Source organism: Paenibacillus tyrphae (assembly GCF_000722545.1).
Classification (GTDB): Bacteria; Bacillota; Bacilli; order Paenibacillales; family NBRC-103111; genus Paenibacillus_G; species Paenibacillus_G tyrfis.
On the sequence record NZ_JNVM01000012.1, the window covers coordinates 171,898 to 226,527 of the forward strand.

At 53.6% G+C, this 54,630-nt stretch carries 53 protein-coding genes (1 of these 53 only partly in view); 18 read left to right on the forward strand and 35 right to left on the reverse strand.

Annotated features, from left to right (window positions below):
- Window positions 1-321: the beginning of a FecCD family ABC transporter permease gene (locus ET33_RS16380; RefSeq protein ID WP_152570652.1), read on the reverse strand. 729 nt of this gene lie to the left of the window's left edge; 321 of the gene's 1,050 nt are visible here — the first part of the coding sequence; it begins with the start codon at window positions 319-321; its stop codon lies beyond the left edge, outside the window.
- A gap of 67 nt (window positions 322-388) precedes the next feature.
- Complete coding sequence (locus ET33_RS16385) at window positions 389-1,414, reverse strand: ABC transporter substrate-binding protein (RefSeq protein WP_036683692.1); 1,026 nt, start codon at window positions 1,412-1,414, stop codon at window positions 389-391.
- Window positions 1,415-1,651: 237 nt separating this feature from the next.
- Between ET33_RS16385 and ET33_RS16390 the strand changes: the two genes are divergently transcribed.
- Complete coding sequence (locus ET33_RS16390; RefSeq protein WP_036683697.1) at window positions 1,652-3,304, forward strand: stalk domain-containing protein; 1,653 nt, start codon at window positions 1,652-1,654, stop codon at window positions 3,302-3,304.
- A 247-nt stretch (window positions 3,305-3,551) separates the two neighbouring features.
- Here the strand turns inward: ET33_RS16390 and ET33_RS16395 are convergent, their stop codons facing one another.
- The 10 genes from ET33_RS16395 to ET33_RS16440 all read right to left on the reverse strand — a co-directional run bounded on the left by ET33_RS16395 (window position 3,552) and on the right by ET33_RS16440 (window position 13,701).
- The gene (locus ET33_RS16395; RefSeq protein WP_051775378.1) at window positions 3,552-4,571 is read right to left on the reverse strand and encodes an AI-2E family transporter; all 1,020 of its coding nucleotides are present in this window, start codon (window positions 4,569-4,571) and stop codon (window positions 3,552-3,554) included.
- Between the two features lie 397 nt (window positions 4,572-4,968).
- The gene (locus tag ET33_RS16400; RefSeq protein ID WP_152570653.1) at window positions 4,969-6,003 is read right to left on the reverse strand and encodes a hypothetical protein; all 1,035 of its coding nucleotides are present in this window, start codon (window positions 6,001-6,003) and stop codon (window positions 4,969-4,971) included.
- A 26-nt stretch (window positions 6,004-6,029) separates the two neighbouring features.
- A complete protein-coding gene (locus tag ET33_RS39755) occupies window positions 6,030-6,593 on the reverse strand; it encodes a response regulator (protein WP_235206729.1) in 564 nt (187 codons plus the stop codon).
- A gap of 148 nt (window positions 6,594-6,741) precedes the next feature.
- Window positions 6,742-8,142 carry an ATP-binding protein gene (locus tag ET33_RS16410; protein WP_036683701.1) on the reverse strand — a complete coding sequence of 467 codons (1,401 nt, stop codon included), beginning with the start codon at window positions 8,140-8,142 and terminating at the stop codon, window positions 6,742-6,744.
- A 3-nt stretch (window positions 8,143-8,145) separates the two neighbouring features.
- On the reverse strand, window positions 8,146-9,021 hold the full coding sequence (locus ET33_RS16415; RefSeq protein ID WP_036683704.1) for a tetratricopeptide repeat protein: 876 nt from the start codon (window positions 9,019-9,021) through the stop codon (window positions 8,146-8,148).
- A gap of 19 nt (window positions 9,022-9,040) precedes the next feature.
- Window positions 9,041-9,487, reverse strand: a complete 447-nt coding sequence (locus ET33_RS16420) for a hypothetical protein (RefSeq protein ID WP_036683708.1) — start codon at window positions 9,485-9,487, stop codon at window positions 9,041-9,043.
- 108 nt (window positions 9,488-9,595) lie between these two features.
- Window positions 9,596-10,768 (reverse strand): acyl-CoA dehydrogenase family protein, encoded by a 1,173-nt coding sequence (locus ET33_RS16425; RefSeq protein ID WP_407668103.1) that lies wholly within the window; start codon window positions 10,766-10,768, stop codon window positions 9,596-9,598.
- Window positions 10,769-10,911: 143 nt separating this feature from the next.
- Entirely contained in the window at window positions 10,912-11,727 is an 816-nt protein-coding gene (locus ET33_RS16430) for a DMT family transporter (RefSeq protein ID WP_051775379.1), read from the reverse strand.
- Entirely contained in the window at window positions 11,717-12,184 is a 468-nt protein-coding gene (locus ET33_RS16435; RefSeq protein WP_036683717.1) for a DinB family protein, read from the reverse strand. Before ET33_RS16435 ends, ET33_RS16430 begins: the two co-directional genes overlap by 11 nt.
- Before the next feature lie 47 nt (window positions 12,185-12,231).
- Window positions 12,232-13,701 carry a glycosyl hydrolase gene (locus ET33_RS16440; RefSeq protein ID WP_051775380.1) on the reverse strand — a complete coding sequence of 490 codons (1,470 nt, stop codon included), beginning with the start codon at window positions 13,699-13,701 and terminating at the stop codon, window positions 12,232-12,234.
- A 227-nt stretch (window positions 13,702-13,928) separates the two neighbouring features.
- On the opposite strand from ET33_RS16440, the gene ET33_RS16445 reads away from it, so the two are divergent.
- Window positions 13,929-15,920 (forward strand): methyl-accepting chemotaxis protein, encoded by a 1,992-nt coding sequence (locus ET33_RS16445; RefSeq protein ID WP_036683720.1) that lies wholly within the window; start codon window positions 13,929-13,931, stop codon window positions 15,918-15,920.
- A 163-nt stretch (window positions 15,921-16,083) separates the two neighbouring features.
- On the opposite strand, the gene ET33_RS16450 is transcribed toward ET33_RS16445, so the two are convergent.
- On the reverse strand, window positions 16,084-16,587 hold the full coding sequence (locus tag ET33_RS16450; protein ID WP_051775381.1) for an Ig-like domain-containing protein: 504 nt from the start codon (window positions 16,585-16,587) through the stop codon (window positions 16,084-16,086).
- Window positions 16,588-17,092: 505 nt separating this feature from the next.
- Here ET33_RS16450 and ET33_RS16455 point away from each other — a divergent pair.
- Both ET33_RS16455 and ET33_RS36465 read left to right on the forward strand, forming a co-directional pair.
- Complete coding sequence (locus ET33_RS16455) at window positions 17,093-17,893, forward strand: M48 family metallopeptidase (protein ID WP_235206730.1); 801 nt, start codon at window positions 17,093-17,095, stop codon at window positions 17,891-17,893.
- Window positions 17,894-18,150: 257 nt separating this feature from the next.
- Window positions 18,151-19,650 carry a stalk domain-containing protein gene (locus ET33_RS36465; protein WP_051775382.1) on the forward strand — a complete coding sequence of 500 codons (1,500 nt, stop codon included), beginning with the start codon at window positions 18,151-18,153 and terminating at the stop codon, window positions 19,648-19,650.
- Between the two features lie 51 nt (window positions 19,651-19,701).
- On the opposite strand, the gene ET33_RS16465 is transcribed toward ET33_RS36465, so the two are convergent.
- A complete protein-coding gene (locus tag ET33_RS16465) occupies window positions 19,702-20,499 on the reverse strand; it encodes a helix-turn-helix domain-containing protein (RefSeq protein WP_036683725.1) in 798 nt (265 codons plus the stop codon).
- Between the two features lie 270 nt (window positions 20,500-20,769).
- On the opposite strand from ET33_RS16465, the gene ET33_RS16470 reads away from it, so the two are divergent.
- The 7 genes from ET33_RS16470 (at window position 20,770) to ET33_RS16500 (ending at window position 28,185) form a co-directional block, all read left to right on the forward strand.
- Entirely contained in the window at window positions 20,770-21,180 is a 411-nt protein-coding gene (locus ET33_RS16470; protein WP_036683730.1) for a VOC family protein, read from the forward strand.
- Window positions 21,181-21,668: 488 nt separating this feature from the next.
- Window positions 21,669-22,685, forward strand: coding sequence for an ABC transporter ATP-binding protein (locus ET33_RS16475; protein ID WP_036683734.1), 1,017 nt, complete (start codon window positions 21,669-21,671; stop codon window positions 22,683-22,685).
- The gene (locus ET33_RS16480) at window positions 22,682-23,668 is read left to right on the forward strand and encodes an ABC transporter ATP-binding protein (RefSeq protein ID WP_036683736.1); all 987 of its coding nucleotides are present in this window, start codon (window positions 22,682-22,684) and stop codon (window positions 23,666-23,668) included. Before ET33_RS16475 ends, ET33_RS16480 begins: the two co-directional genes overlap by 4 nt.
- A gap of 24 nt (window positions 23,669-23,692) precedes the next feature.
- The gene (gene opp4A / locus ET33_RS16485; protein ID WP_036683738.1) at window positions 23,693-25,429 is read left to right on the forward strand and encodes an oligopeptide ABC transporter substrate-binding protein; all 1,737 of its coding nucleotides are present in this window, start codon (window positions 23,693-23,695) and stop codon (window positions 25,427-25,429) included.
- Between the two features lie 22 nt (window positions 25,430-25,451).
- Complete coding sequence (gene opp4B / locus ET33_RS16490; protein WP_036683739.1) at window positions 25,452-26,417, forward strand: oligopeptide ABC transporter permease; 966 nt, start codon at window positions 25,452-25,454, stop codon at window positions 26,415-26,417.
- Window positions 26,418-26,435: 18 nt separating this feature from the next.
- Window positions 26,436-27,335, forward strand: a complete 900-nt coding sequence (gene opp4C, locus ET33_RS16495; protein WP_036683742.1) for an oligopeptide ABC transporter permease — start codon at window positions 26,436-26,438, stop codon at window positions 27,333-27,335.
- Window positions 27,336-27,414: 79 nt separating this feature from the next.
- Complete coding sequence (locus ET33_RS16500; RefSeq protein ID WP_036683744.1) at window positions 27,415-28,185, forward strand: NAD-dependent epimerase/dehydratase family protein; 771 nt, start codon at window positions 27,415-27,417, stop codon at window positions 28,183-28,185.
- A gap of 125 nt (window positions 28,186-28,310) precedes the next feature.
- Here ET33_RS16500 and ET33_RS16505 read toward each other — a convergent pair whose 3' ends face one another.
- The 11 genes from ET33_RS16505 to ET33_RS16555 form a co-directional block, all read right to left on the reverse strand.
- Entirely contained in the window at window positions 28,311-31,688 is a 3,378-nt protein-coding gene (locus tag ET33_RS16505) for a GH36-type glycosyl hydrolase domain-containing protein (protein ID WP_036683746.1), read from the reverse strand.
- Between the two features lie 102 nt (window positions 31,689-31,790).
- On the reverse strand, window positions 31,791-32,744 hold the full coding sequence (locus tag ET33_RS16510) for an acetylxylan esterase (protein WP_036683756.1): 954 nt from the start codon (window positions 32,742-32,744) through the stop codon (window positions 31,791-31,793).
- Between the two features lie 29 nt (window positions 32,745-32,773).
- Entirely contained in the window at window positions 32,774-34,294 is a 1,521-nt protein-coding gene (locus ET33_RS16515) for an extracellular solute-binding protein (protein WP_036683760.1), read from the reverse strand.
- A 97-nt stretch (window positions 34,295-34,391) separates the two neighbouring features.
- Window positions 34,392-35,273: a carbohydrate ABC transporter permease gene (locus tag ET33_RS16520; protein ID WP_036683769.1), complete on the reverse strand. Its 882-nt coding sequence runs from the start codon at window positions 35,271-35,273 to the stop codon at window positions 34,392-34,394.
- 17 nt (window positions 35,274-35,290) lie between these two features.
- Window positions 35,291-36,229 carry an ABC transporter permease gene (locus ET33_RS16525; RefSeq protein WP_036683772.1) on the reverse strand — a complete coding sequence of 313 codons (939 nt, stop codon included), beginning with the start codon at window positions 36,227-36,229 and terminating at the stop codon, window positions 35,291-35,293.
- Window positions 36,226-37,248: a LacI family DNA-binding transcriptional regulator gene (locus tag ET33_RS16530; protein WP_036683774.1), complete on the reverse strand. Its 1,023-nt coding sequence runs from the start codon at window positions 37,246-37,248 to the stop codon at window positions 36,226-36,228. The genes ET33_RS16525 and ET33_RS16530 overlap by 4 nt, the downstream gene beginning before the upstream one ends.
- A gap of 202 nt (window positions 37,249-37,450) precedes the next feature.
- Complete coding sequence (locus ET33_RS16535; protein WP_036683777.1) at window positions 37,451-38,149, reverse strand: hypothetical protein; 699 nt, start codon at window positions 38,147-38,149, stop codon at window positions 37,451-37,453.
- 42 nt (window positions 38,150-38,191) lie between these two features.
- Window positions 38,192-38,860 carry a hypothetical protein gene (locus ET33_RS16540; protein WP_036683780.1) on the reverse strand — a complete coding sequence of 223 codons (669 nt, stop codon included), beginning with the start codon at window positions 38,858-38,860 and terminating at the stop codon, window positions 38,192-38,194.
- Window positions 38,861-38,903: 43 nt separating this feature from the next.
- Window positions 38,904-39,692, reverse strand: coding sequence for a hypothetical protein (locus tag ET33_RS16545; RefSeq protein WP_036683782.1), 789 nt, complete (start codon window positions 39,690-39,692; stop codon window positions 38,904-38,906).
- A gap of 48 nt (window positions 39,693-39,740) precedes the next feature.
- Window positions 39,741-40,484, reverse strand: a complete 744-nt coding sequence (locus tag ET33_RS16550) for a hypothetical protein (protein ID WP_036683786.1) — start codon at window positions 40,482-40,484, stop codon at window positions 39,741-39,743.
- A 13-nt stretch (window positions 40,485-40,497) separates the two neighbouring features.
- Window positions 40,498-41,784, reverse strand: coding sequence for an SPFH domain-containing protein (locus ET33_RS16555; protein ID WP_036683790.1), 1,287 nt, complete (start codon window positions 41,782-41,784; stop codon window positions 40,498-40,500).
- Between the two features lie 255 nt (window positions 41,785-42,039).
- Here ET33_RS16555 and ET33_RS16560 point away from each other — a divergent pair, with 255 nt between their 5' ends.
- Both ET33_RS16560 and ET33_RS16565 read left to right on the forward strand, forming a co-directional pair.
- On the forward strand, window positions 42,040-42,303 hold the full coding sequence (locus tag ET33_RS16560; protein WP_036683793.1) for an AbrB/MazE/SpoVT family DNA-binding domain-containing protein: 264 nt from the start codon (window positions 42,040-42,042) through the stop codon (window positions 42,301-42,303).
- The gene (locus ET33_RS16565; protein ID WP_036683796.1) at window positions 42,303-42,710 is read left to right on the forward strand and encodes a type II toxin-antitoxin system death-on-curing family toxin; all 408 of its coding nucleotides are present in this window, start codon (window positions 42,303-42,305) and stop codon (window positions 42,708-42,710) included. Before ET33_RS16560 ends, ET33_RS16565 begins: the two co-directional genes overlap by 1 nt.
- A 143-nt stretch (window positions 42,711-42,853) precedes the next feature.
- Here the strand turns inward: ET33_RS16565 and ET33_RS16570 are convergent, their stop codons facing one another.
- A complete protein-coding gene (locus ET33_RS16570; protein ID WP_036683798.1) occupies window positions 42,854-43,594 on the reverse strand; it encodes a suppressor of fused domain protein in 741 nt (246 codons plus the stop codon).
- Window positions 43,595-43,992: 398 nt separating this feature from the next.
- A complete protein-coding gene (locus tag ET33_RS16580; protein WP_036683800.1) occupies window positions 43,993-44,409 on the reverse strand; it encodes a hypothetical protein in 417 nt (138 codons plus the stop codon).
- 328 nt (window positions 44,410-44,737) lie between these two features.
- Between ET33_RS16580 and ET33_RS16585 the strand changes: the two genes are divergently transcribed.
- The 4 genes from ET33_RS16585 (at window position 44,738) to ET33_RS16600 (ending at window position 46,990) form a co-directional block, all read left to right on the forward strand.
- Window positions 44,738-45,355: a Crp/Fnr family transcriptional regulator gene (locus ET33_RS16585; protein WP_081890352.1), complete on the forward strand. Its 618-nt coding sequence runs from the start codon at window positions 44,738-44,740 to the stop codon at window positions 45,353-45,355.
- 126 nt (window positions 45,356-45,481) lie between these two features.
- Complete coding sequence (locus ET33_RS16590) at window positions 45,482-45,670, forward strand: YgaP family membrane protein (RefSeq protein ID WP_036683802.1); 189 nt, start codon at window positions 45,482-45,484, stop codon at window positions 45,668-45,670.
- Between the two features lie 171 nt (window positions 45,671-45,841).
- The gene (locus tag ET33_RS16595; protein WP_036683804.1) at window positions 45,842-46,405 is read left to right on the forward strand and encodes a bifunctional transcriptional activator/DNA repair enzyme AdaA; all 564 of its coding nucleotides are present in this window, start codon (window positions 45,842-45,844) and stop codon (window positions 46,403-46,405) included.
- A gap of 24 nt (window positions 46,406-46,429) precedes the next feature.
- Window positions 46,430-46,990 (forward strand): methylated-DNA--[protein]-cysteine S-methyltransferase, encoded by a 561-nt coding sequence (locus ET33_RS16600; RefSeq protein WP_036683808.1) that lies wholly within the window; start codon window positions 46,430-46,432, stop codon window positions 46,988-46,990.
- A gap of 74 nt (window positions 46,991-47,064) precedes the next feature.
- On the opposite strand, the gene ET33_RS16605 is transcribed toward ET33_RS16600, so the two are convergent.
- Window positions 47,065-47,574, reverse strand: coding sequence for a ferritin (locus ET33_RS16605; RefSeq protein WP_036683810.1), 510 nt, complete (start codon window positions 47,572-47,574; stop codon window positions 47,065-47,067).
- Between the two features lie 278 nt (window positions 47,575-47,852).
- On the opposite strand from ET33_RS16605, the gene ET33_RS16610 reads away from it, so the two are divergent.
- A complete protein-coding gene (locus ET33_RS16610) occupies window positions 47,853-48,902 on the forward strand; it encodes a chymotrypsin family serine protease (protein ID WP_036683815.1) in 1,050 nt (349 codons plus the stop codon).
- 57 nt (window positions 48,903-48,959) lie between these two features.
- Here the strand turns inward: ET33_RS16610 and ET33_RS16615 are convergent, their stop codons facing one another.
- From ET33_RS16615 to ET33_RS16645, 7 genes are all read right to left on the reverse strand, one after another.
- Window positions 48,960-50,036, reverse strand: a complete 1,077-nt coding sequence (locus ET33_RS16615; protein WP_036683818.1) for an ankyrin repeat domain-containing protein — start codon at window positions 50,034-50,036, stop codon at window positions 48,960-48,962.
- A gap of 6 nt (window positions 50,037-50,042) precedes the next feature.
- Entirely contained in the window at window positions 50,043-50,573 is a 531-nt protein-coding gene (locus ET33_RS16620) for a GNAT family N-acetyltransferase (protein ID WP_036683947.1), read from the reverse strand.
- Between the two features lie 224 nt (window positions 50,574-50,797).
- Window positions 50,798-51,202: a DUF1761 domain-containing protein gene (locus tag ET33_RS16625; protein ID WP_036683822.1), complete on the reverse strand. Its 405-nt coding sequence runs from the start codon at window positions 51,200-51,202 to the stop codon at window positions 50,798-50,800.
- Window positions 51,203-51,216: 14 nt separating this feature from the next.
- Window positions 51,217-52,161, reverse strand: coding sequence for an AraC family transcriptional regulator (locus ET33_RS16630; RefSeq protein WP_036683832.1), 945 nt, complete (start codon window positions 52,159-52,161; stop codon window positions 51,217-51,219).
- A 41-nt stretch (window positions 52,162-52,202) separates the two neighbouring features.
- On the reverse strand, window positions 52,203-52,643 hold the full coding sequence (locus ET33_RS16635) for an SRPBCC family protein (protein ID WP_036683835.1): 441 nt from the start codon (window positions 52,641-52,643) through the stop codon (window positions 52,203-52,205).
- Between the two features lie 203 nt (window positions 52,644-52,846).
- Complete coding sequence (locus tag ET33_RS16640; protein ID WP_051775384.1) at window positions 52,847-53,320, reverse strand: SRPBCC family protein; 474 nt, start codon at window positions 53,318-53,320, stop codon at window positions 52,847-52,849.
- A gap of 292 nt (window positions 53,321-53,612) precedes the next feature.
- Window positions 53,613-54,630 (reverse strand): thioesterase domain-containing protein (locus ET33_RS16645; RefSeq protein ID WP_235206731.1); only part of this gene is annotated, 1,018 nt, incomplete at its 5' end.

The following is a 54,630-nucleotide window of genomic DNA, read 5'->3' on the forward strand; positions in this document are numbered from 1 at the left end:
AAAGACGCCCGGAGAAGCAAGCGGATTGCGCGTCACGGCTTGCATCAATGCGCCCGCAACCGCTAGATTCGCCCCGGCGAGCGCCGTGACGACCGTGCGGGGAATCCGGATGTTGCGGATAATGCTGTGCATCCGCGACCCGTCCTCGTGAAACAGCGAGGCCAGAACGGACGATATCGGCATCGATGTCGAGCCCACGGCGACGGACAGCAAGAGCGCCACTGTCAGCAGCACAAAACCGGCTGCGGCCACCAGAGCGATCCGGCCCGCGCGCCTGCGGAGCACTTTTGTTTCCGTGAGCGGCTGTACGGAATAAACCACTAGTACCCGACCCCTTCGCTATCGAATCTGCCAAACTTGTCTTAATACCAAGAGTACGAGGCCAAGGTCATTTGGCTGTGAATAGCAGCTTATCTGCCTGGTCGATCATCACATTTGCCCCCTGCACGCTGCGGCGGAGCGACCAAGCATACCTGTCCACTTCGTATACCTGCTTGTTCTTCACTGCCTTGAGGTCCTTCCACAGCGGGTCTTTCTCGATAGGCCGGCCGCCCTGTTTGTCACGCTTGTCGCTCTCGGCGGACATCAGCATGATCGTGTCGGGATCGATCTCAAGAAGCTGCTCTAATGTCAAATTGGCGTTCGTCGAGGTAGACGCATATTTCGAAGCATCCTTCAAGGCATACGTATATCCGAATTGCGTCAGCAGCTGTGAGGTGAAAAATTCCGGACTGCGCACGGCGATTTCGTTGTTCGTATTGCCGATGAGCAGCACGCTCGGCTTCCCTTGCGGCGCCTTGGCCTGCAGCGCTTTTAACTTGGTCTTATGGGCTTCGATCACCTTCTCCATCTCGCTGCGTTTCCCGACAGCCTCGGCGACCGTAAGCGCCGTCTTCAGCGTATCGTCGTAATCGGCGTTCAAGTTTTTCAAGGCGATCGTCGGCGCGATTTTGGACAATTCCGCATACACATTTTTATGCCGGTCCGTGTCCGCGATAATCAGATCGGGCTGCAGCATTTTGATCTTCTCCAGGCTGGGCTGCGCGCGGGTGCCTACCGGGGTGTAGCCCTCGATTTTTTTAAGCACCTCTGCAGCGATTAGATTCGGTTTATTGTCATCGGCGACACCCGTCGGCTTCACGCCAACATCCAGCAGCGCGTCGATGAAGCCCAGCTCCAGCACGACAATCTTCTGCGGGGAGCTGGGAACCGGCGTTTCGCCAAGGTCATGCTTGATAGTTAGAGCGGCAGCGGAGCCTGCGTTTTTCGTCTCGGTTGATGCGGATTTCGTCTCCGTCGAAGCCGGTTTAGCTCCGGCTGCCTTATCTGGCGTTCCTTCCTTGGAGCAGCCGAACAGCAAGGCGCTGATCAAGGCGATAACAGCCAGCAGAAAAAGTGACTTAAGAAGTTTCACGTTATGTATCCCCTTTGCGTAGGTATAATCTTCCGGTCGGCACTCATTATAGCAAATCACCGTTCTAGTGACAATGATTATCATTATCACAAAATTCCGCAACTGTTCGTCCCTGCTCTTCGCACCCGCCATCGTATGGAAATTTTTTCGAAAAAGGGTTTCCCCCGCAAATGCCGAATAGTTTTAAGATGAGGAAGCCCTCACCCCTAACATACATTTAGTAAGGAGGTATTTCCCTTGAATTCAACCGCCCGTCTGGGCAAATCTCTGATGCTCCTATCCTTGGCGCTGATGCTCTGGTGTATCGGTCTTACAATTCCCGTACCCCAAGCCCATGCGTCCTCCTATTCTTACGAGGCGGCTCCCAAAGGAACCGTCGGCGTCACCAAGCCGAATCTCACGTTTTATTTCGATACCGATTTGGCCTTTGCACCCTCGTCTTACACCATGACGCTGAACGGGCAGATCGTGCCTGCCAGTTACGACCATAACAAAGGAACGTTCACCTATACGCCCGACAAAGATCTCGCGCCTGGGAACTACACCGTGCAAATGTCGATCACCTATCCAGGCTATAAGCCTATCGAGCAGTCGTGGTCGTTTACCGTAGCGAAAGATGCAACCAGCCGCTTCGAGGCACCGGCCCCGGAGGACTTGGCCGGACTTGCCGCCATTAACGACTACCGGGTGCTGTACGGACTCCCCCAGCTTCAAATGAACGACCGGCTTCTCGCTATGGCGAAGGCGCATGCGAAATATTTGGATGCGAACAAAATCGCCCAAGGCGACAAAAGCGCGGAGAGCTTGCATGATCAGAACCCAAACAAACCCGGATTTTTCGGCCAATCGCCGCGGGAGCGCGCCGCTTACTACGGGTATTCGGCTAAGCTCGGGGAAGACGCCGCGTATCACGTGGGATCGATCAGCGAAACGGTCGACGTACTGTTCGACGCGCCGTACCACCGTTCTCCGTTCTTAAGTCCTGATGCCAAAGAAGTCGGTATTGCCAAAATAGGCGATTATACGATCATCGAATTCGGCTTCGGATCAAGCGAAAACTCGCCGATCGTCGTCTCGCCGGCGGACGGGGAGCGGTATGTGCCTACATCCTTTGACGGGAACGAAGCCCCGGACCCGCTGCGTATGCATACAAGCGGCAATTACCCTGTCGGCTACCCGATCATGGCCCAATATTTCGGCGAGAATGTGGACAAAATCAAGCTGCTGAGCGCCGAGCTGACCGATAATGCCAAGCAGAAGATCGACTTGTTCGCGAATTCGCCCGAAAACGACGACAAATTGACCAATGCCGTCATTCTGCTGCCGCGCAAGCCGCTGCAAGCGGATCAGACTTATCTCGTCAAGCTGAGCCTGCAGGTGACCAAAAAAGACGGCACCACGACGACCGAATCGAAAGAATGGAATTTCACGACGGAACCGCTGCCGCAGCTCGGAAAAACAAAGCTGCACCGGAATGCGTCCGATTACCTCAAGCAGGCTGTCACCGTCCTGCCGATTCAGCGCAAAGCCAGCTTCGGGCTGGATGACAGCAGCTATTCGGTCGACGGCGTCTCCTTTCCGATGCAGCGGACGCCGGTCATCGTCGACGGCTCCTCGTACTTGTATATCCGCGACTTGGCCGCGGCGCTTGGAGCGAACGTGGAATGGGACGAGCAGCAGCGCGCGGCCGTGTATACGAAAGGAACGCTTAAGGTCACGCTTTACACGACGAGAAACGCCTACGAAGTAAACGGCGACCTGCGGCAAACCAATACGCCCGCCCGGCTGGTCGGCGACAATACGATGGTCCCGGTCCGCCTGCTGGCCGAAGTACTGGGGGCCAAGGTAGATTACGCCGAAGCCACGCGGACAGTTATGATTACTTACTGACGGGGGCAGCCCTGTCAGAAGCAAGACCCATCTATGCAAAAGGCACCGCATCCTGCCAAAACAGGAGCGGTGCCTTTTTGTCATGCGCCGTCTATTCGTCTTCGTCTCCTTCTCCGCTATCCCCTCCGCCGTCATCGTCATCAGAGGCGCGGAAGTGTGGGAGGAACCTTGCAAGCAACAAAAAAGGCGCCTGAAGGCGCCTTGTCTTAGGTATTTATTTTATGGCTCTACTTAACCGGTTTGCCGCTCATTTCTTGCCGGAGCGTTCGTCCACGTTCACATCGAGAATGTCCAGCAGGAAGACGAACACCGGAATCCCGATAATGAGCCCCCATACCCCGAAATAGTGCTCGGAGAAGATGAGAATGATGAACGTATAGAACATCGGCAGGTTCGTTTTGGACGACATCAGCTTCGGATTCAGGAAGTATCCTTCCAGAAAGTGCAGGATGGTAATCATCACGATTACATAGATGACCATCAGCAAGCCGCCCAGCGTGTAGCCGATGATGCAGAGCGGAATAAGCGAAATAATAACGCCCGCCACCGGAATCAAGCTAAGCAGGAACACCATGAGCGACAGCGCGAACAAATACGGAAAGCCCAGTATCCATAACCCGATCATCGTAAAAATCGTATTGAATACGGCGATCAGCAGCTGCGCTTCGATCACCTTGCCGAAGGAAAGCACGAACTTCCGGCCGAAATACTCCAGCTCGTTATAGAGCCAAGCGATTTTACTGGTCTGAAACTTGGAGGTGAACCGGACGATGCGGTTCTTTTCCAGGATGAAGAAGAGGCTAAGCAGCAGCGCGAAAATAAATGTCGTTCCCCAGTTGCTGATCTTGAGCACATATTCGAAGCCTTGCTTCACATACGATTGCAGGTTTAAGTCCTTCAAGATGCCCGCGATCCATCTGGACAGCTCGTCATCCGGCTGAGGCGAGTTCATCAACGTAAACACGACGTCATACAGCTGTTTGATTTGGACGATCACCTTGGGCAGATTGTAAGCAATCGCCCAGCCCAAAAGGCCGCAAATGATCAAATACAGCAAGATCACGACGGTCTTGCTGTTGATCCGGATGAAACGGTTCAACTGTGCCGTGACATACCCTTGCAGACGGTACATGATGAAGGTGAACAGGAAGGTCAGCAGCACCAAATTCAGCATATCCCGAATTTGGAACAGCAGAAAGCAAACTATGAGCAATATGGCGAACCGTCTTACCGTGAGATTGGAAAACATCGTTTTGAACCATTCCATACATCTAATCTCCTGTTCCGCCGGATTAAGAAATAAAACTTCCCATGCAGTATACGAAGCAAAGGGAACGAAAGTTTCAGGGAAACGCGCCCGATTGACATAAATATTTCAAAAGGCAAAAAGAGACAGCATGAGAACGTGTGCGCCCAGATGACGCTGCTCCCCGGATCGAACCGATCCTCGGATACCCCGTCGACGACCTGCATTTGATACGCGTTAATAATGCTGTTCTGTGCCCAAGTGACGTTATCGATATCTTGGAACAGCCAGTGGGCTTGCGTGCCCTAGGAAAAAGAACACCATAAGATCCCGCAGCCCGCCAACGTGAAGATCGCCTTTTTTAAAGGTTTCATTAGCTTTTATCGTCTTTTTTTCGTTTTTTATTCAGTTTTGTTTTTTATCCCGCCCCCGGCTGCTGCTTCGTTGCCTGAAATGCGGCATCGATCCGGCCCCGGAGCCCGCTCCAGAACTCGCCGATATTCCGCTTCGGATCGCCGATGATACTCTCGCCTTTTTTGCCGGGATGGTAGATGACGTCCTTGTTCCGGTTGATCTCCTCCAGGTAATCCTGCACAATCTGCGCCGTCTTCGTGTCCGGGTGCTGCTTCACAAGCTGCTCGTAGCTGCGCTTGACCGCCGGAAGCAGCTTCATCGTGCTTTCATCGATGGCATCGTACCGGTACCCGTGAATGTACTGCTCCATATAATCGACATACAGCGCTTTGATTTCGGTCCTTCGATGGCCGGAGGGATAGCTCGTCAAGTAGTTCTCCGCCTGCAGCATGCGATCCGCAAGCTCGCTCCGTCCGATCAGCAGACGGCCGTCGTCGAAGAACGACTTGTTCGATTCCGACGCCCGGATGGCGAGGTAAGCCTTCACATCGTCGGACGCGAAGGAAGCGTACGCTTTCTTCAAAGCCTCATAGTCGATTTTCCAATAAAAATCGCCTTCCCCGCTCATATCTAGCGCAAGCTTCCCTTCGGTTTGCCGCAGGAGCCACTGCTTCAGCGTATCGTCGTTTTGGATTTTATTGAAATCGAGAGGAAACCCGAGCTCGCGCAGCTTCTCGGCCGTTCCCGGCTGCTCCAGCATCCGCTTGAAATTGGCGTTCACGCCCGGCAGCAGTTGATCGTAATACTGCTCAAGCCGCAGCAGCATCCTGTCCGCCGTCTTCACGTCGGCCTTCTGCAAGTTGGCGTCCAGAAACGCCGTGATTTCCCGGGCTTCCTTCGCTCTCGAAGCGGTCATGTCCAACTGCTTCAGCAAGTCCTTGCCGCGAACCGGTTCCGAACCGGGCGTCCCCGGCTGCGGGGAAGTCGTCTGCCCTTGCGGCTCCTTCACGGTCAACGAGTTATCGCCGCTTCCGCACCCTGTCATGACCGTCACCACAAGCAGCGTCTGGACAGCCATCCTTCCAGCACGTTTCATCATCTGCACTCCACCTCATGTTGGTTTCTCTACGATTTCAAATCATACACCGTGGTAAAGGCGTCTTCGCCGGACGGTCCGGCTACCCGCTCGGCGACCTGCAGCAGGCGGCTGGACGGTCCCCAGACGATCGGGCTGTCCAGATTGGGGCGATCCGAGATCGGCGTCATCTGACCGCTACGCGCGCTTGCCACATACAGTCCGGTCATCCCCCGGTCGAGATTGAAGACGGAAAAGGCCACCTTGTCTCCCGCGGGTGCCCAGGCCAGCTCACGCAGATCGAACGGCTTGGTCATGTAATCGTCGGCCCCCAGCTCCAGCCCTACGATTTTGTCGGCAATGTCGTTTTTCACGGTCAGCAGCAGGATGCCGAGGTCTTTGCGGCGCTCCAGCTTCCGGTACAGCTCGAAGCCGCTTAACTTGGGCATCATGACGTCGAGCACCAGCGCATGCGGGCGGAACGTCTCCGTCTTGCGGAGCGCCTCCTCGCCGTCATAGGCCGTCTCCACCTTGAAGCCTTCCCGCTTCAAAGCATACGCAATTGCGCTGACAATCGCTTGCTCGTTATCCGCCACAAGCACTCTGAAGTCCATGCGCCGCCTCCTCCCGGGCCGGTCTTACAAAAAAGAGAAGCCCGAACGACGCACAATCGGGCTCCTCTTCCATCCATGGTGATAGTACTTAAATTTTAGCATTCCAGACTTCCACTTTCAACTTGTCTCGGGGTGCGCGCCAAGCCGGTTAAATATGCTTCCCATGCTTGCGTAAGTACCGCTCGATATCGTTGTACATCCCGCCCTGATTGGCGTATTTGACGTAGTTTTTGGCCGTCCGCAACCAGTCCAGCGTCGATGGCTGCACCTCCGCCAACGCTTCCTCCATATCCCGCATCCGGACCGGGCGCTCGACGCCGGTTTCGAGAATTTCCATCAGCACCCGCTCCACCGCACGCTCGCATACGTTCGCGATGTCCGCGCCAGAGAAAAATTCCGTCGCTTTCGCCAGCTTGGCCGTGTCCATCTTCTCGGCGTACCGCTCATGCATCTGCAGCGTGAAAATGTGCTCTCGCGCCTCCACATCGGGAGGCTCGACGAAGACCAGACGGTCGAACCGGCCGGGACGCTTCAGCGCGTTGTCGACGTCCCACGGCATATTGGTCGCGCCGATGATCAGCAGGTGGTCCGTATCGCTGTCGATGCCGTCCATCTCGTGCAGAAACGTATCGACCAAGCCTCTCGTGAGCGAGGACGATTTGGAGCGGTTGAAGCCGATGGCGTCGACTTCGTCGAAAAACATGACGCTAGGCCGCTGCGCCCGCGCTTTATCGAACGCTTCCTTCAGATTGCGTTCGCTTATCCCGATATACGGGTCCAAAATATCCGTAATGTGCACCGTAATAAACTTCGCCCGGCATTCTCCCGCGGTCGCCCGGGCCATGTACGTCTTCCCGCAGCCGGGAGGTCCGTACAGTAGCACGCCGCCGCCCGTCTTCTTCCGAAACTTGGAGAACAAGCCCTGGTTGAAAAACGGGCTGATAATCTTCATCTGGATCGTTTTCTTCAAGTCCTTGAGGCCCGCCACGTGCTCGAACGTAATGACCGGAACGTCGGACTTCCGCTCGGAAGCCGGTTCCTTGCCACCGGTCACCACCTGCAAGCCCGGATGCACCTTCGGACGGAACGCCGTCACCTGCTTGCCCGGAACACGGCGGGAATCCGCCTCGTCTTCCTCGTCTTCGTCCGGCCCGTCGTCCTCCGGCTTCCGCTCCCCGAACAGCTCGTCATGCCAGTCGGCACGCTCCTCAGAGCAGTCCCCGCGCTCCGCGGCTTCCGGTCCCCGGCCGGGGAAGAGCTCCGTCACGGTGCCGCCGGAAGCAGCCGGCCGGCCCTCGGGCCGCGACTCCGCCGGTGACGGAGTGCTTGCCGCCGCGCTCTGCTGCAGCCGCGCCGTCACCTGGGACAACACGGCGACAATTTCGCCGCGCAGGGCATCGTCCTGGGCGTACGTCAAGCCTTTGGAGAAGGCCTGAATCGCATCAAGCCAGCGTTCCGCGGCCTCGTATTCCTTGCCGAGCCAGAACCAGGTCTGCGCATCCTCCGGCTGCTTTTGTGCCATTTGCTCCAGCCAATTGATCTTGTCCATACGCTACCCTCGGATTCTCGTTAATAGTTTCGCCAGCGGCTTGGCCGTCCACGAATAGATCAAATAGGTAAAATACAGAACGAGCAGCACGATCGTCGCCTGCTCCCACCCAAGCGCCCGGGTCCCCAGCATCGTGCCGAGGCCAACCACGTAGACGACCATGGGGCCGCCGATTTTTTCGACCAGCCGCAGCGGGACGAGTATCGGATGCCTTCCCCAGTCCAGCTCCTCCAGCAGCGCCGCAAGCTCCTTATTCGTCGGGTCGAGCAGGAACGCTTGCCGGAAATGGTCGCGGGCTTCCGTCAGGCGGTCGCGATATAGGGCATCCAACCCAAGATGCACCTCGATGGCGATCTGATCGCCCGACACCTGCATCAGCCGCTCGAGCGATTGGATTTGCTGCAAACGGCTGTCCTTCGTCAGCGCGAACATGTAGTGGGAACGCACCACGTAATCGTCCTCCGGGTCCAGCTCGAGCGCCTTCCGCATCAATTGGTCCGCCTTGTCGTTATGCCCCGTCTCCCTCATCAGCATCGCATAAGACGCATGAACCCGCGCGCTCTCGGGGTTATCGCCGAGCGCATCCAGATACGCCCGCTCCGCCTCCACCCAGCGCTTCGTCTTGGTGTGGACGTCTCCGAGCCATTCGAATACCGCTTCTTTATCGTAACCGAGCACCAGAGCTTCCTGCAGATGATCCTCCGCTTCGCGGTAGCGCTCCAGAGAATAAAAGCAGACGCCGAGATAAAAATAATACCGCGCCTGGCCGGGATTATCCGCCAGCCCTTCCTTCGCCAGCTCGATCACTTTGGCGTAGCGGCGCATGCCCAAATAATGGTCGATTTTCGAATCCAACGCCCTGCTTGCTCTCTCGTCCACGAACCGCAGCCCCCCAGCCTTAAAGTGCGATCAACAGTACGATCGAAACGGCTTCGATCCCGGCGGAAATCAGGCACCATACGATTCCGCTTTTCTTAAGCGGCTCGCTCTCTCCGACGGTCAGCATATGCTGCCGGTACGGCTGGCGAAGCGCCAAATAGTACCCGCCGAACAGCAGCAGCTCCGCGGCCCGGGCAATATATTTTACATAAACGCGCTCCAGCCCGATCATGTGATGAAAATAAGCGTAGTAGAACCCCATTTTGCCAAGGTACAGCAGGGCAGCCACCAGGATGAAGCCCCTTAAGACGTTCGGGTTCACATGCAGCCAGCGGCCGGTCCGGTTCGCCAGCACGGTAAGCGCAATGACGCCTCCGAAAAACGCGACATAGAACAAATTGCCGATATCGTAGGATTTGGTGCGGCGTATCGTTTCCTGCGACAAGCTGGTTTCGTACAAACTCACTTCTTATGCCCCCATCGTTCGTTCTTGTTTACGTGCGTTTCTCTTACCAATATCGGCTGGCGGCTTACAAAAATTTACCTGAATTTCGCAGGGGCCGGCCGCCTGCGCTTACTCCGCTAACGCACGTGCCGCCAGCCGCTGCAGCGCGACATCGTCCATCGGCGGATTGTGCAGCCCGGCGCGGACGTCGCGGTACATCCGCTCCAGCGGCAGCTTGCGGGACAAGCTCGCGCCGCCTACGATGCGCATCGCGGTATCGACGATCTGGATTGCATGGTTCGTCGCGACGTACTTAGCCAGCCCAAGCTCCGGCTTCAACCCAGGACGTCCGGCCTCATCCCGGTCCCACCGGTCCGCTATCGCATACAGCAGCGTACGGGACGTGATCAGGTCCGCCTCCATCTGGCCGATCTGCTGACGGATGTGGGGGAGCTCCGCGATCGGTCTGGGCAAGCTGTTCGGCCGGTAATCCCGGGCGAAGCCGACGGCAAAATCCCTTGCTGCATGAGCGATGCCGATATAGCAGGCCGGAATGTGCAGCAGCCAGCCGTCGCCGTCGTCGATGTGCGGCCCGCCCGAATCCGATCGTCCGAGCACCTCGTCCTCCGGGACGAAAGCATGCTCCAGCACGAGATCGTGACTGCCCGTCGCCCGCATGCCGATCGTATCCCACGTTTCTTCCACCCAGATGCCGGGACCCCGCCGGACGAAAAACACGCCGGTCGCGTCCTCCCCTTCGATTCCGGCCGATACCGTAAAATGATGCAGCGCCGGGCTCAAGGTGCTGTAGGTTTTGCGCCCGCTCAGCAGCCAGCCGCCTTCGGTCCGAACCGCCGTCGTCTGCGGCTTGCCGCCCCGGCTCGGACTCCCCGTCGCCGGCTCCGTCCCGAAGTGATTGATCATCGCTCCCTCGCGCACTACCTCGCCGCAAAACCGGGCAAGCAACGCTTCCGGCCACGACCGGGTGCAGCGGAAGTGAAGCATCTGCCCGACATGCCAGCCGACCGCCAGCGCCGTCGAGCCGTCTCCGCGCGCCAAGCGTTCTTGGGCCAGCACGAGCTCGTAGAGCGAAATTCCGTCGCCCCCGTACTCCTGCGGCACGGTTAGCCGGAGGTAACCGCTTTGCCGAAGATCGGCGAAATTGTCAAACGGGAAGCTCCCTTCCCGGTCATACTCCGGCGCCCGCTGTGTGAAGCGTGCCGCCAATCGGTCCGCCAGCGCGGCAAGTTCAGCTTCACGCTCGCTGCGGATGAACATATCTGACGGTTGTTTTGGGCTCACCTGATGCACACCCCTTTCACCATTATTCACATGAGAATAATATGCTTTTAAGCCGGATCAGCCTGCGACGAATTTTCCGCACATGCCAATCCGGCTTCTATTTTCAATTATAGTTGGATTGATTTGGATGGTATAGCCGCGCGTTAAACTTTCTTGCCCGCATACGAGGAACGGGACGATTGCCATCCTTTGCAGGCACCGGACGCAAGGAGCGCATAGCCGAAGATGCCCGCGACGACGAGCAGCACGCCGATGCCGTGACGCCAAGTCACCTGCTCTTGCAGAATGAAGTACGACAGTACGATCGAAGTGACGGGAATGACCGCCGTGAACAGCCCGGAGACCGCCCCTGGAACCTTCTTCACTCCGGCGTACCACAGGATGTACCCCAGCACGGTCACGACGACCGCATAATACAAAATATACGACCACTCGCCGGCGGTCACATGCAGCCCTTCCATCCGTACGACATCGTAAACCGCAAGCGGCAGAAACCACAGAAACCCGAGCGTGCACGAGATCGCCGACAGAAGCACCGGACTGTATTTGCCGGTGAGCCCCTTGCCGATGACCGCAAATAACGCCTCGCTCACCACGGCGAGGAGAATCAGCAGATTGCCGATCCAGGCAGCCCCCGTCTCCGTCCCCGTCCCGACCGGTTCTCCGATGTGCAGGACCGCCACCCCGAGGACAGCGGCGACGACGCCAAGCATGACCGGCGGCGTTAATCGTTCCTTAAGCAGGAGCACCGAGAGCAAGACGACGAATACCGGGGTCGTGCTGGTAATGACGCCGCTTTCCGCAGCGCCAGTATATTGCAGACCATACAGCAGGCGCCGAATCGGAGGGTACCACTGCGGCCCTCCCGGCGAAAGCTTCCGTTTTTCGTCCGGAAACAGACGAAAGGCCGCCCCGTGGCAAATCTGCTTGCCGGGACGGCCTCTTCGCTTATACGTCATTTTTTTCTCTAACAAAGGTGATGAAGTCCACATTCACAGGCTCCGCACCGTCCGCTCTGAGCAAGGCGTTGATTTGGCCGCGGTGGTACTGTCCGTGCAAAGCCACGTGAGTTAAAATATCCCCGACCGAATTATCGAACACTTTGCCGGACTGATTGGTATAACGGAAAACGCGGTCCCACTCGGCAGCGGTCAGACCCGCCAAATAAGCGGTGTAATCTTCGTGATTCTGCTCCGCCATCCGGCCGCAGAAGTCCAGGTCGGCTTCGGGCCAGACCGTCAGCGCCGAGCTGTCCTTCCCCTGCAGCCGGGTCAGCCAAATCCGCTCCGCCTGCAAGATATGAGCAAAAAGCCCAACCGCCTTCGGATGGCTGCCGGCCTCCCCGCTTCTCAATCGTTCCAAGATCCGAAGATTGGCCCAATTCAAATGCTCGAACAGCTTTGGAATGTTTTGCATGAGTCCCACCCCTTATTCGAAATTAGATTTCCTGCCCTGCCGCCTTCTCAATGCGCGGTAACCGGCTGCGGCGCTTCCTTGCGTGCCGGGTACGGATAAGGCTGCGGCGGCTTGCCGTATATCGTTTGCGAAGGGAATTTGTCCAGCGTGATCACATACGGATGATTGTAGACGGTCCGCAGATGCTGCTCGGCGTTGACCTTCCCGTCCATCAGAAATTTGCCGTTCCACGTGTTGAAATACATCCAGCCGACCTTATTTTTTTTGAGCTGCCGGGGGTCTGGGATCGGGCCGTTCTCTAGGTAGGCGACCAGCTTTTTGCCGCCGGTCATGTTTACGAGCGTATCGTACACGCTGAGCAGCGGGCTGTAATCGCCGTCCTTGATATACCGGTCCACCCCGATAATATCGACCTTGTCGTCGCCGGGGTACCAATCCTTCGAATGGATCGTATCGGACGTCGTCCATACCCAAATCAGGTTATCCAGCCCGTGATAGCCGGTAAACCGGTCGAACATCAGATTGTACAGCCGCTTCGCGGTTTCCGGCCCCTTGGCCCCCCACCAGAACCAGCCTCCTTCCGCCTCGTGCAGCGGACGCCAGACGACCGGGATGCCCGCCTGCTTGAAGCGGAGAAGCTTCTCCGCCATCTCGTCGAGGTCCCGAAGCAGCAAACGGTTTTCTTCCGTGCCTGGCGTCACGGCTCTCTCCGCGTCGAAGGTTGTCTTGGAAGCAAAAAATTCGTGTCCTCCCATCGGCGCAGGCCAATGCCATTCCACGGAAACGATCCCGCCGTATTTCGCCCACTCCAGCGCATTGTCGCCAAAATCCGTCGCGGTGAACCCGGCCATGACCGGCAGCTTCCCCGTGGCGCGGTAAATATAGTCCAGCTCCTCGGAGGAGGTGCGCTGCTGGCCGGACAATATGTTTTTCCCGTAGCGGGATGTCATGTAGTTCATCAAAGCCTGCGCTTCGCGCGAGGGCTTCGGCGTGGCAAGCGTGGGCGCTACCTCGGCGATCGCGGGCCGCAGCTGCGGGGCTCCGAGCCGGATGTAATCGACGTCGAAGTAACCCCAATAGGTGGAAATACGGATCTCATTCTCGCCTTCCTCCAGCTGCACCTGACCGAAATCGGTTTCCGTAAACGCTTCCGTCTGCGGAAACAGCTTCTCCCCCGCCGTGCTGCCGTTCACTTCCACATAGTTCGTCTTATCGCCGAACGGCGAAGCATATCCGATCTTGAGCGGGTAGAACCCGTCCGCCTCCACGTTCACCGTGAACCGTACGGCGTCCCCGGCGCGCTCGAAGCCCGTAACATAGCCCGTCCCCGAGAACCCGGGCCGCGCGGCGGCTATGACCGTCCCCTCCGTCCGGGCGTCCTCCGCCTCGTACAGCATATCGGGGGGCGCGGCGGCCGCTGCCCTGCTTTCTTTGCCGGCTGCGCCATGCCACAAGCTCAGCGCCAGCACGGCGGCGATACTGATTTTGCCCGCACACGGAATTGCCGTCAATCGCATCTGGGCCCCCTCCTAAACTTTCCATACTATGAGCTTAACTTGGAAAAAGTCGGAGCGCAACGAAAAAGATAATCGTTCCAATTCTAAAATTTGATTAATTTTTCCCTAACTCCACAATGGGCTATCATTTTGTTTCCTGGCAACACCGATATAATAACCAGATGCTTTCGGCCGCTGCCGCAAGAATACATAAATTAGACTCGAACTTACAACCGGGAGGAACTTGCATGTTAAAAAAGTGGGTCAATACTTCAATCCGTATCAAACTAACCGTATTATTACTGGTGCTTTCTTTATTCCCCTTGCTGTGCAGCACCCTCTTTTTGGCCAATTATTTGACAGCGGAAATTCAAAACGAGACCCGCGACAAAGAGAGAAGTCTGGCCTCATCCAATGTCGGATATATGGAGTACTGGGTGCGTAAACGGACGGAACTCGTACAAGAGATGATCGCAAAAAATCCGGTCTTCAAATCGGGCAATGTCGAAGCGATCAGACCCTTGCTGAAGGCGTTCGGGGAAATCGACAGCGAGGTCGAATACTACTCCTATGTGGACGCCAACGGAATCAGCAATGCCGCAGATGGAAAAATTAGCCAAATTACCGACCGCGATTATTACAAGCAAGCCCGGGAAACGAAGAAGCCCGTCGTCAGCGACATGATCGTGAGCCGCCAAACCGGCAAAAATGTCATCATCTTGCTTGTGCCTATGCTGAACGAAAAGAACGAATTTATCGGCGCGATTTCCACCATACTCAACTCCGAGATTTTGTACGGACTGACGTCGAATATCAAATTCGGGAAAACTGGCTTCGGCTTCCTGGTGACCTCCTACGGTACTGTCGTTACGTTCCGGGATGTGGCAGCCGTCGGCAAAAAAGTCGAAGAGGCGTTCACCGCAGAGCAAGCGGCGGTGTTCCGGTCGGACATCTTGGCCAAAGAGAACGGTATGGTAACCTTCGCAGCTTCGGACGGCGAAAATATCGCCGCCTTTGATACCGTGCCTTCTACGGGATGGAAAATCATTACGGTCGCTCCGGCCGCCGAAGTGTACGAAGGAATCGCCAAGTCCAAGCTGATCTCTTGGATCTTCATTGCCGTATTCGTAGTCATCAACACGCTCTTGGCGCTGCTCATCTCCAGAGCCAACACGAAGCCGATCGTGCTTCTATCCCAGCTTCTCGAGCGGATTGGAACGGGCGATTTCACAACGAGACTCCCAGTCAAGTCCAAGGACGAAGTCGGTCAGCTGTCTCACAACATGAATACGATGCTGACTTCAATCGGAGGCATGATCCAGCAGGCCCATGCGACCGCCGAGCATGTCGCGGCTTCCTCCGAGGAGCTGAACGCGATTGCGGACCAGTCGGTCGAAACCTCGAATCACGTCGCCGAGGCGATACAGCAAGTCGTCAACGGCTCGGAGGCGCAAGCGACAGGCGCAGAACAGACATCGAAGGCGATGGAAGAAATGGCTGTCGGCGTGCAAAGAATCGCCGAATCCTCCTCCAACGTCTCAGAGCTGTCGTTCGCCTCGGCGCAGGAGGCGCGGGAAGGTAACCAGCTCGTCGATTCGGCGATTCGCCAAATGAAGTCGATCCAGGAATCGGTCGGACAGACGGCATCCGATTTGGCGGCGCTCAACGAGCTGTCCCAAAAAATCGGCAACATCGTCGAAGTCATCGCAGATATCTCGAATCAAACGCAGCTCTTGTCGCTCAACGCCTCTATCGAGGCGGCACGCGCCGGGGAGCAAGGCCGGGGCTTCGCCGTCGTCGCCAATGAAGTCAAGAAGCTGGCAGAGCAGGCGAAGCAATCCGCCGACGATATTGCCGGTCTGGTGAAAGAAGTGCAAGGCTCGACCCGTGCGGCCGTGACCTCGATGAATCAAGGGGTTGCTGACGTGGGGCAAGGCTCCAAGCTGATCACCGAAGCCGGAGATCTGTTCCAAAACATTTACGCGTCCGTGCGGAGCATTTCGGAGCAAATTCAAGAAATTTCCGCCGCCTCCGAGCAAATGTCGGCCGGAACGGAGGAAGTCAGCGCTTCGATGACCGAGCTGGTCACCATTTCGCAAGCTTCCCTGCAAAACGCGCAGGAAATTTTGGCTGCTTCCCAGCAGCAGCTCGCTTCGATGGAGGAAATCTCGTCTTCCTCCAAATCGCTGAGCTCGATGTCACAGGAGCTCAACGAAGAGCTGCTGAAGTTCAAGGTATAACGGCAAAATCGGCAAATCCAAGGGCCTTCCTGGATCTGCCGATTTTTTATTTTTGGGTCGATGCTCGTTTCTTTCCGCAGACGAGAGCATAAAGCGTTGGGAGCATTCAAAAAAAACACTCCCGGTTATTTTAACGGGAGCGCAGGAGTCTTATGAATGGTTATTAACGAACTAAGCGAATTTGAATAGCTTCCAAACGCAACGAATTTCCGGTTGTTCCGGCAATATCTCCATCACGGACCCATCCTTGCCAGCCAAGGCTTTCTACATGAGCCCGATACTCGATATGGTAGCCAGGGGGCGCATTCTCCAGTTTGATTTGGAATGCTTCCAGCCGTTGGGAATTACCAACCGTCCCCGCCAATTCACCGTCTTGAACCCAATTTTGCCAGCCCGTGCGTTCTACATGGGCGCGATACTTCACATGGACATCCGGCAACCCTGTGACTCTTACTTTGAGGGCTTCAAGACGCAGGGATTGTCCCTCTGTACCAGCGATTTCTCCATTCCAGACATAAGGCTGCCATCCGAGACTTTCCACATGAGCTTGGTACAATACATCTCCGAGTTCAGCAGCATGAGCTTTTGGAGCAGGGATAAACAGCGTTGAAAAACTGAGCACTAGTGCCATCATAAATAACATCACACTTTGGATACGAATTCTCATTGCTTTTTTTCACCTCGACATGAAATTTTGATTACAATCGAAGCTCGAATGCTGTCTTTTTGATTTCTGCCCAATCCGTGTAAAAACAAGTAAACAAACGGTTAGTACGCTCATGATGGAAGGTTTCGTTATTTCCGCCCCTCGCCCCCTTGAAATGAAATCATTAACTTTAATTCCATTATATTGTAATTCTATATTTTGGATATGTAAACACCTTTTTGTATATATAAAGTAAAAATGCGCGTGTAAAAAAACAAGCTGACGCCGTTAGAAGTGCAGGCGCCAGCAGCTACTTTCCCAAACATGTCATTATCCCTCTCCCTGATCTGCCGGTATTCGCCATTATGCGCCTGTTATTTCATCATGAGCTTCGGCTGATTCCCCCAATCCCTGCATCGAGCGAAATTTCCAATAATGTCTAAACAAAACGCGGGTTAATGCCGACAATTAGGAAGGAGACTTGGACACACGGCACATTATTCATGAGAAAAGGAACGAGCACTGCATGAACCCCATGAATCCGCGGTTAATTCACAGCAAAGAAACGTCGTACTTCATTATCAGCCTGCTCTTTAGCATCATGGTCTATTTTGGCCTAATCGTTTCGCTGATCGGCATCTTTTATCTGGCGATCGGTCTTGGCATCACGTTTTTCCTTCACGGCCTTATGATCGGCCACATCCGAAGCAACGGAGTCAAGCTGACAGAGCGTCAGTTCCCCGCCGTGCACCAGAAAGTGCGCGAGTTGTGTGCACATATGGATATCCGGCAGGTTCCCGACGTGTTCGTTCTTCAATCGGACGGGATGCTGAATGCTTTCGCCTCGCGTTTTTTCGGCCGCAACTTCATTGTGTTGTACTCCAATTTGTTCGAAATGGCCGATAGCGAGGAAGACGAGCTGGCTTACGTCATCGCGCACGAATTGGCGCACATCAAGCGGAATCACATGACCAAGAGCCTGCTGCTGCTGCCCGCCCAATGGATGCCTTTCCTGGGCAAAGCTTATTCGAGAGCGTGCGAATATACCTGCGACCGGATGGCGGCGGCCTATACGGGGAATGCCCCGGCGGCCATCTCCGCCCTGACCATTCTGGCCATCGGCCGAACGATGTACGCTAAGGTGAACGTTGCCGAATACGTCGCCGAGAGCCGCCAGGAAACGGGCTTCTTCGTCTGGTTCAGCTATGCCCTGTCGACCCATCCGCCGCTGCCCAAGCGCATCGAGCAGATGGAGCTGATGCAGGCGCAGCCGCAGCTATTCGGTTATGCCTCGCCCGCCTTCGAGCAGGAGCCCTTCGCCTCCTGACGGACCGACGGGCAGCAAATCCAAGCCAGAGAAGCCTGCCATTTTGCGATGGCGGGCTTTTTTTGAAACATTTTCCTGGACGGCCCGTATTAGCAGGTTAAGATATGACAAATTTCCTAAAAATCTCTTTATTTACCCGGTAGCATAAGTCGAATTTCCTAAAAAATTGTCGACAATGCAGGAAATAACTCTTATACTATCTGTAATATTTTACTAGACTGTACCGAAAAACGAACCCACCAAAGGAGCAACCCGCGATGAAAATGAAATTTCGGCTGTCCCAAACCGTTTCCGCTACGCTGGCTTCCGCCATGCTCATTACGGCTGTCCCTGCTTTTGCCGCAAACAGCGCCAAACCTGGCGTCAATATGGATATCGGCATTCAAGTTGACGGAAGAGTGCTTGTCCCGCTGCGCGATATCTCCGACGAATTAGGAGCCAAGCTGAGCTGGGAAGAAAGCACGAAATCGATCACCTTGACGAAAGGCAGTACGACCGTCCAATTAAAAATCGGCGACCCGACCGTCCAGGTGAACGGCAAGTCCCAGACGCTTGATGTCCCGCCGCAGATTAAGGACGGACAAACGTTCGTTCCCATCCGTTTCGTGGCAGAAGCCTTCGGCGCCAAGGTCGAATGGGACACCGAGGCCCAATCGACGCATATCGACACCAAAGAGAAAGATATGTATATTAGCGCCCGGCCGTATTTCGAGCTGGACGGCGTGCCGCTTGTGTACGATGGCGAGATGAAGAACGGTCTGCCCGACGGGAAAGGCTTTGCCGCGAAAGGAACCTCCATCTACGGCGAAAAATGGTACGAGGGCCAATGGAAAGACGGAAAACCGGTCCGGGAAGAAGCGCCCCCGGGAACCGAAGGCTATAAAATCTACGTTAACGGAAGCTACTTGAAGTCGGATTATGCTCCGATCGTTCGCAATAACGCCGTCTATGTGCCTCTGTGGGCCGTACTTGGCAAGGTGAACGCATCGGCCCAAGCCGTAGACGGAGTCATCCGGATAAATCATCCGAGCCGCATTTTGCTGCTGCGCGCCAATAGCAACCTGCTGACGTATTACGGAGGCAAGATGGACTCGCACACGGTACGTCTGGACTTTCCTCCGATCTCGGAGAACGATGTCATTTATGTGCCGCTTGTCTTTTTGACGGATTATATGGACATGAAAATCGTTTGGGGAGAACAGCAGCGGGTGGATCTCACCGTCGGGGACTTGTCGAAAAACAATACTTGGGGCAACCAAAATATCATTTCCGATGGAATCAAAAAGCTAAGACTCGATTCGGACGCCGAAGCGATATGGAAGAAGTATCCGAAGCTCTGGGTAGATTCCCTACCCCGCAGCAGCGATGGCGCCAAGAACGGCGGATTCGAAAGGTTCGAGCAGTTGACCGTCATCAGCTACAGCGGTCCGACCGTCGTCTTAAGCAACGGGAGCAAGAACGTCCAGTTTAATTTCGATTCGGTCGAAGCTATTGGCAGATCGTTCCTCACCGCCGATCCACTGGCCCAATTCGACTGGCCGGAAAGCGTGAAAGCGGGCATTCGCCAACAAAAAGTCAGGGTCGGTATGACCCAGGAACAAGTCCTGATGTCTTGGGGCAAGCCGGACGATATCAATAAAACGACCGGCAGCTTCGGTACGTTCGAGCAATGGGTATACCGCGGTTCGAGCATCGGCACCGGCAATTACTTGTACTTCACCGACGGCGTGCTCACCTCGACTCAAACTTTAAAGTAAGGTTAACCCAAGGCTCTGTCCGGCTCCAACAACGGACAGAGCCTTTTCCACTTAGCGATAGCTCGTTTGCATCCGCTCGCTCAGGAACCTGTTCATCAACAAGGGCAGGGAAATGAGGATGGGCGGGTCGTCCAGCCGGGGGACATGAAGCATCACTTGCTGATAAGGAACGGAGGAATACGGCTGAACGACGATCGGCTCTCTTGACCGGGTGCGCAAGGTGTTATGCGGGAGCAAAAAGTCTACCGCCTGCATCCCCCAGGAGACCGATGTGGCCATAAGATAATAGGTACCCGGCTTCACGCCGGTAAAGCAAAATTCCCCTAGCGAGGAAAGCAGCGTTCCGTGCAGCGGAATTCCTTCAGGAATCGGCTTCGGAAACAAGCCGATCAGAATCACGCCTTCGAAAGGGATCTCCGCCTGCACGGTCCCTTCGATTCTGGCATAGTGATCGAAAACGGGATGCCCCGACGTCCAATCGCTGAGCCGCTGCAACGTCCGGAAATGGCTATCCGCTTGAGGCGTCGAGTTGCGAAAGTCGGACGGTGTCACGCCGACTCGTTCGGAAAACCTCGTTGTAAAGGTTCCCAGACTCTGCTGCCCGATCTCCAGTCCGATATCGCGAATGCTCAGATTCGTGCGCAGCAGCAAGTCTTTTGCCTTTTGCAGACGAAGGGAAGAAACATAATATAACGGCGGGAGGCCGATCCTTTCCTTAAAAATGCGCGTGAAATGAAACGGACTATAGCCTGCATAAGCGGCCAAGCGAGCAAGCGGCAGCGGGTCATAAATATTCCGATGAATATAGTCGATTACCGCGTCGATCTCCGGATACTTGTCGGTCGCCATTCCTTCACTTCCTCCGATCACGTTCCTTTAGTCAAACGCTTCCAATTTACGGAACAAACGTTCGCTTTCATATTATCATAATTTTTATAGGCATGGAACAGTAAATTTTAACTTACTTCCTCTTTTTTCGCCTTAAAATATTACATAACATGTCAGATTCAAAGAGTGGATTTCTCACCAAAACAGCAATCCGTAAGAAACCGGAAATCTGGGGGAATGCTATACTTAGGATGAAATCGACCAAAACCAACGGATGAAAGGATGTTTATAATGGCGAAGCTTATACCTTATCTGGTCTCGGAGGATGCAAGAGCTCAAGCGGAGTTTTATATCAACGCGCTCGGCGGAGAGGTTCGGTCCGTAATGACGCATGGACAGCTACCGGATGCAAGCGAAGCACTGAAAGACAAAGTGCTGCATATGTGTGTGATGGCCGGCGGAATTACCTTCTTTATGAGCGATTCCGTCTTCGAGCCGCTTACCCATGGGAACGGCATTCAACTGAATCTGGAATTCCCGACGGAAGCCGAAGCCCGCGAAGCATTCGCCAAGCTTGGCGAGGGCGGCACCGTAAAGCACCCGCTGGAGCCTGCATTCTGGGGCAGCCTGTTCGGCCAGATCGAAGATAAGTACGGCGTGATCTGGATGATCACCAACCAAGCACAAGCGAGCCAAGCTTAATCCTCTTCATTAGCTGTTCGCGTATGCCCCATACAAGAATGATACAGACCGCAGGCACAGCCTTGCGGTCTTTTTGTGCATCAATATCTAACAAGCGATGTTATATTAATCCCTCCTAAACAGAACATGCCTTCGATAAAATTCAACAATTCATGCGAACAAAAAAAGGGGTGACAAAAAAAGGTAGTGTATGTAAAATGTGTAGTAATGTCATTGCTTTCAATTGTCGCATTTTTTTGCCAACGGTTTAATACAACACTACGATGTTTCCACAGCAAGCACCATCGGTTTTGGTGACCTCACGAATCTCATACCTACACGATCGTCCATACGACGCCCTGATCCAGGGACGATCCCCTTTCCATCGTTCAAAGCAACTGAGTCCAATACATAAGCGATTTATCGGTCTTAAAAATTCAATCTAGCAGCCATAGTGTTGGAAGCGTTTTCCAAACATTGCAAATCGGCTAACTTCTCGAGGTGATCCTATGAACAATCCGTCGAGCGCCTTGCTTGACATCCGTCATTTGAGTGCAGGATTTTCCATTGAAGGGAATTATTATCGCGCGGTCGACGACGTGTCTCTCCGCTTGTTGCCCGGTCAGGTGCTCGGCGTCGTCGGGGAATCCGGCTGCGGCAAATCCGTCATGTCCTTATCCATCATGAAATTGCTGCCCAAAAAAGTTAGCCGGATGGATAGCGGAGAAATCTGGTTTGACGGCAGCAACCTGATGAATTTATCTGAGAACGAGCTGCTTCAGCTGCGGGGCAGCGATATCGGAATGGTTTTTCAAGAGCCGATGACCGCGCTTAATCCGGTATTTACCATCGGCTATCAAATCGAGGAAGTGCTGGAGAATCATCTTGTCATGAGCAAGAAAGAAAGGTGCAAACGCAGCATCGAATTGCTTAAATCCGTCGGCATCCCGCATGCCGAGCGAATTGTCGGCGAATATCCGCATCAACTGTCGGGCGGCATGCGCCAGCGCGTCATGATCGCCATGGCGATCGCCTGCAACCCGAAGCTGCTGATCGCCGACGAGCCGACGACCGCTCTGGACGTCACGATCCAAGCGCAAATTATTGAGCTGCTTAAAGATATTCAGCAGCAGCGAGGCATGTCCATGATTTTGATCACGCATGACCTCGGCGTTGTCGCCGAGATGGCCGATACCGTCGCCGTCATGTACGCCGGTCAAATTGTGGAACAAGGGCATGTCACACAAATTTTCTACGAGCCCAAGCATCCGTATTTGCAGCTGCTGCTGCAATCACTCCCCCGTCTTGACGAGGAGCAGGAACGATTAAAATCGATTAGCGGCATCGTCCCGTCGCTTGTCCATATGCCCCGAACCGGCTGCCGGTTCGCCGGACGTTGTCCGAGTGCGAGCGACGATTGCCGGAGGCTGACGCCGCAGCTCGCCAATGCAGGCGGCGGCCATTATGTCCGCTGTCTGAACTTTTCAGCGTGTGTGCCGTCATCCCGGGAGGAGGAAACCGTATGAACGACTTGACCGCTCATGACCGCCCACTGCTGCAAGTTCTCAATTTGAAAAAGCATTATCCGATTCACGGCGGGCTCTTTCGGAGGCAGGTCGGCTCGATTCAGGCGGTGAACGACTTCTCACTCACGATGCGGCGGGGCGAAACCGTCGGACTTGTGGGAGAATCCGGCTGCGGCAAATCGACGACCGGCCGCGCGATCATGCGTCTCATCGAGCCGACGGCGGGCACGATCCTTTTTGAAGGTGAAGACATTACCCGGATCAAAGGCGAAAGGCTGCGGCAAATCCGCAAGCATATGCAGATGGTGTTCCAGGACCCGTTCAGCTCGCTAAATCCGAAAATGATGGTCGGCCATCTCGTCGCCGAGCCGATTCGCAACTATGAATCGCGTACTGGGAAAGAGCTGGAAGAGCGCGTCGCCGAGCTGCTCGTGAAGGTCGGACTGGCCGAGGACTCCTATTACAAATATCCGCACGAGTTTTCCGGCGGACAGCGGCAGCGGATCAGCATCGCAAGAACGCTGGCGCTAAAGCCTAAGCTCGTGGTCGCCGACGAACCCGTGTCCGCGCTCGACGTATCGATTCAATCGCAAGTGCTGAACCTGCTGCAGGACATTCAAGCCGATTTCGGGCTGTCCTATCTGTTCATCGCTCACGATCTGAGCGTCGTGAAGCATATCAGCGACCGGATCGGCGTCATGTACTTGGGGCGGCTCGTCGAGATTACGGATAAGAAAAGCTTGTATAAACAGCCGCTCCATCCTTACACCCAGGCTTTGTTGTCCGCCGTGCCGATCCCTGATCCGAACGCCAAGCGGGAGCGAATCGTGCTGCAAGGCGATGTGCCGAGTCCGGCCAATCCGCCCGCCGGCTGCGCCTTCCATCCGCGCTGCCATCATGCCGTTGCCGCTTGCCGGGAAGCGCAGCCCACGCTTAAACAGGTGGCGCCTCACCACGAGGTCGCCTGTCATTTATATGAATAATCTCATAAAAGGAGGATGCGTTCCATGGAAAAAAAAGCTTCAATGATTTTATCCGCCCTGCTGTTTCTTGCCGTGTCCCTTACCGGCTGCACCAATAAAGTGCCGGAGGCGACGGACGCGCCGAAAAAGGTCGAAGAGAACAAAGCCGCGACAAGCGAGCCGAAGCCGGGGGGCATTGTAAAGTACGGCTATGTGCAGCCGTTCAAGGGTGTACTTGATCGCGCATTTTACGGCGGTCAAGACGACGTTTTGATTCTGCAGTTCATTATGGACGACCTGCTCAAAACTGGCGATGACCTCAAGACGTATCCCAATATTGCCGAATGGACGGAGTCGGACGATCATAAGACGTTTACGTTCAAGATCAAGCCCGGTATCAAGTGGCACAATGGCGATGAGCTGACGATGGAGGACTGGAAGTTCGCGCTGGAGACCATTGCCCATAAAGACTATACGGCGGCCGGGGGCAGCCGGTACAGCAACGTGGAAATGGTTGTCGGCGTCGAGGATTACCGCGAGGGCAAAGCCAAAGATATTGCCGGCATCAAGCTGATCGACAACTACACGATGTCGGTTACCGTCAAAAGCGCTGCGCCGAATACGATCTCGAACCTGTGGTCGTATCCGATGCCGAAAAAGTATTTTGCCGGTGTTGCTGTCAAAGATATGCTTAATTCCGATCAAGTCCGCAAAAAACCGATCGGCATCGGGCCGTTCAAAGTGAAAAAAATTCAACCGGGCGAGTATGTCGAGATGGAGCGGTTCGACGACTATTGGGGAGGCAAGCCGCTGCTCGACGGCGTGATCTACAAGGTAGTTGCCGGCAATATGGCGACCAGTCTGCTGGAAAACGGCGAAATCGACATCATGGAAGTGCCGAACAGTCAATTTAAAGACGTTGAAAAGCTGAAAAACGTCGATATCAATAAACAAGATGCGCTTTCCTACGCCTATATCGGCTTCAAGCTGGGGACGTGGGATAAGAAATCCGAGAAAATTATTGTGAACCCGAAATCTAAGTTCGCCGACAAGCGCCTGCGGCAGGCGATGTATTACGCGCTGGACCGGCAAGCGCTGATCGATGCGTTCTCCAACGGTCTGGCCAAGACGATCTCCGCCCCCATGCCAGGAGTAAGCTGGGCGAAGATTCCGGACAATCAATTGAATCCGTACGAATACAATCCTGATAAAGCGAAGAAATTGCTCGACGAAGCGGGATATAAAGATACGAACGGCGACGGATTGCGTGAAGATCCGCAAGGGAACAAGCTCACGTTTAACTTCGACGCCATGTCCGGCACGGAGGTTGCCGCGCCGCGCGCCCAAACGATGATGCAGATGTGGAAGGATGTGGGACTTGACGTAAAGCTAAACGGAGGCGCATTGAAAGAGTTCAACGCCTTCTACGATGTGGTCGAGAATGACGATCCGTCTGTCGAGCTGTTCGCCGGCGCATGGTCGCTTGCCAGCGATCCCGATCCGAAGGCATTATGGAAGGGCAACGTGCTCTGGAATTTCCCGCGCTGGTACTCGGCCGAATCCGACCGCCTGATTGACGAAGGGGTCAGCGAGAAGGCTTTTGATCAGAACTACCGCAAGGACGTGTATCACAAGTGGCAGAAGCTCGTGAATGAAGAAGTGCCGATGATGTTCCTGTATTCTCCGATCGATGTGACGGTGAGCAACAAACGTCTGCAGAACGTCAAGGCGAACTCGTTCACGAATCAAATCGACGTTCATAAGTGGTGGGTCACGCAATGATCGTATCCGGGAGGCTGGTCTTATGCTGACTTATGCGTTGCGCAGACTACTGGGCATGATTCCGCTGCTCCTGCTCATCTCCGTTGTGGTGTTCACCCTGGCAAAATCAATGCCGGGGGACGCCCTGACGGGGATGATCGATCCGGCCAACGTGAAGCCGGAATATATCGCCGAAATGCGCCAGCAGCTAGGGTTTAACGACCCGATTCCGCAGCAGTTCATCCGTTGGTTCGGCAACATGCTGCGGGGTGATTTCGGCCAATCCTTCATTCACAAGATGCCCGTGAGCGACCTGTTTTTCCAGCGGCTCCAGAATACGGCCATCCTCGCCACGATGGCTATATGCATTACCTATGCGATCGCTTTCCTGACCGGGATGATCGCGGGCAGACGTCCGAATACGCCGATCGATTATTCGATCCAGACGGTCAGCTACATTGTCTATGCCCTTCCGAGCTTTATTATCGGAATCGTCTGCATCTACATCTTCGCGATCAAGCTCGGCTGGGTGCCCGCCAGCGGATCGCGCAGCGTCGGAGTTGCCGACGGCTCGCTTGCGTATTACATGAACGTATTGAAAAATTCACTCCTGCCCGCGTTCGTACTCGGCTCTTTGGGCACGGCCGCTTATACGCAATTTCTGCGCAATGACATTATCGAGAGCAGTCGCAAGGATTACGTCAGGACGGCACGGGCGAAAGGGACAAGCGAGCGGCATATTTACAACCGGCACATCCTGCGCAATTCGCTGATCCCCATGGTTACGTTTCTCGGTATCGATATCGGGGGATTGTTCGGCGGGGCGGTCATTACCGAGACGCTGTTCGTTTATCCGGGAATGGGCGAATTGTTCGTCTCCTCGATCAGCAGCCGCGATTATTCCGTCGTGATGACAATTACGATGTTTGCGTCCGTCATGACGCTGATCGGCAACTTAATTTCCGATTTGCTGTACGGTTACGTCGATCCGCGTATCCGGCTTCGCTAGCATGAGAGGAGGATGGCTATGAATACCGCGACGAAGCCGTTGAATCAAACGATGCCCATCGGCAAAAAACGAAGCGCCTCCCCGTGGGTGACGGGCTGGAGCCGATTTTTTCACAACAAGCTGGCGGTCGCCAGCCTCGCGTTTCTGGTCCTCATTACGGCCCTGTGCGTTCTGGCGCCGCTGCTGACCTCCTATGACCCGGTTAAAATCAACCTGCGTCTCATCCATAAACCACCGTCGGTGGAGCATCTGTTAGGAACGGACAAGGGCGGGCGCGACATTATCGCAAGATTGCTGTACGGCGGGCGCACGACGCTGATGATTGCCGTAAGCATCAGCTTTTTGGTGACGTTTATCGGGGTGACCATCGGTTCGGTCGCCGGCTATTTCGGAGGCAAGATCGATAACATGTTAATGCGCTTCACCGATTTTATTATGATTTTCCCGTTTCTTATTTTTGTTATCGTCCTGAAGACGGTCATTGCGGACTCGGGCATCCTGGTGCTGATTGTCGTCATCAGCGTGCTTGGCTGGGGCGGGATCGCCCGTCTTGTGCGAAGCAAGGTGCTGTCGGAGAAAGAGAACGAGTACATCATGAGCGCCGTCGCGATCGGCTGCAAGCCGTTCCAGGTGATCGTCAAGCATTTGCTGCCCAATGTGGCCTCTACCATTATTGTGCAGGCAATCGTCGTAATCGCGGTGATGATCGGCGTAGAAACGGGTCTTAGCTTCCTCGGGTTTGGCGTACCGGCCAACGTACCAAGCTGGGGAAATATGATGTCGGATGCGATCTCGCCCCAAGTGATCAAAAATCAATGGTGGGTTTGGCTGCCGTCCGCCGTCGTGATTACCTCTACGATTCTCGCCATTAACTTTATCGGGGAAGGCGCGAAGGAAGCGTTTGATCCAAAAGGATAATTTGCGGACGACCACAGATGCGTGTTACCGTATTTTGATAGGTAGGAAAATTACATATCTATAATAAGGAGCATGAAAGATGAGTTCCAGCAATAAGGTGCTGATCACCGGCGCTGCCGGCAATATCGGTAGAGCATTCAGGCAATACGCGAAAGATGCGGGGGCGGAATACTCTTTCCGTTTGGCCGACCGCTCTTCTGACGCTCTAAGCGCCGTTGCTCAAACCGAAGATGAAATCATGACCTTGGACGTGGCGGACCTAGACGCTTGCCAACAAGCTTGCGCGAATGTCTCCACCGTCATTCACTTAGCGGCGGACCCATCGCCTGATGCGGACTTCTACTCTTCTTTGCTGGAAAACAACATTAAAGGAACATACAACGTATTTCGCGCTGCCAAGGATCAGGGCTGCAGAAGGGTTATCTTTGCCAGCAGCGCCCAGGCCGTCGAAGCGTATCCGTTAGATGTTCAGGTCCATTCCGGGATGCCGGTTCGCCCAAAAAATTTATATGGCGTAAGCAAATGCTTCGGGGAAGCGCTCGCCTCTTATTTTGCCGATGTTGAAGGTCTTTCCAGCATCGTAGTCCGCATAGCCAACTTTGTAAGTGATTCGGACGCACTTCATGGGGCAAGCGCACGGGATTTGAGCGCATATATAAGCCCTCGCGATTTAGGGGAACTGCTGCTGCGATGCATCGAGACGCCTTCCATCAAGTTTGCCGTCTTTCCCGGAATCTCCAACAATCGCTATAAGCGGATGGATCTCTCGGACGCTCGCGAACAATTGAAATATAATCCGATCGACGATTCTTTCGCTATCCTAGACGGTTTAAGAAATTACTCACGGTGAGGCTAAGTCGCTCCACATGCCAAACGTCCTAAACAATACGGCGGCCGTCCGAACATGAAGCACATGTTCCGGACGGCCGCCGCCGTATTAATGGGTCGGTGCTGAGAAGCTAGCCCCTCCCTTTATTACATGAAAATCTCGATCACATTGCCGGCTTCCGACCGATTGCCCGCAAACTCCTGCTTTCCGATACGCACGCCTCCTTCGCGGTACCGGTTGGCGACGGACTTCGCCGGCAGCTCGCGGCCGTTCATCGTTACCCTGCTCAGGCCTTGCCCTTGACCGGTCAGACGATACACGAATGTGACCGGAGCTCCCATCACCTCGAATTCAAACTGCAGCCCGTCGAGCGACGTCGGCAGCACCGGATCGATAATCAAGTCGCCCTCGATCATACGAATCCCCAAGGCATTGGCAATCAGCTGGTTCATATAAATTCCCGGACCGCTGGAGTAAATTCTCCAGCCGCCCTTCACCGGCACCGAACCGTCGCGCAATTCGTCAAAGCGCTCCTGCGCCTCGTAGCGGGTGCTGAACTTCGCGTCAGAGCTGCTGAAGTAGGCGTTGCTTTGCCGAAGCTCCGCGTTCGGCACGACGCTTCGCAGACCGACCGGGTTAATCGTGGCCAGCCCCCTCCACACCTCGTCCGGTTTGCCAAGCTTGGCCATCGCCTCGATAAAACGGATATGGGCGTGAACGTACTGCAGGCCGATTTCCCTGCCTACGTTAGCCGCCTGCTCGGCCCGCTTGAACTGCTTGCTGACGCCCCCGGTATAATTCGCCGGACGATTCATCAGCCGGACGCCGTCCGGATAGAACAGCTTCTCCTTGATGATCCGGTAATGGGCCTCCGCCTGCTCCTGCGTCAGCAGCTCGCCGATCATGCTGCGCGTCATCGGCAGCAGCCGGTAGCGGATGCCGGTTTGCGTATCCGACGGATGCAGCATCAGCTCGGCTTCGCCCGGCTTCTCCATGTACACGAATCCGGGAATAACGTCGGATTGCAGCATATACCGGTTAAAGTCCTCCCGGATGCCGTCGCCAAGCCGTTCCAGCTCGGCCGCCGTCTCCGCGTCCGCTTCCGCCAAGGCCGCGGCGAGCTGACTGAATACTTGATACGTCAAGGCTACGGTCCAACTGCTGATCAAATAGCGTTTCAATTGGGCGTTCGCCGGTTGGAGCGTATCATCCCAATCCCCGTCGCCGTACGAAGACAAGTGCGTGCCGTGCAGAAAGTGCCGCTTGATATAATCAAGCTGCTTTTTGGCATGCTCCAGCACTGTCTCGGTCTCTTCCGTGAACGTAAAGACGCCCCGCTTCGTATAAGGCAGCCGCACCTCCAGAATGGAAGTATCCCCGGTCGCCGTCAAATAATCGCTCAGCACCTTGAGCGGCCAGACAATAATATCGCCATGGCTTTCTTCCTGCTGGATGAAGGCGTACCGGTCGAACATGAACCATTGCGGCCAGTTCCCGTCGTCCTCGTATTGATGCGAATACACGGTGGTCAGAATATCACGCACCACGTCGTATTTTTGTGTCGCCAAAAAGTATTCTGTCGGCCCTTGGCACACGTCGCGCGTCCCCCATGCCGCCCCGCCATACTGCTCCAGGCCGTGCGGCACCGAGAAGTGAACCAGCATATTGTGCGTATACCACCATGCGAGCGTATTAAGCTTATTCAGCTCGTCCGGCCATTCACCGCGCAGGGTCAAGCGGAAGCCGTTCATGACCGTGCGGTAAAACTCGCGGTACCGCCCGATTTCCGCATCGGCATCCCTTTCGGCAAACGGCAGCTCTTCCCCGTGCAGCAAGCCCTGCACCGTGACGGTCCATTCGCTGCTTGCGCCGAGTGCGAGGACGACCAGCGAAGCCGAGCCCGGCTCCGCGTTCGGGGCCAGCAGCCGTTCGTCTCCCGTCTGCATGTCGGCGCCTTCCACCCTCATGCGGTAGCAGAGGCTCGGATAAGCGCGGGTGCTGAGCGACTGGGCGTCAGCATAGAAAGCGAGCGTCCGGCCGTCGTCCTGCTGCTCCATGCGGAACGGCAGCTCGTATTCGGCCGCGTTCATCGTCACCTGATTCGAGAGCAGGAAGCGGTAAGGCTTGCCGCTGGCCGAACGAACGTGCAGCACGACCTCCGGCGTATCCACGGTCGTATAGCTCGTGATCACAAACAGCTCGTCCGCCGTCTTGTAATACCAGCGGGCAAAGTTGAAGCCCATCTCGAACATGGACGGCATCGCCAGCAGCCGGTACTGCCCGTCCAGCTCGACGTACATGCGCTGCCCCGACGTCTTCGGTACGTTCAGCGCATTGCGGGCGTTAGTCAGCATTTTGTTGAAGGACGTATTGCCGATCACCAGCTGCGCGTTGAACATCCCGTACATGTACGAGGTCGTCGTGATGACCCGCTCGTTCATCCGGTCGTTGTTCCCGGTCATGAGGATATGTCCGTGCGGACGCTCCATGCGCAGCTCTTTTTCCTTCAGCACGACATGCTCGTGGGTATCGGTGAAGAAGGATAGCAGTTCCTCTCTGTCCCACTCCTCTTGCTGGCGGCTCGGGAACAGGTCTTCGATTTCCTGCCGCGTCATGGAGAAGGTACGCAGCGGCGCTCCGATCTGAGAAGCCGCGCTGATCTTCGCTTGCCAAGAGCCGGAGGAGGACGGTACCAAGGCTGGGGACTCCTGCTCCCGAGCCTCGCGCCAAGCGTCCTGTATATCGGCTTCGTATTCCAGAGCGGCCACCGCCTCCGGGTGGTTGTCCCGGAACAAGCCGTAGAATACGAATCTCGCTTCGCCGGCCAGCTTGACCCGTTGGGATTGCAGCGCGATATACGCAAATTCGTATTGGTATACTTCGTTAGCCAGCGAAGCCTTGGTCAAAGCCTCCGGCTCGTTCGTTTCCTTGTAGGACAAGCCGAAAAATTGAAAACCGTCCGTCGAGTAACCGGCTGCTTTCGTCAGGCAGCCCTGCTGAAGGTAAGGAAATTTCCCCTGCTGCGGCTGATTTTGCCGGGAACAGACGACATACCCCTTCTGCGCATCCTCGAATACCGCGTGATCGATATATTGGGACAAGTAAGCCTCGTTGCTGCGGACGGCGCCCGGATGGGCGATCCCAACGTCCTGTCCGTAGACGACGTCGACTTCCGCCTCCTGCCCGTACACGGCAACATCCCAGAACCATATCCCGCGCGCCGTTAAGCGAAAGGTCACTTCATAGCGAAGCGCGCCGGCTTCGCCTTCCCAGACGACCTGACCGCCGTCCGCCTGGCGCACACGGCTTGCAGAATGAACGCCAAGCAAAGGCGTCGCTTCTATGCCGGAGGCCCGATGCTGCCGCAAATACAAATTATTCAACGATCCCGTCACCGGGTTGGACAGCCATTGATTGATCATCGTTTCTTGGCAGGCCGCTTCGTACAGATCGCCGCTGTTCAAGAAGGTAAACCGTAAATTTCCTGCTTCCGCCCTAAACCGGGACGTGCTCAGCATGGTCATCGTCTCCACTCCATTTTCTGTTTATATATGGGTGAAAAAAACCGCCGGACACCATCGCTCCAGCGGTCCTTTTTCGAAATCAGTTTTAACCCGCAACCCGCGTTAAAAGGAAAGATGCTTTCGGATAAATTCGACCGTGCGGCGGTTCTGATAGCCGCCCGTCGCATGTCCCGTAAACGGATGCACTCCGATTTCCTTTGTCGATCTGATCCGGTTGTACGCCGCGAACACGGTTTCCGGCAAGCATACGGTGTCCTTCAAGCCGACCGAGACGAGCACCGGAATCCGGATGCGCTCCGCCAAGTTCATGATGTCGAAATAGCTGAGCGTCTCCATGACCTTGTCCAGATGCTCCGGGAACCGGCTCACGAATTCCGCCGCTTCGGAGAGCGAGCTGACCGAATTCAGAATGCCAAAGTCCATATGGCACATATTCGGAATATTCGCGATGGACAGCGCCGGCTTGTCGCTCAAGGCGGAGACCAGCAGCGACAAGCCGCCTCCCTGGCTGTCGCCAGCCACGACGATGCGGCTGCGGTCGATCTCCGGTTGTGCCGCCACCCATTCGACGGCTCGCAGCGTGTCGACGGCAATGGCCTTATAGTAGCAGGTCTCCTTATCCAAAATGCCCTGCGTGATCCAGCCTTTCGTCATCCCGTACGTATTGGCCAGCCGGTTGCCCGTCTCGCCGCCTTGTCCGCGGATATCGACAGCGAATACCGCCATTCCCATCAGCAGCCAGGAGGCATACTGCTCGGGATACCCCCGGCCTCCCGTATATCCGTGAAACAAGACGACGCACGGCAGCTTCTCCCGTACCGGAAACTTCGGAAGCAGGTACCACCCTTTGATCGGCGTATCGGCGAACCCTTGGTACGTGACATCGTATGTGTCCATATACGGGAATGGCGTTTCCTGCCGCGACCGCTGCGCTTGAACCGGCTTGTCAATCACATCGGCCAGCGTCCGGCTCCAGAATGCCTCCAGGTCGGCCGGAGCGGTCGACTCGGGCGCATACCGGTGAAGCTCTTCGATCCGTTTTTGAACTGCGTTCATGCGCTACCGCCTCGCCTTATCGCTAAAAATTATTTTTTCTGCTGCTTATACCATTCGTTGACTTCCTTCGTCCAAGCTTCGCCGCCCCGCTTGTTCCACTCTGCGGCGAACTTGTCGAAATCCTTGTCGGTCGCTTCGCCGATAACCATCTTTACAGAAAGCCCGCGCACCAGTTGATCCAGGTCGGCGAAGTTTTTCGAAACGTTGGTCGACGGCATATAAGCGACGGCCGGGCTGACCACGCCAAGCTTGGACACAACCGTCAAGTTGTTCTTCACCGCTTCCTGAATGTTCTTCGGCGCACTCAGCGGAACGGAGACGAGCGGATCGTTCGGCACGTTCCAGATCAGATAGGCGATGCCGTCCTGAGCATACTTATCGCCAATCATCTCGATGGTGCCATCAGCATTTTTCTTATGGTGAACGCCTTCGACGCCCAGCTTGCGAAGCATATGGGCTTCCTGCCCGGCTTGCCAATCGAGCAGCTCGATCGCTTTTTTCGCCTTTTCCTTGGAGATGTTGGCCGGCAGCACGAACTGTCCGAACATGCCTACGCCGTCCGGAAAGCCGGTTTTGCCGTCCTTGCCTACCGGCGGAGCGATCATAATCAGCTCGGCCTTCGGATCGACCTTCTTCAGGTTCGTCACAAAACGGCTGTAGTCGCTCGTCTGGGCGCCGAAGAACATCCCGGCCTTGCCGCTTTCCAGCGTCTCCCACATCTGGTTGTCTTTCATCACCGTGAAGTTTTTATCGATGCCACCGTCTTTGTACAGCTTCGCCAGCCACATCAGCGCTTCCTTGCGCTGTGGTGTAACGGACGAGTTCATCAACGTACCGTCCTCCATTTTGCGCCAGCCGTTGCCGGTATCGAACGCCATGAAGACCGGGTCCAGGTGATAGCCGAGCGTCTGGTTCAGCACGATGCCGACCGTATCCTCTTTGCCGTTCTTGTCGGGGTCGTTTTTGGCGAATTTCACCGCCGTATCGTAAAACTCGTCCAGCGTCTTCGGAATCGGCAAGCCGAGGTTATCCAACCAATCCTTGCGGATCACGACGGCCCGCTCCATCTGTGCCGGACGCGGGATTCCGTACGTTTTGCCGTCGATTTTGATGAAATCCCACAGCGACTGCGGCAAGTTTTTCAGATTTTTCGTATCTTTAATATAGTCGTCGAGCTGCAGGAAAGCCCCTTGCTTCGCATATTGCGTAAAGTTCGGGTCCGGGAAGGACATGTAATGCGTAATGTCCGGCAGACTGTTAGCGGCAATGGACGCTTTCAACTTTTCCGGATATTGCGCCGAAGGAATCGCCATCGACTCGTATTCGATGCCAACCGCTTCCTCCATCTTTTTCCACACTTCCGTCTTTTGCGGAGGATTGCCGTACAGCGGGTACATCATGCTGATCTTCTGCTTTTTCCCGGAATCCCCGGATGCTGCGCCTTCTTTCCCCGTACCGCCCGATTTATCGCCGCAGCCGGTCACCGCAACCAAAGCTGTAACAAGGGCCAAGGACGAGATTTGTTTCCACCGTTTTCCCGATACTTTCATGTGTGAACCCCTCCGTTTTATGTATTCATAATCGCCATAACTATATGGTCAGAACCGCGCCGATAGCGCCGCTCGTGAACCCAACCGCCGATGCCGCTCAGCCCTTCACGGAGCCGAGAAGCACGCCTTTGGCAAAATGCTTTTGCAGAAACGGATACACCACCAGAATCGGGAGCGTCGAGACGACAATCGCCGCCATCTGAATCGTGACCGGAAGAATGTCCTGCCCCCCCGAGAAGCCCGATTGCCCCATGACATCCTGCGTCGAGCCCTGAAAAATCATTTGCCTCAAGAACACCTGCACGGTCCACAGCTCCGGCTTCGTGATGTAGAGGACCGCGTTGAAAAACTGGTTCCAGTTGCCGACCGCATAGAAGAGCGTAAACGTTGCCAGCGCCGGCATGGACAGCGGAAGCACGATCCGGAACAGCAGGCCGAAGGTGCGGCACCCGTCGATTTTTCCGGCCTCCTCCAGCTCGGAAGGAATGCCCTGGAAGAAGTTTTTCAGAATAATGAGGTTGAACGCGCTGATCGCGCCGGGCAAAATGAGCGACCACACGCTGTCCAGCAGGCCGAGCTTGTTGACGACGATATACGTCGGAATCATGCCGCCGCTGAACAGGATCGTAATCGTCACGAGCAGCAGCACCGTTTCTCGGCCGGGCAGCGTCTTCTTGGAAAGCGGATACGCCATGAAGGTCGTCAGGGCCAGATTGACGAACGTTCCTCCGATCGTTGTCACCGCCGTGATGTATAGCGACCGTACAAAATTGGTGTTGCCCAAAATCGTGCTGTACGCATCGAACGAAAACCGATCCGGCCATAAAATGATCCCGCCGCGCAGCACCTGCTCCATCGGCGATAACGACGTCGCCAAGATATACACGAATGGAAATAACGAGCTGAGCGCGAGCGCGATGAGCACAAGTGCGATCGCCGCGTCGGCGACCCGGTCCGTCCAGGTTGCTCTACTGTTCATTGTGCAAGTCCCTCCCCCTAGAACACGCCTTCTTCGCCGAATTTTTTGGCCAGTCGATTCGCGCCAAGCACCAAGATCAGACCGACGACCGATTTAAACAAACCGACCGCGACACCGAAGCTGAACCGGCCGCCGCCGAGACCTGCGCCCCCGATGCCTTCGCGGTAGACAAACGTCTCGAACACGTCGCCGACCGGGTACACCAGATCGTTAAGCATCAGGAAAATTTGCTCGAAGCCGACATCCAACACGTTGCCGAGCCGAAGTATGAGCAAAATCAGAATCGTGCTGCGCAGCGCGGGCAGCGTTACATGCCACAGCTTGTGCCAGCGGTTCGCGCCGTCGACGGTCGCCGCTTCGTACAGCTGCGTGTCCACGCCGGAAAGCGCTGCCAAAAAGATAATGGTCCCCCACCCGACTTCCTTCCAAATGTTCTGGAGCACAATCATCGTCCGGAACGAATCCGGGTCAGCCAGAAAGTTATGCGCTTCGCCGCCGAACGAGACGATGAGCTGGTTCACCAAACCGGTTTCGGTATTGAGCAGGATATACGTGATCGAGCCGACCACGACCCAGGAAATAAAATGCGGCAGGTAGACGATCGTCTGGATCGTGCGCTTGAACCATTCCCGCACCAGTTCATTGAGCAGCAGCGCCACGATGATCGGAGCCGGGAAGTAAAACACGATATTATAAAAGCTGATCAGCAGCGTGTTGCGCAGCAGCCGCCAAAACTGGTCGTATTGGAACAAATCGACGAAGTGCCGGAAGCCGACCCACTCGCTGCCCGTCACGCCGAGAAACGGACTGTATTCTTGAAAGGCCATGACGATCCCGAACATCGGCACATACTTGAAAATCAGGAAGTACAGCACGCCCGGGAGCAAGAGCAGGTAAAGCTCCCAGTGCGTAAATATTTTTCTCGTAAGCGAAACGTTCCCGACTGACGATCTCAAGTCTCCATCCCCTTCCCGCGATTCGGAGCAAGCCGAGGAGGCTGGCAGGACAGGCGCTCGATCAGCTCGATTTTTAATTTATACGACTTGTTGACGTATTCGCCGCCCATCGCCTGGAACACAAGATGCGCAGCCATGGTGCCCATTTCGTACTTGGGCTGCCGGACTGTCGTTAAGGGAGGAGACAAGTATTCCGCCACCTGAATATCGTCGAAGCCGACGATCGATACGTCCCCCGGTACGCTCAGGCCGAATTCGCAAAGCGCCTTGTAGCCGCCGATCGCCATTTCGTCGTTGCCGTAGAAGATCGCGGTAGGACGCTCTTCCTGCATGAGCAGCACCTTGGTCGAATGATAGCCGCCCTCTTCCGTGAAATTGCCGACCAGCATCCATTTCGTATTGGCGATTCCTTCTTCTTGCAGCGCTTTCAAATAGCCTTCTTTACGGTGCTGGCTGCCCAGCGAATTGCTCGGTCCCCCAATCCAGGCGATATCGCGGTGTCCCTTCTCCATGAGATAACGGGTCGCTTCGTATCCGCCCTGAACGTTATCCGCTGCCACATTCATGATGAAATCGCCTTCGACATAGCGGTCCATCACGACGATCGGGCAGCCTTCCCGGGCCGATTCGCGCAGCAGATGCTCGCTGATGTTCGGGTCGAGCACGATCGCGCCGTCCACTCTTCGCTCCTGCAAAAATTTATACGCTGTCGAGTCGGCCCCGCCGACCGAACTGCACGCAATCAGATCGAAGCCGTTGGACAGCGTGACTTCCTGCGTCCCGCGGATCAGCTCGGAGTAATAAGGACCCGACAGGTCGCTTAAAATGAGCAGAATCGTCTTCGTCGACTTGCGCTTGAGATCCATCGCGAAGCCGTTCTTTTGGTAATTCAGCTCCTTGGCTGCCTGTAGTACCAATTCGCGGGTTTTCGGACTTACTTTATCGCTTCCGCTGAGTGCGTAGGATGCGGTCGAAAGCGCCACTCCCGCATGCTTTGCAACGTCTTTAATCGTAACCATAGTTCCCCCCGATAAAGCTATTCGAAATTTATCGAAACGTTTCGATTTGTTTTTATTATAGCTCCCGAGGAAGGTTTGGTCAATGCGGGTCATAAAAGCGTCACAGAACCTGTTAGGCGTCGGAGGCGGCCCCGGCCAAGAAAAAAAGCACCGGTCTTCAGGCCGATGCTCTAGTGCTCGTTTTGCGTATATTGGCTTGCTCCTATCCGTGCTGCGGGTAGGCCAGAGGAGAATCGCAATAAGGGCATGTTTTATTCTCGCCGGGCTGCAGCAGAGCGGACGATCCACAACCGGGGCATTCAACGGTCTTGGGCATTTGGGGCTGCGGCCTGCTCTGCTGCGGCACGAAGCTATCTCCGTTCACGGACACGTTGACATTCACCATCGAGGCCCCAGGGGCCCATTGATTGAAGACAATGGACATCGAGTACATATCGATGAAAGCGTCCTGGAACACGCCAAGATAAATCATGCGCTGCAAGTCGTTGACCACCACGGCCGGCCGCTGGTTCGTCGTCTCCGCCAAGGCTTGGACGGAAGTCACTCCCTGCACCAAAACGAGATGACGGTAGTGGTCATATCTGGCAAAAAGCTGCTTGCGCCGCTGCCCGCTCTTCCACAGCATGTATATGCCGGGAATCAAGTCAAGGAGGACAACCCACACCATCACCCAATACTGAATATCGCTCCCTGCGGCCAAGTGAGACAAGAACGAAATTAGAAACGGGATAAAAATAATAAGAAACGTCGTGCCGGCGTTTTTCCAGTCAATGACTTTCTGGTAGCTCAAATCGCGGTGCTTCCATAGCCGGATAGCCAGCAAAACGATGCCGATCGGAAAAAAGAAAATAAATCCCAGCGCTATCGCAACGCCGCTTATGGCTGGACGATCATAATTCAAGAAGGCTCCCTCATCTCTATATATACTTCGACATGCCTATTTTTACTGCGGGTAACTTAGCAAGGAATCACAATAAGGACAAGCTTTGCTCTCGCCAGGCCGCACTATTGTAGACGAACCGCAGCCATGGCACTCAACCGACTTGGGCAATCGTTTTTCCGACGGTTTGTATACAGGCATCGGCTCGTTCCATTCTTGAATGTGGCCGTCGTCGTTCCCATCGCCAGTACCCTCGCGGGCAACAAAACCTTTCTGATGGAAAATAAGGGTCAACGAATACATATTTATGGAAGCATGCGGAATCATGCCGCGACCGATCATGCGTTTCAAATCGTTGATCACCACGACCCGGCGCTGGTTGATTAATTTCTCGATGCCGAGAATGGATTTGATCCCTTGCTCCATGATGATATTGCGATAAAGCATGTACCGGTCATTGAGCCGCTTTCGCTGCCACTGGCTTATCCCTAACAGGAATACACCCGGAAGAAGAAAAAATAGTTGATTGATTTCATTCGTGAAGATTAAGCACATCAAAGGAAACATAATCAAAAACGCCGTGCCCGCAACTGCCCAATCATATATTTTTTGATAGCTCAAGTTCCGATGCTTCCGTACACGGATAACGAACAGAATGATACCGGCCGGGAAAAAGAGAACCAAAGCCAGTACCACTAGCACGCCGTTTATCGCCGGTTTATCCATATCCAATTCGCTTTCCGCCTCCCCTCTTGATGTGCTGAATACCTGCCTTCTATCCGCTCTTCGGATACGTTAGAGGGGAATCGCAATACTGACACGCCTTGCTTTCGCCGGGCTGCAGCAAGGTCGACGAACCGCAGCCGGGACACTCCACTGTCTTCGGCTGCAGCTTCTCCACCGTTTTGGACGACGAGGTCGTTTCGATGTGCCCGTTTATGAGTAAATCGAACATATCTTTGAGATCAACGTCTTTTGCCAAATCTTCCAATTCCTTCATTGCTGCAGCGCGTTTTGAGGAGAAATCCCTTTCCGGCGGTTCTGCAGTCCGCTTCATAACGATGGTCATTGAATGCATATCGACAAAAGCATCCTGGAACGCGCCAAGATAGATCAGGCGTCTCAAATCGTTGGCAACGACCGCCGGCCTCTGCTTGGTCATCTCCACGATCGTCTGGATCGAAGTAATTCCTTCTGTTGCGACGATATGACGATAATGATCGTACAGGGCAAAAAGCTGCTTGCGTTTCTGTCCGCTCTTCCACAGCATGAACAGCCCCGGCAGCAGCAGAAACAAGATAACGGCGATACAAGACAAATAGAGCCCCCCCATCTTCTTCTCTTGGACGGCGAAGGACAGGGTAAAGTAAAGCGGAAATACAGATAACCCAAATAAAGTAAATAATGTTGCCCCGGCGTTTTTCAAATCCAATACTTTTTGATAACTCAGCTCGCGATGCTTCCACAGTCGGATAGCCACCAAAATGAGACCCGCTGGAAAAAACAAGAGGAACGCCAGTAGGATCCAGCCGCCTTTTATAGCAGGTCTATCGTCAAATTCCAAGCGTGTTCCCTCATCTCTTCTATATTGCTCTGATGCACCGTGCCGACCTCATTTCAACGTGATCAGCTGGCTGTTTCTGCGGCCCAGGTCGGCGGAGATATCGCGCAGAAGCTTGCGGGACATCTCGACCTTGCCCGTCTCTCCCGCCTGATCACTGAGCCCGCGGACGCAGCGCTCCAATTCCTTGATCTGCCACAGCAAGTTCTCCTCCATATGGATCATCGAAGGATGGGAAACCGGGTCGCTGTACTTCACTTTTTCGATCAGCTCCCGCACTCCCGCATTCAACGCTTCCCGTTCCTCGATTTCCTCTTCTTCCAGCGCATAGCTCACCGAGTCGAGAGCCAGCTTCATCTGCTTCATCAACTGCATCTGTGCCCTTTGATCGTCCTCTTGATTCCGCACATAATTCGTAAAATGATAGGCAAGCCCCATCCCGATCGCCCAGACCGCGGCGGTGATGACTTCAATCACCACGTAAGAGGTCAGGGAAATCCGCAAGGTGAGCCAGAAGAATGCCGTATGAAAAATAGCGGCAGCTCCATACAACACCGATATCGTAACGAAGGTCAAGGAGGCGGGAAGCCCGTCTCCACGACGGTTTTGCTTCACTTCGGGTACAGCGCAGTAATAACATGCCGCTTCCGCAAGAACGATGGAGATCAAGGAAGTCCACCAGTGCCCTGTTCCCCAATCCTCCACACTGCATAAGAAAAAGGCAGCTACGGTTACCAAGACAATGAGGCCGAACATCAATTTGGCGGCCACGGCAGGCAAACGATTCATATTCATCTCAAGCTCCTTTTCACCCTAACTTATTCCCGCATTCAAAACAAAACTTTTGCCCCGGCTGTACGACCTGCTGACACTGACTGCAAGTGAGCACCATACTCTTGCCGCACTCCGGACAAAACTTCGCCCCCGCTTCCACCATCGTCGCGCATTGAGGACAAGGAGCGCCCAGCGACTCCCCGCATTTCGCGCAATGAAGCGCTTGTTCCGGGTTATCCGCTTGGCAGCGTGGACAAGGATGGTACTTATCGCCGCAGTTCGGGCAAAACTTCGATCCCGCCGGAAGGGAATGTCCACATGCTTGGCAGGCAACGTCCGAGGAAGCAGCTCCCTGCTTGAGCGAATGTCCGCACCCTCTGCAAAAGCTGGAATCATGCGCATTGCTCATGCTGCAATTCGAACAAGTCTGAACGGGAGTAGACACATCCATATGTCCCGTCAACCGCGAAAACGAATCGCCAATCGTCATACCGACGCCTTGACCGAGCCCCAGACCGATGCCCGCTCCCAAGAAGGCCGATGAATTCCCTTCGTTCTTCGCCGCGCTTTCCAGCGTATTGAAGGTTCTTTCCTGCTGGTAGGAGAAGCCAAGAATGTCCATTTCCGCTTTTTTCGCCAGCGCTTCCTTTAACCGCTTCGTGGCCGGATCTTCCTCGGGCAGATTGATGGAATCGATCTGGAAGCCGACTAGGCGAATTCCGTACTCTTGAAAAATCGAAACGATTCGACTTTCCATATGTTTGGAGATTTCGGAGATATAAGCGTTGATTTCCAGAATGCTAATTTTTTTATGTACCAGATAAGCGGAGATGAGCTCTTTGATGTTCATCATCAAGATGCTGCGAAAATATTTGCCAAGCGCCGCTTGATCGACCGCCGGAAGCGTTCCGACCAGCTTAAGCAGAAACTTGCGCGTGTCTTCGATCTGGATGCCTAGCTGACCGAACGCCCGGACCGATACCATCATGTGGTATTTGGGCTCCTGCAGTTGAATCGGAGTCGGCGTCCCCCATTTCAAGTCCAGCTTGTGCAGCTTGTTCACGAACCAAATTTCCGCCGTAAACGGCGACTTGCCGCCAAAAGGCAAATTGACGACGGAGGAAAGAACCGGAATATTTTGCGTCGATAGCGTATGCCGGCCGGGACCGAGCAGGTCAAGCGCCTCCCCGCCTTTGAACAACAGCGCTTCCTGGGTTTCATTGACGATCAGTTGAGTCCATGTGCCTAGTTCCTGGTTCGGATATTTCCATACCAATAAATCGGGCGGCCCGTCGAATTTGACTACTTCTATAATTGCCATCTAGGTACCCCTTTCCATATGCTGGTCTCACGTGAAATCCTTTTACATTAATATACTACGAAATTAGCCCTTTTTGGACTCAAAATTTTCCATTTGATGCGTTATAACAGACATTTTTGCTAGATTTCTACAAGAGGCGGCAAGACTTGGAGTGGTTTTGTCGGGGAGGATGTCGAGAAGTCCTATTTTCAAAAAATACATACGCGCCGTATAATTGTTATAACAGTTTGACATATTAATAAGGAGAATGATGAGATGAGCAAGGTGGTTAGGATGGAGCGAAAAGTCGCCAAATTCGGCAACAGCTTAGGCATCACAATGACGGAGGCCTTCAAACGAATCGGAGTGGAACTCGGTGATTCGGTACAGATCAATGTGCGGGAACAAGACGGGGAGATCGTCATACGAAAAGCAAACAAAGTTTCCCTGCCCACAGGAATAAGTCCGGATTTTATAGATACCCTTTCGCAAGTCATGGAGGAGTATGATGAAACACTGAGAGGGTTAAAAGATAGATAATGGCTCACGTTCGTTATTTAACCATTCAAGAGGTCATCGCCGTAAACGTAGCCGTTATTCAAAAATATAGTCTGGGGGAGCATATCGGAGTAAAAAGCAACAGCTTGTTGGAGTCAGCCGTTCTGCGTCCTCAGTCTTCTGCGTTTGGAAAAGATGCTTATAGGACCCTATTCGATAAAGCAGCTTCCCTTTTCGAATCTTTGGGGCAAAATCATCCTTTTCAAAATGCAAACAAACGAACGGCATTTACCGCTTTAGTCATTTTCCTTCGGTATAACGGCCATCGGTTTGTGATGGATGTTAAGAAGGCAGAAGATTTTACTGTGGATATGGTGAATCATAAGTTCTCTTTTGAAGAGCTGGTCGAAATTATCGAGCAGCATGCTGTGGTTATTGATTCGGAGTAACATATTTAAAAGAAAATGGGCCGAGGACCACGGTTCTCAGCTCATTTGTCAACAACTGCAGCTTCCGCTCAATCGGCATTGCTGCTATTTAAGCGATATACCGTAATGAATCGTAGATTCAGCCCGCCTTTTCGCTTCTGAACCTATCTTCTCCGGAATGGAATAACCGACGACCGGCACACATTTTTCCGGTTCAGCCGGACGATTTCGTTGATGCCGTATTTGTCGAATTTATCGGTCAAATCATTGCAGCCGTATTTCAATTTGAATTCCATCTCTTCCTGATACAAGGGGACAATGGAGTAGAACCGGATCGTTCTCTCCGAGTCCATCTCCAGCGTCAGAAAATCGGGATGTACCATGATGGGCGGCAGCAAAATGACTCCGTTCAATTTCGTCTGGTCCGACAAAGGACGCGCGGGATCGCCGTTAGGCACCGTATGTCCGTGACCTAGCCACGTCTCGTACTCATGAGGAAGCCTGGCCAGCATCTTGAGCCAACGGACCGGCCAATAATGATCCTCGTCGGCGAAGGCTTCCTGCGTGATCGGCCATTCGGGCGGCAAACAAATCATCAGTTCCGCATAATTGTAACCCTCGATACCTTCGGGAACGTTCATCGGCAAATAGCTCATCCCCGTCGTAAACAACGTGTGGTAGTTCCGTTCCTGCGTCGGCTTAATATGATAAACGTCGATATGGACGATGTCGGAAATAATTTCATGAAATACGTTGTCGATCTCGCCGATGTATGTCTCGAAATGCCGTTCGATCTTCTCGCTCCAACCTTCCTCACCATAGTTGGGCGGCATATAACTGCGTTCCTTATCCTCATACGTATAAATCCGGTTGCCCGATTCCGAATAATCCGAAGGCTTGACCAAAGAAATGCACCTCTGCTCTCGATTCGTTCCCTTTTTTTCCAACCTGCACCACTTCTCTTATTATCGACAGAATCATGAGGAGATTGAATAGAGGGACAGCCGATAAAATGTTGGCTGCAAACGAAAAAGGAGTCCATTCCTCTTTTTTCAGAGGGTTGAACTCCTTATCCCAAGACCCGTGTTTCCTATTTTTTCGAATTAAAGTACGCTTTATCTACCTTAAGCTGTTGTTTCAAAATCCGGTTGAACAAACCTTTGCTGATCTCCCCGGTTCCTTTGGACACAGCGGTCCTCAGCACTTCCCCGCCAGGCAAAGTCTTTTCATAAATTTTATCCCTGCCATTTTGTCGAATCAATAACCAACCGTCCCACTTTAAAAACTCTCCAAATCGCTCCAGCTAGGCATGGAACATTCTTGCTACAGATTCAATATCGTCTTCTAATATTACACGTAAAACATATGGTGCATGTTTATGGCGGTTTGGACTGTTGTAATAGCGGGAATAGTTAGCTTCATAATCAATTGCATACTCGACTAATTGTCTCGCCAGCTCGAATCGCAGTCCTTCGAGTGTTTCAGCATCGGCAACGATATCTTCAATTTGTTCTATAGAACCGGCATATACACCATCTTCATCTTGCTCGTATTCAAAAGTCAATTCATAAGCGGATAATAGTTCCTTCATCTGTTGCTTAGAGAAAGCCAAGATTACATCTCGATTACGCTTCACGGCTTGGGGTTTTTCTCGCACAACGGAATCAATGAAACCGCCAAAATTTGCTCGTACCTCGGTAGCATTAAGCAACGTTTGCATGAATATCCCTCCTCACCTCCATTATAACAATTGTTTTTCAAAATGTACATAATGTACTCTATGTACATTCATATCCAGTAAGCTTGCCATTTATTCATACATTTTAGGAAAAAAGAACATAACGACTTATAACGACGGCGACCATCAGAAATGGAAAATTGACACAGCGGTTTAGTCAGCCCTACCCGGTGAGAGGCTTTTTTTATATACTCCAAGTGCCTCAAGAAACAGCCCAACAAACATATGTCTTAAGCTTCGTTTACTTTTATCCGATCTATCCGCTATGCTGAAAGTAACCGCATTACCACCAGAGAGGAGAGACATCGTCGTGTTACCCGAGCATATTCGCCGGATTATCGAGCGATTCCGCTGTTTTGAATCCGTCGAGCCGGAAGATTGGCAGCATCCGGACATCGCCGTTACTCGCGTTCCTGTAAGCCAAGCCATCCGCCAAGGACGGCTGCTGGAGCACGCGATATTCACGCTGGACGGCAGCATTCGCGTCTACAAAGTTAGCGAGACGGGAAGAGAAATTACGCTATACCGTGTTCGGGGAGGTGAATGCTGCGTCTTGATGATGGCCAGCATTTTGGGCGAAATGGAATATGAAGCGTCCGCATCGGTCGAGACTCCCTCGGAGCTGTTCATCCTCCCCATTGACGTGTACAAGCAGTGGATCGAGAAGTATAAGCCGCTCCGCCAATACATTTACCGAATGTTCACGCAGCGGATGTCCATCGTCACCACCCTGATCGACGATGTCGCCTTTAAGCCGATGGAATACCGCATCGCCGACTTTCTCCTGCAAAAGACGCCCGGAACCTCAACTACGCTGCGTATCACGCATGATGAAATCGCCGTCGAGCTAGGCACTGCAAGAGAAGTCATCAGCCGGAAGCTGAAGGAGTTCGAAAAGGAAGGGTGGCTTGTCTTAGGCCGGGGATGAATTCAAGATATTCGGCGAGCCGCGCTTGAACAAGTGAAAACCCGTTATGTGACTTAGTCACATAACGAATGGGAACCGTCCGCTACAATAAGAGATGCAAACCATTATTTTAGCGGAGGGATCACGATGAAAAATGTAGGCGGCTTTGACTTGGTATTCCGGATTGTCGCAGGACTGGCGCTGCTCTCGCTTTTATTCTTGCTGGAAGGAGGAAGCAAGTATATCGGCTTGATCGGGATTCCTCTGCTCTACACGGCCCTTACGCAAAAATGTCTCATGAACCGTTTGCTCGGCATCAATTCATGCAAGCTTTGACTTCCAGCTTCATCCGCGGCCGCCCGGAGCGCTCCTACCGCTTTCGGAGGGCCGTTTTGCGTTCCCACCGTGCCCCCGCTTACACTATCGAATTATTGCTGTCCTATTCTTGCTCTATTATCAGAACGCGCGACTTCGGTTTATAATGAGTGGCAGAGGGGAGGCCCCAATATGAACGACGCACTATTTCAGTCGGTGTACGAGACGATTTTGCAGCGCGACACCCGCTACGACGGGCGGTACTATATCGGAATCACATCGACGGGAATCTTTTGCCGGCCTTCGTGCCGCTCCCGCATTCCGAAGCCGGAAAACGTTAAAATATATGGCAGTATCGAAGAAGCGCTGCAAGCGGGATTCCGGGCATGCAAAAGGTGCCGTCCGGAACAGCCGGGCGAGCATGGACCGGATGCGCAAATCGCTCATGCCGTGAATGAATTGATCAAGCGGCGCTACTCCGAGCCTTTGACGCTTGGCGACATAGGAGCGGAGCTCAAAATGAGCCCCTACCACTTGCAGCGCGTGTTTAAGCGGGTTACCGGAACGACTCCCTCGAAGCAGCTGCTCCATATCCGTATGGAAGAAGCACAGCGGCTGCTTGCCGCAAGCGAGCAGCCGATAACGGATATCGCGGCAGAAGTCGGTTTCCGCAGCCCGTCCCACTTTACATCCGTATTTCACAAGACGGTCGGCTGTACGCCGATGGAATACCGGGAAACCGCCGGCACCCGTTAAGCCGGTCAAGAAGGAGGCATACTTATGGAAAAAACAACGACCGAGGTGTATTGGACGGCCATCCGTCATCCCAAGTTCGGGGACAGGCCGCTCTATCTGGCCGCTACGAAGCAGGGCTTATGCCGGATTACTTGGCCTAATGAATCATTCGACACCTTAACTACATGGGTGGTTAAATATATTCCGGGCGCCGTGCTGACGAACGATCAAGAGCCGTTATCCGAATACGTCGGGCAGCTGAAGGAATATTTGGAAGGGGCCCGCCAAACGTTCGACCTTCCCCTCGACATGCGGGGTACAAAGTTCCAAACCGCCGTCTGGCAGGCGCTAACCCGCATTCCCTATGGCGAAACCCGCAGCTACTCGGACATTGCCGGGGAGGTGGGCAGTCCGGCGGCCGTCCGGGCCGTAGGCACGGCGAACGGTGCCAACCCGATCCCCATCGTCGTTCCTTGCCATCGCGTGATCGGCAAAAACTCCGCGCTCACGGGGTTCCGGGGCGGTCTGCAGGTGAAGCAAGAGCTGCTCCGGCTGGAAGGCTTCGAAGATTTTACGCTTGAGGGACATGCCCGATTTCAGTTTTGACTTGATTGCGAATCCGCGCAAAAAAACTGCTCCCCATAGCTTGATAGCTTGGAGGAGCAGTTTCCGTTTCCGATCTATGATTCAGTTGGCGGCGTGAAGGTACGCTGCGCCAATTGGGCATCGAGCATATAGAACGCATTGCTGTCGTTATCGATGCGGCGAAGCTTCTGAATGATGCTGTCGAACGTAGCTTCCTCTTCGACCTGTTCATCGATGAACCACTTCAAGAAGTTGATCGTCGCGTGCTCGCGCTCGTTCCATGCAATATCCGACAGCTCATAGATGCGTTTAGTCACGGTTTGCTCGTGAGCAAACGCATGTTCAAAAGCATCCAGCAGCGAGGTATATTGGTTTTGCGGATCCTCCATTCCACTGACATGGGCACGCTTGCCCAGCGTGTTAATGAAGTGAAAAATTTTCATGGCATGAAATTTTTCTTCCTCGGCTTGTACGATAAAAAAGTTCGCAAAACCGTCGAAGCTTTCCGACGAGCAGTATCCGGCCATAGCCAGATATACTTGGGAGGAATAAAATTCGTAGTTCATTTGTTCGTTCAGCTTGGCGAGCAGGTTCTCACTTAGCATCAGGTCACGCCCCTTGTTCGCAGTCTATCCGAGGTTTTCCCTCTATAGTAGGTGAAAAAAAGAAATTACTTCCCACACCTGTTCTTAGTATGTTGTAACTCTTTCCAAATGTAAAGCAATTTCTGGCACACCTTATTCCACAAAATAGTGTCCCCAAATCACGCACCAACGATACGGCGATTCTTTTCTCCATCAATCAAAATACTGCATCTCCATAAACGCCCGTAACAATCGGCAGCAAAACCATACAATATCTTATCCTGCGAAAAGGGGAGGATATTGTGGCTACGTTTAAGGCTGCACTGCGAATGAAAAGAAAGATGGCCCCACACATATTGAAAAAATCGGGTATTCACGGGGTTGGAATAGGCTACAAAGATCCTGCGAATCCAAAAAAGGGCGCAGCCGTCATCGTCTATACGGATAAGGTTTCTTCCGCAAACCTGGGTCTGATTCCCGCAATGTTTTCCGCCAAAGCGAAGGGCAAAGGAGCCGCCGTCCCAATCCGCGTCGTCAAAACGGGAAAAATGCGGGCACACGCGAACTACACCCGCCGGATTCGTCCCGTACCTCCCGGCTACAGTGTCGGTACTCCGGTGGAGTCGGGCAGTGCAGGCCTTATTGTGACAAACAATTCCAAGGCCGCAAGCCGTTATTTGCTGAGCAATAACCATGTGCTGAATCCAAACAATGCGAACCGCGCTACGGAAACGATTCAGCCCGGCGGCGCCGACGGAGGCCGTTCCGTCACGGACCGCATCGGCCGTTTATACAGCTATATAAAGCTGAAGAAAAACAAAGATAATTTTATCGACGCGGCGCTCTCCGTCCCTACCAACAACCGTCTGCTTAATCCGGACTATCCGACGGTCGGAGCCATTCCCGGCTATGTGACGTCGTATCGGGTGGGAGAGCAATTAAAGAAAGTGGGACGCACGACAGGCTTGGTGAACGGAAGGGTGGAGTCGATCGACACCGATATACAAATCGACTACGGCGGCAGTCTGGGGGTTCTTAACTTCAAAAATCAAACGGTGATCCGAGGAACTACCCCTATTTCGCTGGCCGGCGATTCCGGATCGGTATGGCTCAGACGCTCGGACCATTACGCCGCGGCCATCAATTTTGCGGGCACGTCGGACGGCCGTCTTTCCATTGCCTTTCCCGTCCATTGGGCGATGCAGGCATTCGGAACGAAGGTGGCTCTGGCGAGCGGCGCAGGCAGAGTAAAGCAGATCCAAGCCGTGAAAGCCTCCCGCGCCTATGTCCGTAAGCTGCCTGCAGAAGTGCTTGCCCGAATCAAGCCCAAAAAAGCTGTAAGAACCTAACAGGCCGCAGCTCCATAACGTAAAAAGCACTGAGCGCCATGGCCAGTGCTTTTTGTTTTAATCCTCGAACGGCTCTCCCGATAAGTTTCCATCCAAAATATCGTCAATAATGCCGGCTGCCTTAGCCAGGAAAGCTTTCCACTTCAGACCCGGCAGCAAAATCAACTCGTCATGCTCGACATCGAGGCTGCCCAGACATTTTTTGTCTTTTACCCACACAATAAAGCCCGTATTGGAGTAATTTTCAATGTCTTTGACCAGATCGATGAATTGCCTGCCTCTCCACTCCAGCACTCTGACGTCAAATATCGTTTCGAATTCAATGTATTCGGTTGTTTTCGAGTCCGTAAGATCAATCCTTCGATTCTCGATCCCAAGCCATTTGATAATATCAGCCGGCAAGCCCAGTCGCTTAAGCTCCTTTACCCGGCTATCCATCTCATGCCAAATCGGAGGTTCGAATTGCTTGATGTACGCCATCAGCTCCGTATAGTTATTCTGTTTGGCATAAGAATAAGCCCGGTCGCCGTTCTTGTCCTTAATCGTGACGTCGGCGCCATGTTCAATTAAGTACTTTACGATTTCAAAATGGTTGATCGAAGCGGCCATCTGGACGGGGGTCGTACAATACGGAAACACCTGACTGCGACCGTTAAAGTTGACATCGGCTCCATGCTCCACGAATAATTTGACGAATTCGAATTTTCCGGACCCTGCGGCTTTACGAAGGGCGTCCCCGCCTGCGTAGGTTCTCATATCGAAACCCAATTCGAGTAAAGCACGCACTCCCTTGTGATTGCCGAAGGCAAGGGCCCTTCCCACAGCGGAATTCTGAACATGGTTAATAGCATTTAGATCAGCGCCCGCTTGTAACAATCTTTCAAATAGATCGCGCGTTCCATACCTAGCGGCGTGAGGCATCACAGGGTGCTTCTCATCGTTCAAATGATCGAGTACGTACTTGTCCAATAAAAGCCGGGCCAAGGCCAGCCGCTTGTACTCCAACGCCTGGTTTAAAATATGGACGGGAAGCGTGCTCCCTTCCAGTAATCCGTGCTTTTCCAAAGCGACCACGACCCCGTCCGTATCGTTGCTTTGGATGCAGCTGACAACTTCTTTTTCAACTTCGGTCATGATAGCCTAGCCTCCCAATCGAATCCAAAACCTCTTGACGATACTGCCGTCGTCTTCCGTAAATTCCGATTCAAACCTGCCGCCATGTTTCAATATCGTCTTCTCCGAGCCGAGGTTGTCCTTGTCACAGACCAACAGCACTTGGTCCAATCCCATCGCTTTGGTGATTTGCAGCGTCTGGGCCAGCAAGGCGCTCGCATAGCCCTTGCGCCTATAGCCGGGGCGTATGCCATAACCGATATGGCCGCCGCTGTTCAGGAGCTTTTCGTTTAAGCGATGACGAATGTTAACCGCACCTACGACAAGGTTCTCTTCGTTAAGCAACCAATAGGTCGAATGAGGTACCCAGTGAGGATTGCTTAATTTCTCCTCGCTGTCTTCCGCATACAGGAACTCCAGCATCGCTTCGAAATCGTCGGGAGCTTGACCGACAACCCAAGGGACTATCGGTTCCCCGCTGCTTATCCAGTCTGCGTAGAACGACAAGTATGGCTCACGATATTCCATAGAAGGTCTGACTAACCGGACCTTGTTCATCCAAATCCCTCCCGTCTTCAGCATCGAACTCTCCCACATATCATTCACAATTTGGTCTATTATAGCTCCTCTCCCTCCTATTGGCAATGAAACCCTACGGCTTCCGCCCGATCAACGCAAAAAAGGCGCCTTTATAGGCACCTTGTCACAGCATTCGTATGAGGACAACAGCGGTTATGCCAGGCTGCCATTCGCCGCCGCTCCATACTGCTTATCTCTTCTATTTACTGCCAAACGCTGTTCAGAATACCCAGTACGACAAAAGACAGCAAATGCTCCCCAACGGCAATCGCATAAACTTTCATCGGCATGAGACCGAAGGCGGCGTTCTTCAAATACACCAGTGCAATGATGACAGCAACTACAAGCCCCAGGATCAAACCTGACACCAGACCGCTCGCCCCCGTCGCATGAACCAGGAACGCCATGAAGAAAGAGCTCAGAAACGCCACGATGGTAGATGCGACATAAATAAGCGGATTGCGCATATGCCCGTCTTGGATACGGTTCAGTCGTATCCAATGGTTGCCGAACAGGACCGGAGAATAATACAGCGCCCCAAAAGCCATATAAAAAATGGCGCCTGCAAGCACCGCCCAGTAATTTATTTCTGCTAAAGCTGTCGTCATAAGAATCCCCCTGATTATTTTGGCTCTATGGGCAGTGAAATGGCCGTAATGCGGCAGTCCAGATCCAGCGTGCTTGAGTTCGGTCTGATTTGCACCAACTCCACCGGGTCGCCGAGATACCGGTATCCGCTGCGCGGGAGCCAGAAGCTGTACAGTTCGGAATAGCATTCGATCAAAATATCCCGACGGCTGTACTCAATTGGCTCATCAAATTCGTACACAACGAATTTGCCCCCTTGAAAACTCCCTGATTCCACTTCGTTTCCTGTCGGTGTTCCGCTAGGCACGATAATGCAGCAATCGTACCTGCATTTATCAAGCGGCGTAATATAAGGGTTATTGCGCGGAACTCCCAGCAGCCTCGTACCCTTCGTGATCAATTCTCTTGCTTCCGCCCAGCGGTATATTTGCTCCCAAGTGTCTGCGAGTTCTTGCGTATAAGGCCCAAAGTGGTGCGAGAGTACAATATGACCCTCCGGAAACATTTCCGTCTTTACTTTCGACAGGTCCACCCACTGGAATCGAGTATACCTTGTTTCCGGGTTCATTTCTTGCTCATTTCTACTATTTTGTTTAGATTTCTTACTATGGAGATAGCGTCTCGGGAACTTCTCTAGATAAGCCCCTTCTCGCCAAGCTCTGGGACTATGCTGGTACCGCTCCGTAAACGCTGTCGTAAAGTAGGACAGCGAAGTGAAGCCATAGCGCTGCCCAATTTCCGTTACAGCTAATTTCGGCTCATAGATCAAGTCATGCGCCGCTTTCTCCAGTCTTCGCCGTTTGACATAATTGGCAGGCGTCTCCCCTATCATCTCCGTAAACAACCGGTGAAAATGCGAGGGCGAATAAGTAGACCTTTTGGCCAGATTGTCCAAGTTCAAGGTCTGGTCCAGATGATTTTCGATATATTCCAGCACTTTGCCGATCCGAGTGCGCTGTTCTTTATCAAGTTCCGTCATTCCAATGACTCCTGTTCAGGTGGAGGATTCCGATTTTCGTTTTACGGCTGATTTTCAAGCCGTTTCTTAATGTTCTTCAGATCCTTCCGGTTAGCTCTCCGCATCATGAACGACATGAACGGTGCGAACAACACGGAAAACCCGGCCGGATTCCCTCTGTTTCGCAAGGTCATTCGGGTTGCATGGCCGCCGACCGATTCCCAGGTATACATCGTTTCCATCGGAAAAGGTCCGTCAGCCGTGCGCATGACAAGCAACTGACCCGGCTTATATTCGACAATCTGATAGACGTAGGCAAGCTGCTTTCCTAGAAACTGCGCTTTAAAAGCGATTTTGGAACCGACGGCAAGCGGTTTTGGGGTCTGCCATTCGGCTGAATGAATATTGACGTACCATTCTGGAGCCTTATCCGGGTCGGCCGCATAGGCTGAAACTTGATCACGGGGACAGTTGATGATGATTTCCGTTTGAACGTCGACCATGACGGGCTCCTTCCAGTTTATTGTTCGCTACCGCGTAGACAGAACAAATATAGGTTGTCCATATTAGCCACTAAACATATTACCACGAATAAGCTGCTGACGAATATTTTTGCAGCTTGGGAGGTGCCGTTATACCAAAAAAGCACCGGCCGCTTTTGGCTAGTGCTTTTACTTTTTGTGGAAACGGGAAGATCCCGCCTCGCCTATGCAGATATATTCGCCAGAAGTGCCCCAAGGCGATCCATGTTTTGTTCGTTTCCTTCGATGGCATATTTCTTAACCTGTTCGAATTCGACAGCCGTCTCGAAGCGCTGACGAAAAGTAAGTTTCGTTTTGCCGGCAAGGTCCTCGAAAGTAGCCGTCACTTGGAATTTAGGGCCTGATACATGCTGCAAAACAATCCGCTCCGATTCGACGATCTCCACGAAGACGCACTTATTCCGATAATCGGTACCATCCGGTCCATGCATGATAAACTTCCATGTGCCGCCCGGTCTCAGGTCAAACTCCTGAAACGTATTCGTAAAGCCATTCGGTCCCCACCACTGGGATAAGTGCTCAGGCAATGTCCAGGCCTTAAAAACAAGCTCGCGCGGCGCATCGAAAATGCGTGTGGTTGCCAGCTCAAGCTCGTCTGCATTCGTTGCGTTGCTGCTCGCTGCATTGTTTTCGGGCATAGTTATTCCTCCAACGATTTATTTGGTGTCCGTCCTGTATCCTCATTATAGCATGGAGTAAGCCAAGCGGTTTCTTATGGATTGCTATTGCAGCTATACATCGGATTGTCACCAAAAATAGCGCCTTCTTCCGCGAGAGGGCTAGCCCAATCTTCTTTTCCGAGATCAAACCTGCACCTAATTACAAAAGAGCCGCTATCAAAACGATAGCGGCTTTAATCTGCGGCTGGTACAGTTTTATTACCTTGCACCTCGCCTAAGTGTTGCTTTCTCCATCAGCTCTTTCCCGAGATTATGGATTTGGTGTGAGCGTTTTGGAAATAATGCCGTTTACGATAAGCCGAAGAACTTTGACATTCTCCTCAATAAATCCGGTGCCGAGCAACTCATCATGGTTGCCGACAATATCATATTCCGCATAGTTCGCCGATGAGGACGACTTCCACAATAAGGTATCCCCTAGAGCGGCGGTTCCTGCAACAGAGGCATCGGCGATTAATGCATGAATGTTCGCTTGAACGGTTCCCATATTTATGAGTTCATTCTTATACGTTAAGTAAGCATACATTTTATTTTTTACTTTTTCCCGAATGGACGGTGTGAATAAGGACTGCTGGTAGGAGAATTCATTCAGGGCATCCTCGACCTCGCTGTCTATCTCCTTGAGCAACCTTTCTATTTTATCCGTCCTTCTGTAAGAGTCGAGCATTACAATATCCGATACGGAATAACCCCGCTGCTCCATGGCCTTGGCAACCTCAAAAGCAAGATTACCTCCCAACGAATAGCCAAGAAGTATATAAGGCCCTTTCGGTTGAATATTTATAATGGATTCGACATACTGGGTCAGCAACTCTTCGCCATGGAAACGGTCGCCAATAAACTCCAGGCCATAGACCACACAGTGATTTTCGAGTTGCTTGGCCATTTCATGATAGACAATGCTATAACCCGATACTGGCGGGAAGCAAAACATATTTACAGGTCCATGCTCATTCAGACGGATAATCTCACTCTCATCGTTGCCATACTCTTCTTCAAACCTGTGTTTACTAATTTCACGGCCCATTTCCTCGATGGTCGGCATATTAAACGCGGTATGAAGGGGAAGATTGACTCCTATGACCGAATGAACCTGGGTAAGCAATTGCAGCACCTTTAACGAGTGCCCGCCGATCTCGAAGAAGTTGTCCCGGATTCCGACCTTACCGACTCCCAGCACTTCCTGCCAAATTTCCACCAACTGTGCTTCTACAGCCGTACGCGGAGCTACGTATTCCGTTCCGGCCGGCACGCTTCCCTCCGGCGCA

Coding starts and splice junctions, on each gene's coding strand:
- ET33_RS16395 (WP_051775378.1), bottom strand. CDS start 4,571: ATGGAATGGTTCAAAACGATGTTTTCCAATCTCACGGTAAGACGGTTC.
- ET33_RS16400 (WP_152570653.1), bottom strand. CDS start 6,003: ATGATGAAACGTGCTGGAAGGATGGCTGTCCAGACGCTGCTTGTGGTG.
- ET33_RS39755 (WP_235206729.1), bottom strand. CDS start 6,593: ATGGACTTCAGAGTGCTTGTGGCGGATAACGAGCAAGCGATTGTCAGC.
- ET33_RS16410 (WP_036683701.1), bottom strand. CDS start 8,142: ATGGACAAGATCAATTGGCTGGAGCAAATGGCACAAAAGCAGCCGGAG.
- ET33_RS16430 (WP_051775379.1), bottom strand. CDS start 11,727: ATGACGTATAAGCGAAGAGGCCGTCCCGGCAAGCAGATTTGCCACGGG.
- ET33_RS16435 (WP_036683717.1), bottom strand. CDS start 12,184: ATGCAAAACATTCCAAAGCTGTTCGAGCATTTGAATTGGGCCAATCTT.
- ET33_RS16440 (WP_051775380.1), bottom strand. CDS start 13,701: ATGCGATTGACGGCAATTCCGTGTGCGGGCAAAATCAGTATCGCCGCC.
- ET33_RS16445 (WP_036683720.1), top strand. CDS start 13,929: ATGTTAAAAAAGTGGGTCAATACTTCAATCCGTATCAAACTAACCGTA.
- ET33_RS16450 (WP_051775381.1), bottom strand. CDS start 16,587: ATGAGAATTCGTATCCAAAGTGTGATGTTATTTATGATGGCACTAGTG.
- ET33_RS16455 (WP_235206730.1), top strand. CDS start 17,093: ATGAACCCCATGAATCCGCGGTTAATTCACAGCAAAGAAACGTCGTAC.
- ET33_RS36465 (WP_051775382.1), top strand. CDS start 18,151: ATGAAAATGAAATTTCGGCTGTCCCAAACCGTTTCCGCTACGCTGGCT.
- ET33_RS16465 (WP_036683725.1), bottom strand. CDS start 20,499: ATGGCGACCGACAAGTATCCGGAGATCGACGCGGTAATCGACTATATT.
- ET33_RS16470 (WP_036683730.1), top strand. CDS start 20,770: ATGGCGAAGCTTATACCTTATCTGGTCTCGGAGGATGCAAGAGCTCAA.
- ET33_RS16475 (WP_036683734.1), top strand. CDS start 21,669: ATGAACAATCCGTCGAGCGCCTTGCTTGACATCCGTCATTTGAGTGCA.
- ET33_RS16480 (WP_036683736.1), top strand. CDS start 22,682: ATGAACGACTTGACCGCTCATGACCGCCCACTGCTGCAAGTTCTCAAT.
- opp4A (WP_036683738.1), top strand. CDS start 23,693: ATGGAAAAAAAAGCTTCAATGATTTTATCCGCCCTGCTGTTTCTTGCC.
- opp4B (WP_036683739.1), top strand. CDS start 25,452: ATGCTGACTTATGCGTTGCGCAGACTACTGGGCATGATTCCGCTGCTC.
- opp4C (WP_036683742.1), top strand. CDS start 26,436: ATGAATACCGCGACGAAGCCGTTGAATCAAACGATGCCCATCGGCAAA.
- ET33_RS16500 (WP_036683744.1), top strand. CDS start 27,415: ATGAGTTCCAGCAATAAGGTGCTGATCACCGGCGCTGCCGGCAATATC.
- ET33_RS16505 (WP_036683746.1), bottom strand. CDS start 31,688: ATGACCATGCTGAGCACGTCCCGGTTTAGGGCGGAAGCAGGAAATTTA.
- ET33_RS16510 (WP_036683756.1), bottom strand. CDS start 32,744: ATGAACGCAGTTCAAAAACGGATCGAAGAGCTTCACCGGTATGCGCCC.
- ET33_RS16515 (WP_036683760.1), bottom strand. CDS start 34,294: ATGAAAGTATCGGGAAAACGGTGGAAACAAATCTCGTCCTTGGCCCTT.
- ET33_RS16520 (WP_036683769.1), bottom strand. CDS start 35,273: ATGAACAGTAGAGCAACCTGGACGGACCGGGTCGCCGACGCGGCGATC.
- ET33_RS16530 (WP_036683774.1), bottom strand. CDS start 37,248: ATGGTTACGATTAAAGACGTTGCAAAGCATGCGGGAGTGGCGCTTTCG.
- ET33_RS16550 (WP_036683786.1), bottom strand. CDS start 40,484: ATGAATATGAATCGTTTGCCTGCCGTGGCCGCCAAATTGATGTTCGGC.
- ET33_RS16555 (WP_036683790.1), bottom strand. CDS start 41,784: ATGGCAATTATAGAAGTAGTCAAATTCGACGGGCCGCCCGATTTATTG.
- ET33_RS16560 (WP_036683793.1), top strand. CDS start 42,040: ATGAGCAAGGTGGTTAGGATGGAGCGAAAAGTCGCCAAATTCGGCAAC.
- ET33_RS16565 (WP_036683796.1), top strand. CDS start 42,303: ATGGCTCACGTTCGTTATTTAACCATTCAAGAGGTCATCGCCGTAAAC.
- ET33_RS16580 (WP_036683800.1), bottom strand. CDS start 44,409: ATGCAAACGTTGCTTAATGCTACCGAGGTACGAGCAAATTTTGGCGGT.
- ET33_RS16590 (WP_036683802.1), top strand. CDS start 45,482: ATGAAAAATGTAGGCGGCTTTGACTTGGTATTCCGGATTGTCGCAGGA.
- ET33_RS16595 (WP_036683804.1), top strand. CDS start 45,842: ATGAACGACGCACTATTTCAGTCGGTGTACGAGACGATTTTGCAGCGC.
- ET33_RS16600 (WP_036683808.1), top strand. CDS start 46,430: ATGGAAAAAACAACGACCGAGGTGTATTGGACGGCCATCCGTCATCCC.
- ET33_RS16605 (WP_036683810.1), bottom strand. CDS start 47,574: ATGCTAAGTGAGAACCTGCTCGCCAAGCTGAACGAACAAATGAACTAC.
- ET33_RS16615 (WP_036683818.1), bottom strand. CDS start 50,036: ATGACCGAAGTTGAAAAAGAAGTTGTCAGCTGCATCCAAAGCAACGAT.
- ET33_RS16620 (WP_036683947.1), bottom strand. CDS start 50,573: ATGAACAAGGTCCGGTTAGTCAGACCTTCTATGGAATATCGTGAGCCA.
- ET33_RS16625 (WP_036683822.1), bottom strand. CDS start 51,202: ATGACGACAGCTTTAGCAGAAATAAATTACTGGGCGGTGCTTGCAGGC.
- ET33_RS16630 (WP_036683832.1), bottom strand. CDS start 52,161: ATGACGGAACTTGATAAAGAACAGCGCACTCGGATCGGCAAAGTGCTG.
- ET33_RS16635 (WP_036683835.1), bottom strand. CDS start 52,643: ATGGTCGACGTTCAAACGGAAATCATCATCAACTGTCCCCGTGATCAA.
- ET33_RS16640 (WP_051775384.1), bottom strand. CDS start 53,320: ATGCCCGAAAACAATGCAGCGAGCAGCAACGCAACGAATGCAGACGAG.